Origin of the sequence: uncultured Draconibacterium sp. (assembly GCF_913060805.1) — a bacterium.
GTDB lineage: Bacteria > Bacteroidota > Bacteroidia > Bacteroidales > Prolixibacteraceae > Draconibacterium.
Genome location: NZ_CAJXTC010000013.1, coordinates 57,672 through 115,342, shown reverse-complemented (window position 1 = coordinate 115,342; position 57,671 = coordinate 57,672). Strand labels below are relative to the sequence as shown.

Annotated in this window: 46 protein-coding genes (2 of these 46 cut by a window edge); 19 read left to right on the top strand and 27 right to left on the bottom strand. The window is 41.4% G+C overall.

The annotated features are described in order from the left end of the window. The 14 genes from QZ576_RS10175 to QZ576_RS10110 form a co-directional block, all read right to left on the bottom strand. Positions 1-641 carry the 5' portion of a cation:proton antiporter gene (locus QZ576_RS10175; protein ID WP_297096715.1) on the bottom strand. Its footprint begins 571 nt before the window's first position, so only the first 641 of its 1,212 coding nucleotides appear in the window; its start codon is at positions 639-641; its stop codon lies off the left edge, out of view. 80 nt (positions 642-721) lie between these two features. Beyond that, positions 722-1,258, bottom strand: coding sequence for a DUF2284 domain-containing protein (locus QZ576_RS10170; protein ID WP_297096713.1), 537 nt, complete (start codon positions 1,256-1,258; stop codon positions 722-724). A 32-nt stretch (positions 1,259-1,290) separates the two neighbouring features. Then, positions 1,291-1,656: a DUF2200 domain-containing protein gene (locus tag QZ576_RS10165; protein WP_297096711.1), complete on the bottom strand. Its 366-nt coding sequence runs from the start codon at positions 1,654-1,656 to the stop codon at positions 1,291-1,293. Positions 1,657-1,705: 49 nt separating this feature from the next. Then, positions 1,706-2,515: a ZIP family metal transporter gene (locus QZ576_RS10160; RefSeq protein ID WP_297096709.1), complete on the bottom strand. Its 810-nt coding sequence runs from the start codon at positions 2,513-2,515 to the stop codon at positions 1,706-1,708. 126 nt (positions 2,516-2,641) lie between these two features. After that, entirely contained in the window at positions 2,642-3,199 is a 558-nt protein-coding gene (locus QZ576_RS10155; RefSeq protein ID WP_297096707.1) for a hypothetical protein, read from the bottom strand. A gap of 96 nt (positions 3,200-3,295) precedes the next feature. Further along, positions 3,296-3,889, bottom strand: a complete 594-nt coding sequence (locus tag QZ576_RS10150) for a hypothetical protein (protein ID WP_297096705.1) — start codon at positions 3,887-3,889, stop codon at positions 3,296-3,298. After that, positions 3,879-4,376, bottom strand: a complete 498-nt coding sequence (locus QZ576_RS10145) for a sigma-70 family RNA polymerase sigma factor (protein ID WP_297096703.1) — start codon at positions 4,374-4,376, stop codon at positions 3,879-3,881. Before QZ576_RS10145 ends, QZ576_RS10150 begins: the two co-directional genes overlap by 11 nt. 120 nt (positions 4,377-4,496) lie before the next feature. Then, positions 4,497-5,546, bottom strand: a complete 1,050-nt coding sequence (locus tag QZ576_RS10140; protein ID WP_297096701.1) for an AMP-binding protein — start codon at positions 5,544-5,546, stop codon at positions 4,497-4,499. After that, entirely contained in the window at positions 5,546-6,574 is a 1,029-nt protein-coding gene (menC, locus tag QZ576_RS10135; RefSeq protein ID WP_297096700.1) for an o-succinylbenzoate synthase, read from the bottom strand. Before menC ends, QZ576_RS10140 begins: the two co-directional genes overlap by 1 nt. Next, positions 6,571-7,476 (bottom strand): 1,4-dihydroxy-2-naphthoate polyprenyltransferase, encoded by a 906-nt coding sequence (locus QZ576_RS10130; protein WP_297096698.1) that lies wholly within the window; start codon positions 7,474-7,476, stop codon positions 6,571-6,573. The genes menC and QZ576_RS10130 overlap by 4 nt, the downstream gene beginning before the upstream one ends. Positions 7,477-7,552: 76 nt before the next feature. Further along, the gene (gene menB, locus QZ576_RS10125) at positions 7,553-8,377 is read right to left on the bottom strand and encodes a 1,4-dihydroxy-2-naphthoyl-CoA synthase (protein WP_297096696.1); all 825 of its coding nucleotides are present in this window, start codon (positions 8,375-8,377) and stop codon (positions 7,553-7,555) included. Between the two features lie 179 nt (positions 8,378-8,556). Continuing rightward, on the bottom strand, positions 8,557-10,239 hold the full coding sequence (gene menD, locus QZ576_RS10120) for a 2-succinyl-5-enolpyruvyl-6-hydroxy-3-cyclohexene-1-carboxylic-acid synthase (RefSeq protein ID WP_297096695.1): 1,683 nt from the start codon (positions 10,237-10,239) through the stop codon (positions 8,557-8,559). Continuing rightward, positions 10,226-11,350, bottom strand: a complete 1,125-nt coding sequence (locus QZ576_RS10115; protein WP_297096693.1) for a chorismate-binding protein — start codon at positions 11,348-11,350, stop codon at positions 10,226-10,228. Before QZ576_RS10115 ends, menD begins: the two co-directional genes overlap by 14 nt. Beyond that, positions 11,340-11,777, bottom strand: a complete 438-nt coding sequence (locus QZ576_RS10110) for a PaaI family thioesterase (RefSeq protein WP_297096691.1) — start codon at positions 11,775-11,777, stop codon at positions 11,340-11,342. The genes QZ576_RS10115 and QZ576_RS10110 overlap by 11 nt, the downstream gene beginning before the upstream one ends. Before the next feature lie 185 nt (positions 11,778-11,962). Here QZ576_RS10110 and QZ576_RS10105 point away from each other — a divergent pair, with 185 nt between their 5' ends. Next, positions 11,963-12,721: a GDSL-type esterase/lipase family protein gene (locus QZ576_RS10105; protein ID WP_297096689.1), complete on the top strand. Its 759-nt coding sequence runs from the start codon at positions 11,963-11,965 to the stop codon at positions 12,719-12,721. A 79-nt stretch (positions 12,722-12,800) separates the two neighbouring features. Here QZ576_RS10105 and QZ576_RS10100 read toward each other — a convergent pair whose 3' ends face one another. Next, positions 12,801-14,111 carry an MATE family efflux transporter gene (locus QZ576_RS10100; RefSeq protein WP_297096687.1) on the bottom strand — a complete coding sequence of 437 codons (1,311 nt, stop codon included), beginning with the start codon at positions 14,109-14,111 and terminating at the stop codon, positions 12,801-12,803. A 276-nt stretch (positions 14,112-14,387) separates the two neighbouring features. Here QZ576_RS10100 and QZ576_RS10095 point away from each other — a divergent pair, with 276 nt between their 5' ends. Continuing rightward, positions 14,388-14,987 carry a superoxide dismutase gene (locus QZ576_RS10095; RefSeq protein ID WP_297096684.1) on the top strand — a complete coding sequence of 200 codons (600 nt, stop codon included), beginning with the start codon at positions 14,388-14,390 and terminating at the stop codon, positions 14,985-14,987. Positions 14,988-15,069: 82 nt separating this feature from the next. Here QZ576_RS10095 and QZ576_RS10090 read toward each other — a convergent pair whose 3' ends face one another. After that, a complete protein-coding gene (locus tag QZ576_RS10090) occupies positions 15,070-17,691 on the bottom strand; it encodes a tetratricopeptide repeat protein (RefSeq protein WP_297096681.1) in 2,622 nt (873 codons plus the stop codon). Positions 17,692-17,774: 83 nt separating this feature from the next. Beyond that, positions 17,775-18,746 (bottom strand): glycosyltransferase, encoded by a 972-nt coding sequence (locus QZ576_RS10085; protein ID WP_297096679.1) that lies wholly within the window; start codon positions 18,744-18,746, stop codon positions 17,775-17,777. A gap of 248 nt (positions 18,747-18,994) precedes the next feature. On the opposite strand from QZ576_RS10085, the gene QZ576_RS10080 reads away from it, so the two are divergent. Together QZ576_RS10080 and QZ576_RS10075 are read left to right on the top strand one after the other, a co-directional pair. After that, the gene (locus QZ576_RS10080) at positions 18,995-19,576 is read left to right on the top strand and encodes a superoxide dismutase (RefSeq protein WP_367270473.1); all 582 of its coding nucleotides are present in this window, start codon (positions 18,995-18,997) and stop codon (positions 19,574-19,576) included. Between the two features lie 9 nt (positions 19,577-19,585). Beyond that, positions 19,586-19,759 (top strand): hypothetical protein, encoded by a 174-nt coding sequence (locus tag QZ576_RS10075; protein WP_297096675.1) that lies wholly within the window; start codon positions 19,586-19,588, stop codon positions 19,757-19,759. Positions 19,760-19,826: 67 nt separating this feature from the next. On the opposite strand, the gene xylE is transcribed toward QZ576_RS10075, so the two are convergent. The 4 genes from xylE to QZ576_RS10055 form a co-directional block, all read right to left on the bottom strand. Beyond that, entirely contained in the window at positions 19,827-21,203 is a 1,377-nt protein-coding gene (gene xylE / locus QZ576_RS10070) for a D-xylose transporter XylE (RefSeq protein ID WP_297096673.1), read from the bottom strand. A 254-nt stretch (positions 21,204-21,457) separates the two neighbouring features. Further along, positions 21,458-22,783 (bottom strand): xylose isomerase, encoded by a 1,326-nt coding sequence (gene xylA, locus QZ576_RS10065; protein ID WP_297096671.1) that lies wholly within the window; start codon positions 22,781-22,783, stop codon positions 21,458-21,460. 64 nt (positions 22,784-22,847) lie between these two features. After that, positions 22,848-24,332, bottom strand: coding sequence for an FGGY family carbohydrate kinase (locus tag QZ576_RS10060; RefSeq protein WP_297096669.1), 1,485 nt, complete (start codon positions 24,330-24,332; stop codon positions 22,848-22,850). A 114-nt stretch (positions 24,333-24,446) separates the two neighbouring features. After that, positions 24,447-25,436, bottom strand: a complete 990-nt coding sequence (locus QZ576_RS10055) for a GntR family transcriptional regulator (protein ID WP_297096667.1) — start codon at positions 25,434-25,436, stop codon at positions 24,447-24,449. 284 nt (positions 25,437-25,720) lie between these two features. On the opposite strand from QZ576_RS10055, the gene QZ576_RS10050 reads away from it, so the two are divergent. Continuing rightward, complete coding sequence (locus tag QZ576_RS10050) at positions 25,721-26,293, top strand: nitroreductase family protein (RefSeq protein WP_297096665.1); 573 nt, start codon at positions 25,721-25,723, stop codon at positions 26,291-26,293. Positions 26,294-26,344: 51 nt separating this feature from the next. Here QZ576_RS10050 and QZ576_RS10045 read toward each other — a convergent pair whose 3' ends face one another. After that, a complete protein-coding gene (locus tag QZ576_RS10045; protein WP_297096663.1) occupies positions 26,345-27,256 on the bottom strand; it encodes a proline dehydrogenase family protein in 912 nt (303 codons plus the stop codon). Positions 27,257-27,542: 286 nt separating this feature from the next. Here QZ576_RS10045 and QZ576_RS10040 point away from each other — a divergent pair, with 286 nt between their 5' ends. The 3 genes from QZ576_RS10040 (at position 27,543) to QZ576_RS10030 (ending at position 29,915) form a co-directional block, all read left to right on the top strand. Further along, complete coding sequence (locus QZ576_RS10040; protein ID WP_297096662.1) at positions 27,543-28,139, top strand: OmpH family outer membrane protein; 597 nt, start codon at positions 27,543-27,545, stop codon at positions 28,137-28,139. A 72-nt stretch (positions 28,140-28,211) separates the two neighbouring features. Then, entirely contained in the window at positions 28,212-29,399 is a 1,188-nt protein-coding gene (locus QZ576_RS10035; protein WP_297096661.1) for a glycosyltransferase family 2 protein, read from the top strand. 345 nt (positions 29,400-29,744) lie between these two features. After that, positions 29,745-29,915 carry a DUF362 domain-containing protein gene (locus tag QZ576_RS10030; protein WP_082063502.1) on the top strand — a complete coding sequence of 57 codons (171 nt, stop codon included), beginning with the start codon at positions 29,745-29,747 and terminating at the stop codon, positions 29,913-29,915. Between the two features lie 73 nt (positions 29,916-29,988). On the opposite strand, the gene QZ576_RS10025 is transcribed toward QZ576_RS10030, so the two are convergent. After that, entirely contained in the window at positions 29,989-31,584 is a 1,596-nt protein-coding gene (locus tag QZ576_RS10025) for a YfcC family protein (protein ID WP_297096660.1), read from the bottom strand. Between the two features lie 188 nt (positions 31,585-31,772). Here QZ576_RS10025 and QZ576_RS10020 point away from each other — a divergent pair, with 188 nt between their 5' ends. The 3 genes from QZ576_RS10020 (at position 31,773) to QZ576_RS10010 (ending at position 35,615) form a co-directional block, all read left to right on the top strand. Next, positions 31,773-32,849 carry a BamA/TamA family outer membrane protein gene (locus QZ576_RS10020; RefSeq protein WP_297096659.1) on the top strand — a complete coding sequence of 359 codons (1,077 nt, stop codon included), beginning with the start codon at positions 31,773-31,775 and terminating at the stop codon, positions 32,847-32,849. A gap of 11 nt (positions 32,850-32,860) precedes the next feature. Next, entirely contained in the window at positions 32,861-33,217 is a 357-nt protein-coding gene (locus tag QZ576_RS10015) for a nuclear transport factor 2 family protein (protein ID WP_297096657.1), read from the top strand. 187 nt (positions 33,218-33,404) lie between these two features. Beyond that, a complete protein-coding gene (locus tag QZ576_RS10010) occupies positions 33,405-35,615 on the top strand; it encodes a DUF748 domain-containing protein (RefSeq protein WP_297096655.1) in 2,211 nt (736 codons plus the stop codon). 250 nt (positions 35,616-35,865) lie between these two features. On the opposite strand, the gene QZ576_RS10005 is transcribed toward QZ576_RS10010, so the two are convergent. Next, a complete protein-coding gene (locus QZ576_RS10005) occupies positions 35,866-36,639 on the bottom strand; it encodes a class I SAM-dependent methyltransferase (protein ID WP_297096653.1) in 774 nt (257 codons plus the stop codon). A 295-nt stretch (positions 36,640-36,934) separates the two neighbouring features. Here QZ576_RS10005 and QZ576_RS10000 point away from each other — a divergent pair, with 295 nt between their 5' ends. From QZ576_RS10000 to QZ576_RS09975, 6 genes are all read left to right on the top strand, one after another. After that, positions 36,935-37,444, top strand: coding sequence for a hypothetical protein (locus QZ576_RS10000; RefSeq protein ID WP_297096651.1), 510 nt, complete (start codon positions 36,935-36,937; stop codon positions 37,442-37,444). 209 nt (positions 37,445-37,653) lie between these two features. Next, positions 37,654-40,086 (top strand): TonB-dependent receptor, encoded by a 2,433-nt coding sequence (locus tag QZ576_RS09995; RefSeq protein WP_297096650.1) that lies wholly within the window; start codon positions 37,654-37,656, stop codon positions 40,084-40,086. Between the two features lie 26 nt (positions 40,087-40,112). Continuing rightward, positions 40,113-41,342 (top strand): DUF4374 domain-containing protein, encoded by a 1,230-nt coding sequence (locus QZ576_RS09990; RefSeq protein WP_297096648.1) that lies wholly within the window; start codon positions 40,113-40,115, stop codon positions 41,340-41,342. A 265-nt stretch (positions 41,343-41,607) separates the two neighbouring features. Continuing rightward, positions 41,608-42,777, top strand: coding sequence for a PepSY domain-containing protein (locus QZ576_RS09985; RefSeq protein WP_297096646.1), 1,170 nt, complete (start codon positions 41,608-41,610; stop codon positions 42,775-42,777). A 2-nt stretch (positions 42,778-42,779) separates the two neighbouring features. Beyond that, entirely contained in the window at positions 42,780-44,324 is a 1,545-nt protein-coding gene (locus tag QZ576_RS09980) for a flavodoxin domain-containing protein (RefSeq protein WP_297096643.1), read from the top strand. A 901-nt stretch (positions 44,325-45,225) separates the two neighbouring features. Continuing rightward, entirely contained in the window at positions 45,226-47,649 is a 2,424-nt protein-coding gene (locus tag QZ576_RS09975) for an ABC transporter permease (RefSeq protein ID WP_297096641.1), read from the top strand. Between the two features lie 599 nt (positions 47,650-48,248). On the opposite strand, the gene QZ576_RS09970 is transcribed toward QZ576_RS09975, so the two are convergent. The 3 genes from QZ576_RS09970 to QZ576_RS09960 form a co-directional block, all read right to left on the bottom strand. Further along, positions 48,249-49,895 (bottom strand): RagB/SusD family nutrient uptake outer membrane protein, encoded by a 1,647-nt coding sequence (locus QZ576_RS09970; RefSeq protein WP_297096639.1) that lies wholly within the window; start codon positions 49,893-49,895, stop codon positions 48,249-48,251. Between the two features lie 28 nt (positions 49,896-49,923). Next, positions 49,924-53,052, bottom strand: coding sequence for a TonB-dependent receptor (locus QZ576_RS09965; protein WP_297096637.1), 3,129 nt, complete (start codon positions 53,050-53,052; stop codon positions 49,924-49,926). A 191-nt stretch (positions 53,053-53,243) separates the two neighbouring features. After that, on the bottom strand, positions 53,244-56,393 hold the full coding sequence (locus QZ576_RS09960; RefSeq protein ID WP_297096635.1) for a S41 family peptidase: 3,150 nt from the start codon (positions 56,391-56,393) through the stop codon (positions 53,244-53,246). 638 nt (positions 56,394-57,031) lie between these two features. Here QZ576_RS09960 and QZ576_RS09955 point away from each other — a divergent pair. Next, positions 57,032-57,448: an RDD family protein gene (locus tag QZ576_RS09955; RefSeq protein WP_297096633.1), complete on the top strand. Its 417-nt coding sequence runs from the start codon at positions 57,032-57,034 to the stop codon at positions 57,446-57,448. A gap of 83 nt (positions 57,449-57,531) precedes the next feature. Next, a protein-coding gene (locus tag QZ576_RS09950) for a hypothetical protein (protein WP_297096631.1) crosses the window boundary here: on the top strand, positions 57,532-57,671 show its 5' portion. Its footprint extends 424 nt past the window's final position; only the first 140 of its 564 coding nucleotides appear in the window; the start codon lies at positions 57,532-57,534; its stop codon lies beyond the right edge, outside the window.

The following is a 57,671-nucleotide window of genomic DNA, read 5'->3' as shown; positions in this document are numbered from 1 at the left end:
AAACCAGCAGCGGCGCCGATAAGAATAGCTCCGCCAACATCAATTCCCAAATCCAATATGGTTTTGCCAATATTGATATCGGTGCTACCCAAAAAGAAGGCGGCAAAAGCGGTAACGAGTGTGTAAATTACAATTCCCACAATATCGTCGAAAGCGGCAATTTCGAGCATAGTTGAGCTTACCTCTCCTTTGGCTTTGTATTCGTGAATTACGGCCAGCGTTGCCGACGGATCGGTTGGGGCAGCCAACGACGCCAAAACCAAACTAACGGCCAGTGCTACGCTCGTAGATTGGAAAGTTGGCAGAAAAAAACGAAGGCTGAAAAACATGAACAGGAACACCATTAAAAAAGCAAACAGCGACTCGAATAAGGTAAGAAAGAATATAGTTTTTCCGGTGGCACGAAGTTTTTTCGCCGATAACGATCCGCCAATTGAAAAGGTGATAAACGATAAAGAAACCGATAGCAGTGGATCGGTGTGCCCAACAAATTCATTCGACATTATTCCCGACAGATCGGGATTGAGAAGAATTCCTGCAAGGATGTACCCCGATATTTTGGGGAGTTTTATTTTTTCGGCGAGTTCGCCCAATAAATATCCGGTGAAAATTAAGAGCCCAATACTTAAAATTACGTTCATAAAAAGTTGTTTTTAGCGGTCTTTTTACGGGCCATTATAACATAACCATTCAGCTCGCAGATGGTTTTCGGATATGCGGTTTATTCAATTAGAAGTATGGCAATCCGGTTCATGTCGCCAGGATTGTTGGCCACCACATTAATTTCCATTCCCACTTTTTGTACGGTTTGGTACACATCTACCGCAAAACTTTCTGGGCTGGGCCGCGCGTTTCTTTTGTCGTGGCAGTCGAGGCGGTTGCCCGAGCAGTCGTTGCATAGCGTGCAACAGGTTTGGTTTAGCAGAAAAGCTTTTGGATGGCCCAATAGAAAAACAGCGCGTTCAACGCCCAAAAGTTTGGTGGTCATTTCCCGCGACCAGTCGGATGGATAGGCGTCTTTATCGGCAAATTTATTCAGTTTAATAACCAGTGCACTTTTGTATTCTTTAAAAAAACGTTCACACTCGTCAACCGAAGGCGTATTGGGCGGGCACGAACCAAGACCATAATCGCTACAGCCAAAATAACACTTTACGCGTACCCACTGCGCAACAACAATTTCTTTCGGATCGATCCATTTAAAATCGGTAAGTTCCTGTTCTTTGAGTAGCTCTTCTATTTGGTTTTTGTAAGTCATTTTTGTTGGTTTGATATTCGTGAAGGACTAATTTACTTCTCCCGCAATATCTTCTCCATCTTTCTTCCTTTTGCCAACTCGTCAATAAGTTTATCTAAATACCTTACTTGTTTGGTCAGCACGTTATCAATTTCTTCAATCCTATATCCGCAAATTACTCCCTTAATTAGTTCGGCATTTGGATTTAAATTCGCTTTCTCGAAGAACGTTTTAAATGTCACCTTCTCATCGATCATTTTCTGAAGGTCCGTTTCACTAAAACCGGTCAGCCATTCTATTACCTGAAGCAGCTCTTCTTTCGTTCTTCCTTTTTTCTCCACTTTTGTTACGTAGTGAGGATAAACTGCTGCAAATGTCATTTCTGCTATTCGTTTGTTATGCTCCGGTGTAGTTTTCATCTGTTTAATATTTTCATCTAATTTTTGGATTCGAATAAAAATGATCAATCTAACCGAGTGCAACATCCAACAACATCATGGTGGCAAATCCTACCATGGCTCCAATGGTCGACAAATCGGTTTCGTTGCCTCGTTGCGATTCGGGAATCAGCTCTTCAACCACTACAAAGATCATCGCACCGGCTGCAAACGAAAGCGCATAAGGAAGTAGCGGTTCGATGGTTAAAACCAGGTAAGCTCCCAGTACTCCGGCCATCGGCTCAACAATTCCTGAAAGTTGTCCGTAGTTAAAAGCCTTCCATCGTGAGAGACCTTCGCGGCGCAACGGAATAGAAACCGCAGCTCCCTCGGGGAAGTTTTGCAGTCCGATTCCCATGGCTAAAGCTATGGCTCCGGTAAGAATCCCCATGTCGGGGTTATTGGCCAGTGCGCCAAAAGCAACGCCCACAGCTAGTCCTTCCGGAATATTGTGCAAGGTTATGGCCAGCACCAAAAGTATGCTTCGCTGCCAGGTTGTCGGAATACCTTCAGCTTTATCGATTGATAAACCAAGGTGAAGGTGTGGCAGAATTTTGTCGATGATCAACAGGAATGCACCTCCCGCTAAAAAACCAATAACTGCTGGCTTCCATGGTAGGTCTCCTTGTGCTTCTGCCATTTCGATGGCCGGCTTTAACAGCGACCAGAAACTGGCAGCAATCATTACGCCTGCTGCAAAACCGAGCATCGAATTCAATATTTTTTTGTTAATCGATTTAAAGAAAAACACCATGGAGGCTCCGGCTGCGGTTAACAACCAGGTGAAAAGTGTAGCACCCAGAGCCAAAAGTACCGGACTATATTCTAATAATTTATTCATTTGATTTTTGTTTCAATTTTATCGAATAGGGTAAAACAAAGCTAATAAAAATATTGTTTAGCGTTTTTAGCCGATCGCGCAATAATCAATGAATTTGGCTATTTTTAATGATGAGGTTTGATCCTTCTACCCATTATTTTGGCGGCGGTATATAACGAAATTCCAAATTGCAAGAATAAGGAGGCAGAAAGCCATGAAAAATCCTGCTAGATAGAAATCCGAGGTTGCCAATCGCAATGCCAACAACAAACTACCGACAGAAATAATTCCTGCCATTATCGCGTAAGTTTTGTTGTTGTAGTACCATGCATATGGGAAAAAATGCGCGCTGGTGATTATGGCGTAGGTCATCAGAAAATAATCGGGGTGTTTTAGTAGTACAAATATCAGAAACGGGAAATAAAATAACTGGGCAAAATTCAACCACAAACCCAGTGGTTGCAATGGATTATCCGGGATTTTCCAGCTTGTTTTTAGCAATTTGGATAGGCCAAAAGCAAATGGAAGCAGGAAACTTCCGGCAATAAATGTAAAAACGCTTCGATCGTATGCCGAAAAGGGGAGTGTCCAAATAACGGCAATCATGCACCAGATAATTGTTGCTGCCAAAATAAAATCGATTCCGTTTTTTGCTTTTGCGCCTACATCGGCTCGTAGCGCGTCGAGTTGTGTCTTTGTCATCATGTGTTTTGTTTATGAAATTAGTAGTGAAAATTGCATACGAATTGCTGAACCGACGTTTTTCAACGAGGTGATCAGCTAATTTCTATGTTGATTGACCTATTGCTCCAGCAGGTCTTCCCTCAATCTTTTGATTTCGTTCAGAGCTGTCATTTCGCGACGAATTGCAGAGCGGATAAAATAGCTGAAAATAAGCGCCGCCAGAATATACGATAGGTCGATAAGAATAAGTAACCACAAAGGAAACCAGTGACTGAATTCGGGTGTGAGCATATAAAATCCGACGCTGTAAAAGATGATAATGGTAATGGTTACTGTGCCGTGAATCTTCTTACGGAAACTGTAATAGCGGAGAATTGAGTCGTTGTTTTTTAATGCGGCTTCGCTTAAATCAATTCGTTTTGCATAAAACATGCTGGCCAGTTCTATCGCTATGCGGAGTAGGATACTTCCACACATCAGCACTTCTCCAATATGGCTCAACGTGAATTGAAATTTCGCTACCAAAAGGAAGTACGCCAGCAGTGCGAGAACGACCACAACCAAAATGCTAACGTTGGCCAGTTGTGTTCGTGTGGTACTTCGTTTTTTTTGTTCAGCAAGTTTTATAATGGTTGATGAATCAAGACTGTTTTGCACAGACGTTTTGTCCTTCTCCCACAATTGTTTTATGTCGTTAAATTCAGTTTGCATTGTTCAAATGATTTTTCAGGTTCTTTTTAATTCTGTGAATTCGCACGCGTAAATTTCCGGAGCTAACTCCCATTACCTGTGCAATTTCGTCGTAATCGATCTCGTTGAGCACCATCATAATAATCAGCCTGTCAATTTCGGGTAAAAGCCCAATTGCAGCGTACAATTTTGCAATTTCCGATTCAAGTGGCTGCGAGTCGTCGGTGTGATTTTGTTCTATCGTTTCGATGGGGATATTCGCCTGCTCTTTTTTGTTTCGCAGGTAATTCAGACAAGAGTTTACAGTAATTCGGTAGATCCAGGTTTTGTGCGAAGAGTTGCCTTTAAAACCGGGCAGGGCATTCCATACGTTTATAAATACTTCCTGCGCCAGGTCTTTTGCCAACTCCTCGTGCCCTTTCATATAACCACGGCACATCTGCAGCACCATCGGATGGTATTGTTGATATAGCTCTTCAAATTGTATTTTGTGCGCTCTGCTACTCATTCCGTTCAAGTAATTTCCCCTTTGAACCTAAAAATTTGAATTTGTTACAATGATTGCGAAAAAAAAGTAAAAAAAATTATGTTTTGTTTTTGTCCATGTTTGAAAATAAGACTAAGGGGTTTATTTAGTGCTATTTAAGCGTTTTCTATCGATCTTCCCATTTTCGGTACGTGGAAGTTTTTCGATAAAATGGATGTCTTTTGGCTGTTCGTATTTTGAAAGAAGTGTGTCGCAGTGGCTTTGAATGATGGTTTTAACGTCATTATCAGCCAGACCTTCAACCAGCAAAATTATTTTTTCGCCAAGATTCTTGTCCGGTACTGATCCTATTGCATAGGGAAGGGGCATATTCTTTGCCAGTTTCTCTTCAATTTGCTCCGGTAGAAATTTGATGCCTCCGGAAATGATGACGTTATCAACGCGGCCCAGTACTTTAAAATGATGACTATCTTCTAACTCTCCCAAATCGTTGGTTTGAATGGCTCCGTTTTCAAGTCCCGGCATCAAAATGCGAATGCAATCACGTTCATCCAGTTCAACAGAAATACCATCAAGACATTGGTAGTAGTCGGTTTTGTTGTTGCCATTTAATTTTCGCAGAGCAATGTGAGTTGCAGTTTCTGTCATGGCGTAACTCGAATAGCACTGTGTTGGAATTTGCTGTAGCTGCTCTTCCAAAGGTTTAGGTACTGCTGAGCCTCCGATCAACAGGTTTTCGATGTTTTGCTCCGGCAGAGCCAGGTATTTTGTTACCTGGTTAATTACCATCGCAGCAAACTTTATGGGTTTATCAGTTTGCAAGTTTGTAAAGTCTGATGCCGGATCGACCAGGTGCATATCGAGTTTGCCGATAAGTGCGCGCACGGTCATCAGTTTGCCGGCGATGTATCTACTGGGCAAACAATGCATAATGCGGTCACCTTTTTGTAAATCAAAAAAGCGAATAGTGCGCAATGCACTGACCGCTACAAAATCTTTTGTGAGTTTTATGGTTTTGGGCGTTCCGGTACTGCCTGATGTTTGAACTTCGATGTAATCATTAGCATTGTACCATTCCTCCAAAAAATCCAACCAGCTTTGTTTCCACTGGGTGTCGGATTTTTGTTGAAGTAACTCTTTTACGCTTTCCGATTGCCCGTTTATGGTAATATGTGACGGAAACAGTTCCATTACATTTCAAATGATTTAGCGGTGTTGAACCACAGTTTTTCGCCACGAATTTCAAGCGGTGAAGAAACGTTGTTGGTAAATAACTGACCGGTTCCTAGTCCCTGGTGCATTGATGTGTTCTTTGTAAAAGCCCACTGCGCAATGGCATTTAAACCGATATTCGACTCGAGGTAAGAAGTAATCCACCAACCAATATAACGTTCTTTAGCCAATTCAATCCATTCGTCGCAACCCGAAATGCCACCGTGCAAACTTGGCTTTAAAACCAGGTACTGTGGTTGAATCGTTTCGAGTAGTTGTATTTTTTCTTCTCTCTTATTGACTCCGATTAACTCTTCATCAAGAGCAATGGGCAGGGGAGTGGTTTTACACAATTCAGCCATTTCATTCCATTGTCCTGCCTGTATCGGTTGTTCAATGGAATGAAGTTGTAATTCTGCAAGTCTCTTCAGTTTGGCAGGAGCCCAATTGGTGTCAAAAGCACCGTTGGCATCCACCCGAAGAATAATTTCATCGCTTGAGTAACGTTCGCGAATAGCTTTTAGAAGTTCCAGCTCCTGCTCAAAATCTTTCGCCCCGATCTTTAATTTTATACATCGAAAACCGGCTGCCAATTTTTCTTCAATCTGGCGCTGCATGTTGTCGATCTCGTTCATCCAGATCAATCCATTTATTGGAATACCTGCTTTCCCACTAGTAAAAGCTGATGGAAATGGGTCTCTTTTTCCGCCATTTTTTAAATCGAGCAGAGCAGATTCCAAGGCAAATTTCAAAGACGGCAGATCTTGTAGTAAGCCAATATTATTGATATAAGGCTCAGGATCGTTACATATTATTTCCAACTGCTCTTCAACTTGTTCTGGCGTCTCCATGCTCAATCCGGGAAGTGGTGCACATTCTCCAAGTCCTGTTACACCATTCTCTTCTAAAAACAGATACCAAACCGTGCGCGTTTTTAACACTCCGCGCGATGTACCGGCCGGTTGTTTAAAATGCAGCTCATATTTTTTGTAGCGCGCTTTTATCATGATAATATCAATCCGAGCGAAAAAAGTAAAGTTAACGCCAAAGTTTGCAGTGCCAGTCGTTTTAAAAATGGGTCAAGTTGGCGACTGTCTTTAATTCTGAATATTTTTACAAGGTCGATTATTGAAATCGGTAATACCAAAAGAAATAACCACTGCCAGGCTGTTTTTTGCTGCTGAGCAGTAAAAACGATCAATGCCAGCCATCCCATTAAAATAATGGAGGTGTGGTAAATTCGACTTTTGAGCGGCCCCAGTTTTACTGCAATCGTAATTTTCCCTGATTGTTTATCGTTTTCAATGTCGCGTGTATTGTTCAGGTTTAAAACGCCTGTGCTGAATAACCCCATGCTAATGGCCGGCAGCCAAACAGCGGTTTCGATTACATTGTTGTGCAGATAAAAAACACCGATCACGGGCAGCAATCCAAAAAACAGAAATACAAACAAGTCGCCCAGACCAATGTAGCCGTACGATCGTTTGCCTGCCGTGTAGAAATAGGCGGCTAAAAGTGCCAGTATTCCCAGCCCGATAAACACAAAAAATGCAGTTGGACTGTGGTGCCATGTTCCAACAAAAACCAAAATAATTCCCAACAGAAAGCTTAGTCCGGTAACTACAAACATTCCGGTTTTCATTTCTTTGATGGTAATCTCTCCGCCTTGCATCGTTCGTGTTGGCCCCAAACGCTGATGATTGTCGGTACCTTTCTGGAAATCGCCATAATCGTTGGCAAAGTTCGAGAACACTTGTATTAATGTTGCCGTGAGCATTGCAAGTGTAAAAACTATCCAGTTAAACCCATGCCAAAATGCTGCCAGTGCCGAGCCCATAAGAATGCCCGACAATGCCAGTGGCAGGGTGCGTAACCGTGATGCTTTTACCCAACTTTTTGCTGTTGCCATACTTGATTCTGGATACTAGATTCTAGATAATTGATACTGGATGCTAGATACTCGTAACTCGTGTCTCGCAACTTTATTACGGAAATTTTGGGTACTTCTTAAAGTCCGGTTTGCGTTTTTCAAGAAAGGCATGTTTTCCTTCTTGTGCTTCCTCGGTAAGGTAATATAGTAAGGTCGCATTTCCGGCAAACTCCTGGATTCCGATCTGTCCGTCGAGTTCCGCGTTTAATCCCAGTTTTAGCATGCGTAGTGCCAGCGGACTGTGTTCCTGCATTTTTTGTGCCCAGGCAACAACTTCATCTTCCAGCTCATCGAAAGGAACAACTTTGTTTACCAGTCCCATTTCAAGTGCTTCGGCAGCTGAATACTGACGGCACATAAACCATATTTCACGGGCTTTTTTCTGTCCCACAACACTGGCGAGGTACGATGATCCTAATCCTGCATCGAAGCTACCAACCTTAGGCCCGGTCTGGCCAAAAATGGCATTTTCGCTGGCTATACTAATATCGCAAACTACATGTAGCACATGACCACCACCAATGGCATAACCGTTCACCATGGCAATTACCGGTTTTGGCATACTGCGAATTTGTTTCTGTACCTCAAGAATGTTCAGTCGAGGAATACCATTTTCGTCGATATAACCACCTGTGCCTTTAACATTCTGGTCGCCACCCGAGCAAAAAGCTTTGTCGCCGGCGCCCGTAAGCACAATTACATTTATGCGCTGGTCCTCGCGACAAATGTGCAAAGCATCGCTAATATTATTTACCGTAGTTGGGCGAAATGCATTTCGCACCTGCTCGCGGTTAATGGTGATCTTGCCAATTCCATCGTAATAATCGAAAAAGATATCCTCGTATTCTTTAATGGTTTCCCATTGTCTTTTTGTACTCATTATATGTTGTTTTTGTTGAAGTTGTTTAACGTTAAATCTGCAAACTGCGAGCAACATCTTGATCCCATTGGACTTCAGCTAATTTTTCTTCCGTAGCTATGGCTATGCAAGAAAAATGGAGCTTTGCCACTGTGAATCAATATGTCACTCTCGAAATTCCATATTAACATTAAATAACTTCATTGTTTTACAAACTTAAAAAGGCCCCGGAATGTTTTTGTGTTCACTTCTGCATCGGTGAAAACTTCCAGGATTGTTGGTTTTTTTCTTGTTGGGGAATATAACTCAGCAAGTGAATTTTTTAATTCTGTTTCATTATCAGCACTTAAGTAATCCAGCCCAAAAGTTTGAGCAATGCCTTGGGCTTTGAATTTATTTTCGGCATAAAAATGCTGGTTAAAAGCAGGCGATTCACCCGGTCCCTTTATCAGACTGAAAATATTTCCGCCGCCGTTATTGATTACGATAATCCGTAGATTTTCTCCAAGATAATTGTTCCAAAGCGCATTCGAATCGTAAAAGAACGACAAGTCGCCGATTAAAACAGTATTAATTTTTTCAGATGCAGACGCATAACCCACTGCGGTTGACATTGGCCCGTCGATTCCGCTGGTACCACGATTGCTTAAAAAAGTGGTATTTTTTGCCCCGTCAGCAATTAATGCATAACGAACAGGAGAACTGTTCCCCAGGTGAACAACCGAATTTTCAGGAATTGATTCCCCAACTTCAGCAATGACTTTCAGATCAGAAAACCGACTATCTGAAATATATTTATCCCGAAGTTGATTGACTCTGTTTTCTTTGTTTTTCCATCGTTGCAGATATTCCGGGTTTTTCTCACTCACTTCAGGAAACAATTGTGTGAAAAAGGTTTTAGCATCGGTTTGCACAATTTCGGTTAGCGATTGGTAAGTATCGTAATGATCGTTGGCCGGCGAAAGGTGCCAGTGTTGTGTAGCTTTGTTTTTACGCAAAAATTGTTTCAATGCTTTTGAAACAAAATGCCCGCCAAAGGTGATTAGAATCTCCGGTTGAAAATCAGCCGGAACATCTTCTAAAATAGCCGCCATCATCGTATCGATACTTCCACAAAAACTGTCATTATTCAGGTTTGCCAGATGTTCTTTTAAAACAACGGCACCGGTTTTTTCAATAAACGCTGCCAAAAGTTTTTCCAATTCCGGATCAGGATTTTGTTGCCCGGCTAAAATCAGTACTTTCTTTGATGCATTTAACTCAGCAGCAAACTTATTCAGACTTGCTTTATCAATGTCTAAAACTGATTCATTAGTATCGATCGCTTTTATTATCGGTAATTCTTCATTCAGCAAATCATGCAACGGTTCCTCCAGCGGAACATTGATATGCACCGGCGCAGGTTTCCCCGAAACGGCTGCATTCAGGCACTCGTTTATTTCGCGTGCCGCTTGCCATAGCTCGGTTTCCGATTCTTCCAATGGAAGGTTGTATTCTTTTTTTACAAAGTTCGAATAAATCCCTTTTTGGTTGATGCACTGGTTTTCGAGCTGGTCGATCCAGTATTCCGGACGATCGGCAGTGATTACGATCAGCGGAATATTTAAATAAAAAGCTTCGGCAATTGCAGGTGCATAATTCAATGTCGCCGTTCCCGAGCTGCAAACAATGGCAACCGGTTTTTGCAGCGCTTGTGCTAAACCCATCGCAAAGTAAGCTGCACTTCGTTCGTCAACAACATTACGGCAATTAAATAGACCACTTCCCATAAAAGTATTTATCATTGGACCGTTTCGCGATCCGGGAGAAATAATCACGTCGTTGATTCCCTTCTGATAAAGAAGTGCTGCCAGTTGTTGAACGTGTTTTTTAGTCGAGATCATTCTGTCGTATAGCTTCTATTGCCGATAACAAGGTTTTTGCTTTGTTGTTGGTCTCTTCCCATTCTTCTTCGGGAACCGACCGCGAAGTAATTCCGCCACCTGCATAAAGCATGTATTTTTCCGGAATTATTTCCATGCAGCGCAAATTTACAAATAATCTTACTGAATCTTTTAGCTGCCACGGACCAAGAAATCCGCTATAGTACCGCCTGTCGTGTTTTTCGATGGTACTGATGAATTTATCGGCTTTTGATTTTGGGAAACCACAAACTGCCGGCGTTGGATGCAACTCGGCAATAAAATCACCAAGACAGTCGTCCAATTTCTTTTTGGCAAACAGAAAACTGGTGAACAGGTGTGCTACTTTTCCGCTTTCCAGTGTTTCGGGGCCGCGTGTGGTGTAGCGGTGAATATCAAATCGATACAGCAAATCTACCAGGTAGCGCGAAACAAAGGCTTGTTCTTCAATGTCTTTGGTGCTCCAACCGTATTCCGTTCCTGAAACACGGGGTTGTGTTCCTGCCAATGAAACGGTTTCCATCGTTTTGCCTTCCGATTTTAATAGAATCTCCGGAGTGGCACCCATCCACAAACCGGCTTTTGGCAGATTTACCATATACACAAAAGCGTTAGGCGTTTGTTCGAATAGTTGGGTGTACAATTTCCCCAATGATTCATTTTTTCGTTCTGCCGGAATAATTCGCGAAACAATGGCTTTTGCCAGTTTTGTATTTTTTATGGTGTTAACAGTCTGCTCAATATCTGATAAATACTCGTCTTTCTCAATCACATAGTGCGATGTGTAGTTAGCCTGTTCTTTTTGGCAAACTTTTACATCATCCATATTCAGCTTAAGGATTTCCTCAATACCCGTTTTGTAAATATCAGGTTTTAAGAGAATCAGCGGCGTTTCTTCGCTGATGTGATAAGGCGCAAAAACAAATCCTTCCTGCCCGTTTAAGCGGCTTACCTCGTTCGGATAAATCAAAGCTTCCTGACATGAAATCAGAAGCTCAAGCGTTTTGTCGCCGGGCACCGACCAGAGGGCAAAAGAGCAGTTAAGCGTAACGAGTTCGTCGATCAGATGTATTAATCTTTCGTTATCGGTCATTCTTTTCAGTAATCATATTGGTAACACGTACGGATGAAATCAATCTCCCTTCTTCATTGCAAATATCAACATTCCATACATGCGTTTGTTTGCCCCGATGAACGATTTTTGCAACCGCCAACGCCTTGCCTTTTTTTAACACGCCTGTGTGGTTGCCGTTTACCATAATTCCGAGCACTTCATAATCGTTCATGTTAACCAATAACATGCTACCTAATCCGGCCAGTGTTTCGCCCATTGCAAGGTTGGCTCCGCCGTGTAAAATGCCTCCCGGGCGCGAATTTTTTGCAGAGAGATCCAACATTCCCTCAACTCTTCCTTCCTCAATCTTTGTGATCTCAATTCCGAGGCTCCCAACAAGTGTGTCTTTTATGGCCTGGTTGATCAACTCAACCGGCGTATCGAATGATAATTGTGTAAAATCCATAGTGCTATCCTAAAACGAGACTAAAATAACGGATAGTTTTCGAATATTGCCAAAATGGCTTTTGTAATTTTTTATTGGTTTTCGAGATCGACGAGATTAAGGACGAATTTAGCTCAGATATAATGTTAAACAGCTGCCATAAATTTTTTACATTTGTTTTTCTAAATCAACTTAAATAGATCCAAATGAGTATTTCCAGAAGAAATTTTTTATACAAATCAACCGCGGGAGCAGTGGCTGCTGCAAGTATTTCAAGTATCGTTTCTGCCTGTGTTGCTGAACCGGAAAAAAAGAAGGAATCAATTTTTGCGAAAGGCAACACGGTTTTGTTTCAGGGCGATTCGATAACCGATGCCGGGCGCGACAGACAAAATGAATCGCCAAACCGGGCATGGTCGTTCGGAAATGGTTATGCGCTGTTGGCCGCTTCTCAACTATTAAATACGTATCCTGAGGAGCAGCTTACCATTTATAATCGTGGAATCAGTGGAAATAAGGTGTTCCAACTGGCCGATCGTTGGGATAAAGATTGCCTGGAATTGAAACCGGATGTGCTGAGTATTTTAATTGGTGTGAACGATTACTGGCACACACGTGATGGTAATTATGATGGCACGATTGAGATTTATGAGAATGATTACCGTGCTTTGTTGAAACGTACACAGGAAGCTTTTCCCGGCGTAAAATTGGTTTTGTGCGAACCATTTTATGTGTTAAAAACAAGTGCGGTTGACGAAACATGGATTGAGCCGATGCAACAATACCAGGTGGCTGCGAAAAAGATCTCAGACGAGTTTGGAACCATTTGGGTGCCATTTCAGAAAGTATTTGATGAGGCCATTAAACACGCGCCGGGAACTTACTGGACACCCGACGGAGTGCATCCATCAATGGCCGGTGCCGAATTAATGGCCGCGGCCTGGCTGAAAGCTGTTGGTGAATAAATAAGTTAAATTTCCAATATCCAATTTTGGGTACTTGATTATTCTAAATTGGGTATTGGAAATTTTTATGTAATCAGAGTTAGACTTTCCCGGAAATTGGTTTCAAAATCCTTTTTTTGTACATAAGCGATAAAATAACTCCCCTCGAAAACATAAAAAGCAACATTCCCATCCAAAGCGCATGATTATTCCAAATTGGGTTTAAGAAATAATAGACAGGTGCAAAAATCAGAAAGGTTGAAACCAACAAGCTATTTCGCATTGCCCGCGATGCTGTTGCTCCGATATAAATTCCGTCCCAGATAAACGAACCAACACTGGCAATCGGTATTAATACCACCCAAATTAGAAACTGCTGAGCTGTTTGAATTACATCTTGCTGGGAGGTGAGCAGTTTTAAAATGAAATTAGTGCCCGTTAAATAGAGTAGGGTAAAAGTAAGTGCCAGTCCCAATCCCCAACACAGCAAAAGTTTTACAACTTTCTTTAAGTTTTCAATTTGTTTGGCACCTATAAATTTTCCTACCAGCGCTTCGCCGGCAAAAGCAAAACCATCAATAAAAAAGGAGAAGAACATTAAAAATTGCAGGAGGATTGAATTAACGGCAAGTACAGTGTCGTTAATGCTGGCCGATTTCGAGGTGAAAAAGGTAAATACAACGATAATACAAAATGTGCGGATGAAAATATCGGAATTTACCTTGAAGAAACTCGATAGAAATTTAAGGTCGATGATACCGGCTTTGGTGACTTTAGGTAACATGCCCCGGTATTTTTTCATCAACAAAATTACGGCAGTGACCAAACCAACATATTGAGAAATGGCCGTTCCTAAAGCCACTCCATCTGATTTCATATCCAAGCCAAAAACAAAAAATGCACTCAGCACGATATTTACAATATTTACCAGAATGGCAATAATCATCGGGTAACGCGCATTTTGCATTCCCAAAAACCAACCACTAAATACAAAAAGGCTTAAGGCGGCAGGTGCTGCCCAAACACGGATTCGGAAATAAGCTTCAGCAAGTTTTTCAACTTCGGGGCTTCCGCCAATAACCTTAAAACTTCCCCATGCAATAGGGGACTGTAGTAAAAGGATAAATACGCTAATAATAAAAGTTAGTATCAGGGCGCGAACCAAAATGGTAATTGCTTCTGCCGGTTTTTTTTCGCCAAAAGCCTGCGCTGTAAAACCGGAAGTACTCATTCGTAAAAAGCCAAATCCCCAGTAAATGATATTAAAAATCACGCTACCCAACGAAATAGCACCAATGTAAACTTCAGAACCAAGATGCCCCATTAAAGCCAAATCGATGAGTCCCAGCAACGGAACAGTTATGTTGCTGATAATATTGGGTATGGCGAGTTTTAATATGCTTTTATTCATGCGTTTTTTGTGAGTTGGCAAAGGTAACATTATTGATTAGGCCATTAAACAGATAAAAGTAAATAAATATTTTTCCTTCTCTTTTGGCTTGCAGCTGCTGGCTTTTTAGCCTGATTTTATGGTTTAATTCATTGAAGTTCTGTATTTATTAGTTCCTTCTATGAACAATAAAGGATTTCAATGTGTTTTATTATTCGAAGATTTGGAATAATTCTAAATAGCGTATATTTTTGCTAAAGAGAAATAAGAATATTTAAATCTTTTAAATAATATAAAATGGCATTTGAATTACCAAAATTAGGATACGATTACACGGCACTGGAGCCACATATTGATGCAAGAACAATGGAAATCCATCACAGTAAGCACCACGCAGGTTATACAACAAACCTGAACGGGGCTGTTGAAGGAACTGATCTTGCAGGAAAATCGATAGAAGAAATTTTAAGTGGAGTGTCTGGTCAATCCGTAGCAGTACGTAACAATGGTGGTGGTTTTTTCAACCACAATTTGTACTGGGAAGTAATTGCACCGGGTGGTGCACCGGCTCCGGAAGGAGTTTTATTAGACGCAGTAAATGATTCATTTGGAAGCATAGAAAATTTTCAGGAAGCCTTCACCAAGGCAGCTTTGACTCGCTTTGGGTCAGGTTGGGCATGGTTGGTTCTTCAAAACAATAAGCTGGTGGTTTCGTCTACGCCCAATCAGGATAATCCGCTGATGGATGTGGCCGAAGTTCAGGGAACTCCAATTTTGGGGATCGATGTATGGGAACATGCATATTACCTGAACTACCAAAACAGACGTCCGGATTATGTGAATGCATTCTGGAATCTCATCAACTGGGATGAAGTCGCCAGGCGGTTTAAAGGTTAGTTGATTTTTGGTTTTTTCCCCGGAGCAGAGGCTCCGGGGTTTTTATTGCTATCTCGTGTTGTTTTATGTTAGGTATTCTGCCTTATTTTGAAGGGAATGTTATTATATTCTTTCTTTCCTCTTTTGGCTCTTGAAACATAATTGATTGTTGAGACGAAGAGTTGTCTTGTTGTGTCTGTGGAGTTTCTACTGCTTGTACGGTTTGTGTAAATGATTTTTGTAGTTCCTGAGCTTCGCGATTTATTGGATCAAGTTCAATAGCTTTGTCAAGGTTTTGTTTCGCCAGATCCACTCTTTTTTGCATCATTAAATATTGGGCTCTGAGTACAAATAGCTCTGCATTATTGTTAATGTTTCGGGCCATATTTAAATAACGTCCGGCATTGTTCCAATCGTTTTGTTGCATAGCCATTCTACATTTTACTTTAACTACTTCGAAATTTCTTTCTGGTAATCCGTTCAGTAATTTAGTTGCATTTGCATTGTCGTTTAGCAAGTGGTAGCATTTTGCACTATAAACTTTGGCAAATAAATCATCTTTTCTAAAACTGAGAACCTTATTGTAGAGCTCTAATGCCTTTTTGAAGTTTCTGTAATTCATCAGGATGTCTGCCATTTGCATATGGGCTTCATAGTAATCCTTTTTATAAGCAATCGCTTTTTGAAATGCTTTTAATGCATCATTCGGTTTATTCAGATTTTTTAATGCAATACCTTTCTGAAATTGGCCTTCTGCAAACTCCTCTTTGATATCGAGCATTTTGTTTGAAGCCTCCAAAGCCTCGTTCCATTTCTTCATAGAATTATAGGCAGAGGCTTCTAATAACCATGCTCCGATTTGACGTGGATTATAATAAATCGAACTGTCGGCATAAATAATGGTGGAGTCAAGTTTCCGCTCCATTAACATGGTACGAGCATAGCCCTCCAGTACTTCTTCGTTTTCAGGGTAAACCTTAAGAAAATTTTTGAAGTGAGTTTTTGCTTCCTTTAATCGTCTTTGTTTTAAAGCTTCAAAACCTTTGTAATCCTCTTTCGAAAGACGTTTTAAAATAATTGCTACGGGATATCCATCAACATCAATTGTTTTAATTGTACCTCTAGGAGGGAAATTATCCCCCAATAACTGTTCTCTATTAATAAATACATTGGAATAAATGGCATAATCCCAATCTTCCCTACTTTTTTCATAATATCTGGAATATTTCAATGAAATATTAGGATGTTCTTCAAAATACCAATGAGTTGGTCCATGGGTTATAACTACAAGTGAATCTGAATTTAGATCAACATTATTTTCAAGCCAATTAACTCCTGCCTTTGTCGAATTATAAAAATAATCCATATCATAGTTGGCATATCCTCCTTTCATCCCTCCAATAATTTCATTAAAATATACATATTGATTGGGGTGGTTGGCTATTATGTGTCGCAAGGGAAGAAACATCAGAATGATTAATAATGCTGTCGGAATAATTTTATAATATTTATTAATAATGCCAATAATTTTATTCCAACTTAAGGCAGCGATAATTACAAAGGATGGGACGATAAATGTTAAATGTCTCATTCCACTGTATAAATTTGCTTTTTGATATATCAGATAAGTAACAGGGAAAAGTGCGGTAAAGAAAAGAAATGTAATTGCCGCAATCTTTTTTTGTTTGAAGAATAAAGTGGGTGAAAATATAAAACCAATACCAATAAATAATGGTGTGCCAACGAATAAGTATACAGGAGCATATGTTCTCGGTAACAAATTAGAAAATTCTTGTTCTCCATTAAATATGGTGGTCATATTTACTGGAATTGCAGAGAAGTGTTTTAGTACATTCGGAATTGCCATTAAGGGATTTCTCAATCCGTATGGCCATACAGCAAGGCTTAAACCGTAGCTTATTATAACTATTCCAAAATACAATGCAACAAATCGAAAAATATCTTTCCTGTATTTTTTTAGTCTCCAGAATTCTTTTTGACTTATGTTAAAAATATAAAATAGACCTGCATAGCCTAATAAATAACCATATAGCATGGCTCCAGGTGCTCTATTACTGATTGAAAAACTTATTCCTAATATTAAGCCAATTGCGTGGCGTATTTTTATCTTCGGCCAGAAATCAAATAAACGAATTATATAATAAATTGAAATAATATAACCAACGGCAAATGGGATGTCAAGTAGATTATTGAACGAATGACCAAAGTATCGGGGAGATAACCCCATAAAAATAAGAGAAATAAGACCTCCTAAACCTCCAGCGAGCCTAAGGCCTATTAAACCCACAAAAACAATTCCCAAAAATCCAAATAAAACATTTACATAATGGCGAACAAGCCAGATTGAAACATTTGGAAATAATTTAGCTATTGTTTCTGCAATAATATTTCCTGAAAGCCCATATAAATTTAGGTATCCGGGAGTATCTTCATAAGCACTTGTGTCACCATTTTTAAAATATTCATATACCCTTTCGACTTGATTGTGACTATTTAGCTCATCTCCAGACAAACCATAATCTTTTACAATGGAGAGCATTAAAATGAGCAGGAAGACAGATATAATTATCATTAACATTCGGTACACGCCATCCCTTTTCGCTCTTTCGTTTGAGTCAAAAAGCTCCATGAAAAATTTTAAACTAATTAGATATTTAATAGACAACCAGAAGTTTTTAAAAAAAATTTTTGTAGAATCCCCCATAGTGTGGTGCTTTAAATTATAAAATCAGGCTTGAAAATAGATGATTGCAATAACGAATTTGTATTTTTTGATTGTATTATTTACTAGTCGAGTTGATTTAGTGGGACTTTAGGCTGATTATGCATATCATGAGAAATAAATGATAAAAGCATTTGAAAGCCTAGTATTACGGGCAGAACACAAATCATGATAGTACCTGTTGAGGCGGCTACACCTGTTTGTATGCTCTTAATCCAAACAATACTTCCAAAAATAACTCCGAATATTAAAAAAATAGTACCAAAAATTAAGTGAAGTGTTCCAATATTAAAGTCACGCAAAACATAAGTGTAAAAAAGTCTTTTAAAAAATCGGGGAAGGTATTTCAGAGGAAAGGCTATAGCTGTTTTCCAGATGCTTAAATTACTCACTTCATCACCGTACTTAGCGTGCATTGGGATATCTTGAACCACAGCACGACAGGTTGCCAGACGAAATAACATATCGCTTTCAAAAAAATACCTGTTCTCGATTTTATCAAGCGAAATATATATGAGTACTTTACTATTTAAAGCTGTGAAACCATTTGTTGGATCAGTAATACTCCAATATCCTCTAACACCTTTATTAATCATCGAAAGTATACTGTTTCCAAACAGTCTGATGCTGGGCATTGATTTTAGTTCAGATAAATAGAAAAACCTGTTACCTTTAGTATAATCTGCTTTGTTTTCTTGAATTGGTTTGATTAATTTAGGAATGTTGGTTGTATCCATTTGATCGTCACCATCAATTTTTATTATAATATCCGCACCAAGGTCATGGGCACTTCTATAACCGTTTTTTGTTGCTCCTCCCACTCCCATGTTCACTTTGTTATAAACAATTTTTACTCTACTGTCAGAGCATTCCTTTTCAACAAATTTACCAGTTTCTTCTGGACACTTATCATCAATTACTATGATAAAATCAATGTATTCAGGAAGCTTATCTATAACTTTAAGAATATGTTTTTTTACTTTATAGCAGGGAATAACAACTGCGATGGTTTTATTGAAGGACATTTTGGTTGCCATTTGTATTAATGGTTACTATTATCTTTACTTTCTTTTACTACTTGATGAGTATTTAATTTAGCTTGTCGGTGCTAGTGTTTAATCTGTGTTGTTTCGATTGCTAAACTAGCAATAAACCCATAACTCTCCTGAAAATAGTATTTATTTAAACTCCTTCCAAATTAACCCAACAACTAATCCTTTTTGCCCCAAAAACGTTGTACCTTTAGAAAACAAAAAATCAAATTAATAATCTTTAAACAAGAAGAATTATGGCATTTAGTTTACCAAAACTTCCATATGCAAAGAATGCATTGGAACCAGTAATAAGTGAAAAAACAATCGAGTTCCACTACGGAAAACACCACCAGGCTTATGTGAATAACGTAAATAACCTGATTGAAGGAACTGAGTTTGAAAACGCAAGTCTGGAAGACATTATTAAAAAGGCCGAAGGTGGTATTTTTAATAACGGAGCTCAGGTGTGGAACCACACGTTCTATTTTATGCAATTCAGTCCTGATGGTTGTAAAGAACCAAAAGATGAATTAAAAGCAGCTATCGATGCTAAATTCGGTTCGTTCGATGCTTTTAAAGAGGCGTTCTTGAAAGCAGCTGCCACTTTGTTTGGCTCGGGCTGGGCATGGTTGGTAGTTGATGAAAAAGGGGAGTTGGAAATCGTTCAGACAAGTAATGCCGGAAACCCATTGCGCGATGGTAAAAAACCATTGCTAACCTGCGATGTTTGGGAGCATGCATATTACCTGGATAAGCAAAATGCACGTCCTGCTTATGTTGCCGATTTTTGGAACATTGTAGACTGGAAAGTTGTTTCAGAACGTTTTGCTTAACAGTAGAAAATGAGTGCCGAAAAAGTTTTGGCGGCCATGCAGGCTGCCGGAAAACCAATGAAGGCCGGAGAAATTGCCGAAGCTTCCGGATTGGACAAGAAAGAAGTAGATAAAGCAATGAAAGTGCTGAAGGCCGAAGAGAAAATTGTGTCACCAAAGCGATGCTTTTGGGAGCCAAAATAGTTTTTACAAATGAGGGCCTCACTCCGAGTGAGACCCTCATTATCATCTAAATCGTTTCAACTAAAAACTATTTTTTCCAGAGACTTTCCATCTCCTCTAAAGTTTTTCCTTTTGTTTCGGGCACCATCTTCCATACAAAGAAGAATGACAGTAAACTCATTAATCCATAGAATCCATAAGTTACAGCGCCGCTAAATTCCATCATGGCCGGGTAGGTTGATGAAATGAAGTAGTTAGCTGCCCACTGCGCAACAACGGCAATTGCAACTGCACGACCACGAATTTTATTCGGGAAGATTTCAGAGATCAGAACCCAGCAAATCGGTCCCCACGACATCATAAATGAAGCCGTATAAACAATAATGAATACCAGTGTGCTGGTTCCAATTATTTCAAAAAAGGCTAAGCCTGCAATGGCAAACATTCCAACTGCCATACCGATTGAGCCAACCATTAACAGCGGTTTACGTCCCCATTTGTCAACCGTTAATATGGCTACAACGGTAAAAATAACGTTCACCAATCCCATTACAATGGTTTGCAACATCGATGCGTCTTTGGCTGCTCCCATACTTTCGAAAATGCGTGGTGCATAATATAACGCCACATTAATTCCAACAAATTGCTGAAATACAGAAAGCAGAATACCAATAATAATCACCAGTTTTCCGTACGACCATAATTTGCCTGAATGACTTTCAACTGTGGCTTTAATATCGTTAAGAATTTCTTTTGCCCTGCTTTTTCCATTAATTTTTTCAAGAATAACAAGGGCTTCGCTATCTTTTTGTTTCAAGGTAAGGTAGCGTGGTGTTTCTGGAACAAAAAACAATAAAATGCCAAATAATCCGGCAGGGATCGATTCTGACAAGAACATTCTTCTCCAACCGATTTCGTTGATCCATTCCAAACTTTGACCATTCGCAATTCCCCAGTTAACAAAGTACACCACCAACATTCCGAAGATGATAGCAAACTGATTTATCGAAACTAACCGTCCGCGAATATGTTCCGGGGCAATTTCACCAATGTACATCGGAACGATAGCCGATGCCATACCAACGCCAATTCCACCAATTATGCGGTAAACATTAAACATGTATAACAATCCCATGGTGGCCTGGCCTTTTTCGAAGAATAGAAATTCGGGATATCCCGAACCCAGCGCTGAAATAAAGAAAAGCAGCGCAGCGATCATCAGCGATTTTCTACGGCCAATTTTTAAGGCAAAAATACCCGATATTCCTCCACCAATAATACAGCCAATTAAGGCACTTGAAATGGTTAAGCCATGAATTAAAGTACTTAGTCCCTGGCTGTCGATAAGAAAAGCCTGCACCGATTTTTCGGCACCGGAAATTACTGCAGTATCGTAACCAAAAAGCAGGCCTCCGAGGGTTGCCACAATGGTTATCGAAAAAATATAAAAGCTATTGTTCTTCATAAGTGGTTTTTCATTGGTTTATAAATAGGAAATAGTCCCGTTTCAAATATAATGAATCGGGACTATTGTAAGAGACTGTTTTGAATTTATTCATTAATTCTATTATTCGTCTTTTTCGCATATCCGGCAGTAAAATTTCCTTAAATAGCTATGGCTATTCGTGTCAATTTTACTTTGTATATGCAAAAAATCCTTCATAATATTTCTTAAAAATAAAATCAAAACAGTCTCTAAGTTTTATTGAAAAACAGTGATTATAAGTACCAGTTGATCAATTGTTCGATCATCTCTTGCTTTCCGCTGATCTGAGCAGGCTCGCCAACTTCTTTTGCAATAGCGTACATATCTTCAATGGTTAATTTACCGCTTTCAAATTCGGCACCTTTACCTTCGTCGAACGAAGCATAACGTGCAGCACGCATAGCGCAATATTGCGAGTCGTTCAGAATTTTATCTGCAATTACAAGGGCACGTGCAAAAACGTCCATACCACCAATGTGTGAGATGAAAATATCTTCCAAATCGGTTGAGTTACGACGTGTTTTAGCATCGAAGTTAATACCACCATATGTAAAACCTCCTGCAGGAAGAATCTCCAACATTGCTTCAGTAACTTCGTAAATGTTGGTTGGGAATTCGTCAGTATCCCATCCGTTTTGGTAGTCACCTTTGTTGGCATCAATAGATCCAAGTAGACCTGCATCAGTCGACATTCTCAGGTCGTGAGCAAAAGTATGACCTGCAAGTGTAGCGTGGTTTACTTCAATATTCAATGTAAAATCTTTTTCCAAACCATTCGCTCTAAGGAAACCGATAACAGTTTGCGCATCATAATCGTACTGGTGTTTTGTTGGCTCCATTGGTTTTGGTTCGATAAAGAAAGAACCGGTAAAACCTTGTTTGCGACCGTAATCGCGTGCCATACGAAGGAATTCTCCCAGGTGATCCAATTCGCGTTTTGTATCGGTGTTGTGCAGGCTCATATAACCTTCGCGTCCTCCCCAGAAAGTGTATCCGGTTCCGCCCAGTGCAATTGTTGCATCGATAGCATTTTTTACCTGAACAGCTGCATTGGCAACTACGTTAAAATCAGGGTTGGTTGATGCACCGTTCATGTAACGTGGATCGCTGAAAACGTTGGCTGTTCCCCAAAGCAGTTTCACGCCTGAGGCAGCTTGTTTTTCTTTGGCGTATTCCACCATTTTGGCCAGTTTCTTTTCAATTTCGAAAACTGATCCACCGCCAACAACGTCAACATCGTGGAAACAGTAGAAAGGAGCACCTAATTTTGTGATGAATTCGAAAGCTGCATCCATTTTTTCTTTCGCCGCATCAATCGGGTCGGCAGCACCGTGCCATGGGAAAATTTGCGTTCCTGCTCCAAACGGATCGTCACCGGTTGCACAGAAAGTATGCCAGTAAGCCACTGCAAAACGCAGGTGTTCTTTCATTGTTTTTCCGGCAACAACTCTGTTCTCGTCGTACCATTTAAACGCCATTGGATTTTTTGAATCAGGACCTTCGAATTTAATTTGATCGATTCCTTTAAAATACTCTTTGTTTCCTTTTAAAACTTCCATTTTAGTAATTTTATGAATTGTTATTTTATCTGTATTTATCTCTCTTTTTAGCTTGAGTTACGTGCTATTTTATTGCTTTTTCTAGTTCCGATTTCCAGCTTTCGTAAGCTTCCTGGTAGGCCGCAATTTTTTGTGTGTCAGGCTCAATTACATCCAGCTTTTTAAGATTCGAGAAAGCTTCGTTAAACGATTTATAATAACCCGATCCAACACCGGCACCGCGCGCAGCACCAACCGATCCGTCGGTATTGTACAGCTCAATAGTTGCACCCGAAATTCCGGCCAGTGTTTCTCTGAAAATAGGGCTGAGGAACATGTTTGCTTTACCGGCTTTAATTACCGATGCATCGATGCCAATATTTTTCATGATATTCATTCCATATTTAAACGAGAAAACAATTCCTTCCTGTGCGGCACGCAACAAATGTCCTTTTCCGTGAATGTTAAAGTTGATACCCGAGAAAAGTGAACCGATATTTTTGTTCTGAAGAACACGCTCGGCGCCGTTTCCGAAGGGTAGGATAGAGATGCCATCAGATCCGATTGCCACTTTCGAAGCGAGGTCATTCATTGCCTCATACGAAAGATCTTCGGCTACCATTCGTTTCAACCATGCATTTAAAATTCCTGTTCCGTTAATACACAACAGAACACCCAATCGTGGATCTTCCGGAGTATGATTAACGTGCGCAAAAGTGTTTACACGCGATTGCGGATCGTATTTAATTTCGTTGCTTACACCGTAAACCACTCCCGAAGTTCCGGCAGTAGTTGCAATTTCTCCCGGATTCAACACATTTAACGACAAGGCGTTGTTGGGCTGGTCGCCGGCACGGTAACTCACTTTTGTTTTTGTTGACAGACCCAATTCCACAGCCGTTTTGGCGCTTACCTGTCCCGACGGAGCAAATGTTGGTACAATCTCAGGAATGATATCGGATGAAAAACCGTAGTTGTCGAACAACATTTTAGCCAGGTCGTTTTCCTTGAAATTCCACATAATGCCTTCAGAAAGACCGCTGATTGTTGTTTGTGCTTCGCCGGTAAGTTTCATGGCAATGTAATCGCCCGGAAGCATAATTTTATCCACCTTCGCAAATGTTTCCGGCTCGTTTTCCTTTACCCATTTTAGTTTCGATGCGGTAAAGTTACCCGGCGAGTTCAACAGGTTGGTTAAACAACGCTGGCCGCCAATTTCGTCGAAAGCCTTGTCGCCATAAACAGCAGCGCGGCTGTCGCACCAAATAATCGACGGGCGCAGAACTTCCTGATTTTTATCCACCATTACCAAACCATGCATTTGGTACGAAATACCGATCGACTCGATACTTTCTTTATCAACATTCGAAGTCAAAAGAACTTCGGCAAGCGCTAATTTCAGGTTTTCCCACCAAAGCTCAGGCGCCTGTTCTGCCCATCCTGCTTTGTGAGCGGTGATTTTCATTTCCTGTTTTGGGTAAAACGATGAAGCCACTACGTTTCCGCTGTTGGCTTCTACCAAAGAAACCTTAACTGAAGAGCTTCCGATGTCGAGTCCTAATAAGTGCATGATTATAAGTGATTTTATTTATTTAGTTTTTAATCTGTTCTGTTCTGATATGGTTGCAAAAATAAATGTATTTTGTATTATCTCAAACTCTAAAAAAAGTGTTATAAAACATGTTTATAGCGACGACCGGAGTTTTAAAGTGGTTGGAACCTCAACATTTATAGGCTTTCCTTTCAAAATAAACTCGGCTGCTTTTTGCCCCATCAGCATAAAATCGGTTGATATTACTGTTATGCCTTCCTTAACGTATTTTTTCATCGGGGTCTCGTTATACGATATCACGCCGACTTCCCGTCCGGGCTCAAATCCTTTTTCTGCACACTGATCAAGAAAACTTGCCAGCGTGCGGTCGCTCACCAGAAAATAGAGGTCGCCTTCCTGCAAATCAAATTCATCGAAGGTGGTTATTACCCGGTGGTTCAAATTATATTTTTTACCTAAGCGTTCAAAATTATCCACAACCTCGCGCGGGTGATAGGTAAATTCAGGATAAAACAGTGTAAAACGTTTGTATTTCGAAATGGCGCTTATATTTTCGTCGAGGCAATTGTAAACAGCTTCTCCAAAATTCTGATAAACGCTCGATTTCCCTTCTGCGTTAATTTTCCAGTCGATAATAAGTAGTTGTTCTTCCGGAATCTTATCAATAATCTTTTTCACCTTATTATGGTCGAAATTCATTACGATATATTTGGTGTAGCGCCCTACGCTTTCGGTAATAATCTTATCAAAAAGGTCGATGTTGTAGTGGTGAAAATGAAGATCGACACTTATGTTTTTCGGCAAGTGATTCAGAATAGAATGATAAAGCACTTCTTTGTAGGCCTTAAACGTGTCGAGGAACAAAAATATCTTGGTAATTTTTCGGGTAACAAAATAACCGCGGTTAGGAACCGATTCAACCACACCACGTTTTTTTAGCTCAGCATAAGCTTTAAAAACCGTATCTCTCGATAGTTTGCAATCCTTCATAATCTGATTTACCGAAGGAAGCATATCGCCTTCTTTTAACTCATTTCGGCTGATGGAATCGAGGATGGCGTCAACTAATTGCTGGAATTTCAGAACGTTAGAGTTCTTCTCGATGGTGAATTTTATGTTCATAGTTTGGTTAAATTTCAGAACCCTATTCTGTTCTGTTCCACAAATCTAGTAATAATAATTGTAATTACCCTATTGAATTTGAAGTGCTTACTAAAATCGCTATTCTTTATTTAACATTAATTAAAGTTATCGGGTGCAATAGTTGCCCGCAAATTACGTTTTTGAACAAAAGGGTAGAGTGAGGTTATTTTTTCTAGTGGTTAAGTTTGGTCAGCAATTCTTTTTTAGCCTCAGGTTCTATCCTTTTTTCTTTTAATTTTACTTCAGTAAGAAACTGAAAAATCATGATCAAAGAACTTATAACCCGTAATCGCAGTTATCGCCGGTTTGATGAGGCGGTAAAAATTTCTTCAGAACAAATTACCAAGTGGATAGATTTAGCACGGCTTTCGGCCAGTGGACGAAATGCGCAGCCTTTAAAATACGCCATTGTTACCCAACCCGAAAGGTGTGTAAAGATATTTCCGTTGTTGGGATGGGCCGGGTATTTATCGAACTGGAAGGGGCCGGCTGAAGGTGAACGACCGGTAGCCTATGTTGCAGTTATTAAAGACCATAATATTGCCGACAATCATTATTGCGACGACGGAATTGCCATGCAAAGTATTTTGCTGGGCGCTGCCGAAGATGGTTTTGGCGGTTGTATGATAGGTTCGGTAAATAAAGCCAAAGTTGCCAAATTGCTGGGATTGGACGAGAAGCTGGAGTTACTATATATAATTGCGTTGGGAAAACCGGCGGAAGAAGTAGTAATTGATGAGGCCAAAGATGGTAACATAAAATACTGGCGCGATGAAAATGGCGTGCATCATGTGCCGAAACGACCGCTTGACGAGGTTGTTATTTTAAAAGATTAAAGCATAAAAAAAGGATGGCACTGCCATCCTTTTCAGTTTAACTCCTAAAAATTACCCCCTTATAAAAAGTGCCTTAATTATATGTTGAGCCATTTTTGGATTCTCTTTTAATCTCCTGGTCGAATAGTTAAACCATTTTTCGCCAAACGGAACATACACACGCATTTTGTGTCCGTTGTCAACGATCATCTGGCGCAGATCGGGTGTTACTCCGTACAGCATCTGGAATTCGAACATGTTTTCCGGGATGTTCATTTCCTTAATCATTTTCATCGATTCCTCAACCAGAAATTTATCGTGAGTGGCAATTCCCACGTACATTTTATTGTCGAACATGTATTTCAAATCCCTCAGGAAATGCTGGCGAACCTCGTCGTACTCTTTAAAAGCAATGTTTTCGGGTTCAACGTAAATACCTTTACACAGTCTGAAACTGATAGGGTAGTTGGCGCTGTTCAGGTCGTTCAGCGATACCAAATCGCTTTCGGTTCTGCGTAAATAAGCCTGAAGTACCAAACCAACATGTTTTGGAAATTCTTTTCTCAAACGGCGAAAGATATCCAACTCCATATCAACACACTGCGAGTCTTCCATGTCAATACGAATGAAAGAATCTTTCCCGGCTGCAAACTGAACAACTTCGCGAAGCAGGTTATAGCACACCTCTTTATCAAGAAGCATCCCGAACATGGTTGGTTTTATCGAGAAATTACCTTGTACATTCTCCGAGGTAAACCGCTCGATCACCTCAGTATATTCGTCACGGTTTCTTTGTGCCTCGTCAAGTGTGGTAATAAATTCACCTAAAATATCAACCGTAACTTCAATCCCTTTTTCATTCAGTAGTTTCGAGGCAAGCAAACCTTCTTCCATCGATTCGCCTGCAATGTACCTTTTCGAGAAAACCCAAACCAGTTTTTTGGGCATGAAAGGCAACATGTTTGCTATTAACTTATTCAACATTTTATTTTTTAGGTAAATACTATTTTTCGCAGCATAAAAATACTATGCGCGACTCCCCTCGTGCAATGATGTTTATCATTGGCAAAGCATGATTTTATGCAGCTTTTATGTAGAACTTGTTGATTATTAATAACATGAAAAAATTGTTAATTAGAGTAGGGCATTTCCGCTAAAAAAGTATCTTTGTCGGGATTTAAAAAGTTGAACCTAAAAGTTTATTGAAAATAGCGGTTGCCCGAAGCGCAACTTGTTTTGAATAAATTGATGAAGTAAAAAATAAAAAAAGATGAAAGGAACATCGTTAGTAGTTAGTGTAGTGCTTTTTGTTGCAGTTGCAGTTTTGTACGTTTTGCATTTTACAAGTGGCGGAGCCAGTGAAGGAACACCAATTAAAGCCGCAGCCGGAACCGGTGGCGATCTGAAAATCGCTTATATTAAAGCCGATTCGGTGCTTTTAAATTACACCTTGTCGCAAGATTTGCACGATGAGTTTACAAAACAACAGGAAGCTTATACAACTGAATACGGAACTAAACGTCAGTCGTTTGAAAAGGAAGCTGCTGCTTTCCAGGAAAAACTTCAGCGTGGAGGCTTTTTAACTGAAGAACGTGCCGTACAAGAGCGCGATCGTTTATTGGGTAAAGAGCAGGAAATTCAGAAACTGGATCAGGAATTGTCGACTAAGCTGGCTAAAATTCAGCAAGAGAACAACAATCAAATTCTGGACAATATGATGGATTACCTGGATCGTTACAACGAAAAAGCCGGTTACGATTACATTTTAAATGGCGCAAACGTTTTGGTTGGCCCTGAAATGAATAATATCACAGCCGACGTTTTAAAGGCGTTGAACGAAGAATACGATGCCGAAAAAGCAGAATAAATTAGCACAAGCATAAATGGAAATCCGGGTTAGCGCCCGGATTTTTTTTGCTTTTTATTTTAGCTTTGTCTTATGTTCGCCGATAAGTACCTGGAAAAAAATCAGCACCAAATCCTCATTAACGAGTTGCCGGAATCAGCACCGGGAATAATCGTTGTAATTCCGTGTTTACGGGAACAGGAATTATCGAAAACCTTGAATTCGTTGAATCAGTGCGATTTGCCGGATTGTATGGTAGAAGTTATTCTGTTGATTAATCAATCGGAAGTGGCCGACGAAGAAACGATCCGTTTAAACGCTCAAACAAAAGCTGAGGCCGACAAATGGATAGCAGCGAACCCAAAAAGCGGTATTCGTTTTTATGCAGTTGGCCCAATAAACCTGAAGAAGAAGTGGGCAGGAGCCGGTTTAGCGCGCAAAAAGGGAATGGATGAAGCCATCAGAAGATTCAACATTAGCAATAACAAGGACGGAATTCTGGTGTCGTTGGATGCCGATACGCTGGTAGCAAAAAACTACCTGGTTGAAATTGAGAAGCATTTCAAAGAACATCCGAAACAGGTTGGAGCAACACTGGCTTTTGAGCATCAAAAACAACAGTTGAATGAAAAGCACCGCGAAGGGATTGAGTTGTACGAACTGTACCTCGATTATTACAAACGGGCACTTCATTATTCGGGTTATCCGTATTCGTTGTTTACGATTGGCTCTGCCTTTGCCGTAAAAGCGGAAGCCTACGTTAAACGGGGCGGTATGAATCGGCGACAGGCAGGCGAAGATTTTTATTTTCTGCAAAACCTGGTGCAAATTGGTCGGGTTGGCGAAATAACAAGCACGAAGGTTTATCCATCGGCACGTTTGTCGAATCGGGTGCCTTTTGGTACCGGCCCCATTTTGCAAAAATGGATGAAAGGCGAGGAGGACCTCTCACTGACCTACAACTTCGAAGCGTTTCAAAATCTGCAGCAGTTTTTTGCGCAGAAAGATCGTCTGTTTAAAATTCAACAAAACGATTATTTGGAGTTGGTCGACACATTAAATAAACCTGTAAAAGAATTTTTGGAGCTGGATAAATTTGAACTTGAGTTGGAGGATTTAAATAGCAATTGTTCGCGTGTAGAAACTTTTAAGGTGCGTTTCTTTCAAAAGTTCAATGCCTTTAAAATCCTGAAGTTTCTGAATTTTGCCCACGAGAAATTTTATCAGAAAGCGGATTTGCAACAGCAGGTTAATTTATTAAACCAAGAGCAGCCGGAATAAAGTTTTTGCATTGGGGAAACAACTTCTCTCATACAATTTGAAATTGCGCTTCCTTCCATGTTAGTATGTTGAAATTCAGTTTTGTGGTGTTGGGGTATTCTTGGTGGAAACCTTTGGATTGATAATATGGAATGATTCCATTCCGAAAAATTAGCAGTAGTAAAATTAACAAAATGAAGATTAATTGAATATTAATATGTGGATAGGTAGTAACCTGTTGATTAATAGTTGTTTTAGGGTACTTACTGTAAAACATGTCAAGAAAATGTTTTTTGAACTTTGATTTTATACCAAACTTTGTACTTTTGCTGAAAACGATAATGTTTAACTTTAAAATTCATTGTTATGGCATACAAAATTTCAGATGAATGTATCGCATGCGGTACTTGTATCGATGAGTGCCCAGTTGACGCTATTGCAGAAGGTGATATCTATACCATCGATGCAGAGCTTTGCACAGACTGTGGTTCATGCGCAGAAGTTTGTCCAGTTGAGGCAATTGCTATTGAAGAATAGTCCGCTCAGCATAAAGACATTGAAGCTCGCGCATGCGGGCTTTTTTTATGCCCTTTTGGTTCCTCAAACCGCTTTAAAACCCATTCAACTCCATAAAAACAGTTGGCAAAATCAATAAGAAGCCAATAATAATCAGCATTAAAGTAAACTTAGCAGCCCACTTAAACCACTTTTCGTAAGGAATACGTGCCACTCCCAACACTCCAATTAATACGCCACTTGTAGGAGTGATCATGTTGGTAAAACCATCGCCAAGCTGGAATATTACAACAGTAGTCTGGCGCGAAATTCCAATCAAATCAGAAATCTGCGACATAATCGGAATCGTTAGTGCCGCCTGTCCCGATCCGGATGGGATAAATACATTCAGCATGGTTTGTATCAGGTACATGATTCCCACTGTTCCCACTTCTCCGAAGTTTTGCATCGAGTTGGAAACATAAAAAAGTATGGTATCGATAATTTGTCCGTCTTCAAGAATAACCACTATTCCACGCGCTAATCCAACGATCATAGCTGCCGGCAGAATGTCTTTGGCGCCATCTAAAAACAGTTTGGTAATTGTGTTGGGTGATTTGTTGGCCGCCATGCCAGCAAAAACTCCCATGGCAAAGAAAATAGTTGCTATCTCTTTTATGTACCAACCGTGCCCCATTACGCCAATTACCAGAAAAACAATGGTAAAAGTAAGCAGTGTTAAAATAAAGTATTGCACCGATTTCCGCAGCGTTAAAGCCCCCATAACAATAAAAAGTACTGTGGCCACCGGAATTGCCGGAATAGAAAATACATTGTTCCCGATGGTAATTGAACTTTGCGGGATAGTGATTGAAAAAACGATAAGTGCAACAGAAATAATGGAAAGTGCGAACCACGCAGCAGTTGGTTTTATCTTTTCAATTTTTACGGCTGCGGTTTCGTTACGCGACCGCCAGTAAGCATCATCTTCGTATACAACCGATTTTGTTGGGGCCTTTTTTATTTTGGCGGCATAACGCAGAATAAACGCAAAGCCGAAAAAGTTGATCACTACCCACATCAAAATTCGGTATTCCAAACCAGAGAACAGCGGAATATGTGACAGTCCCTGCGCTACGCCAACCGTAAACGGATTTAAAAAAGCACCGGCAAAACCCATTGCAGCAGCAATAAAACACAACGAAACACCAACAATCGAGTCGTAGCCCATCGAAATGGCCAGCGGAACAAAAATGATGGTAAAAGCAATGGTTTCTTCGCTCATGCCAAAAATGGCTCCAAACAAGCTGAAGATGGTCATGATAGAAACGAGTACAATATTATGCACCCCAACAAAAGCAAGCACTTTCGATCGTTCCAATCGTTTTAACCGTTTCAGAAAAGTGTAAATACCAATGTCGATTGCTTTGCTGTCGTTAAGAATCCAGAACGAACCGCCAATCAATAAAATAAGTGCAATGATATTCGAGGTGCTCAAAAAACCATCGAAAAAGGAAGAGAAAACCTGCCACGTTTGCAGCTGGCTGTCGGTTTTATGAAACGATCCGGTTTCGATTACACTGCGTTCAACACCATTAACAACAACACTTTCGCGCTCGAATTCGCCACCCGGAATAATCCAGGTTAACAAAGCACAAAAAACAATCAGAAAAAATATGATAACGTAGGTATGCGGAACTTTCTTTAACATGCCTGAAAGATATAAAAACCTAAGATAACAATTCAAATGAGATGAGTGGAAAGGGAAAACTGCCTGAGGGGGAAGTTGCATTTTGCTTTCTACCAGTATTTTATGATAAACATTATGAAAAGTTCTTTCTATATGATTGATTTTTCTTAAATTGTTAGAAGTAAATTTAAATCACACACTTATAAATAATGCGAAAATATCTGATTCTATTCCTCGTGTCGTTAACAGCATTCAGCAGTTATGGTCAAACGGCTGCAAACGACAGTACTTCCGTTGCTCAGGCTAAAGAAGATAAGAACTTTAACTTCAACCTGATGCCGTATATGAGCTATAACCGCAACCTCGATTTTATGTATGGTGTTCTTCCGCTGGCTATGTATCGCCTGAACCCGAACGATACCATTTCTCCAAAATCCTTGTCGGGAGTTACCGCTGTGTTTACCACCAACGGATCGAAATTTGTCGGTTTTTTTAACCGCTGGCACCTGGCACAGGACAATTGGCGCATTCAATTTTATGGTGCTACCGGAAATCATATCTCGCAGTTTTATTACGATTATGATGTTACCCCCGGTTTTTACGATTACAAAACAAAAACAAGATTGGTAAGTGTAGGTGTTCAGCGCAAAGTTTTGCCGGCACTTTATGGGGGAATAAGCTACACATATGCACATCATTATACCAAATACGAAGATGGAGTATTGGAGGACGCAACCACCGACACGCATTCGGTTCAGTACATTGCTTTGTGGGATACCCGAAACGAGGTTTATTATCCCACCGAGGGAAATCAGATTCGCCTGAAGTGGAATTCTTTTCCGCAGTGGTTGGGTAACGATATTGAGGCCAATAAAATTATTACCGAGTATAACCAGTATTTTCCGGTTCACGACAACCGTGATGTAATTGCCGCACGTTTTTCGGGAACTTTTGGTATTGGCGATATTCTTTTCGAGCAACAGGTTACTATTGGTGGAAACGACATTCGTGGTTATTCTGAAGCCAAATACCGTGGCGATGGATTAATGGCTGTGCAGGGCGAATACCGTTACAATTTTGCCAAGCGGATGGGATTGGTTGGTTTTGCCGGCGTGGCTACAATTTATGGCTCGCAGAACCCCGATTTTGACTGGGATTTTTACCCCGGTGTAGGTGTGGGGTATCGTTACCAGGCGTTTAAAGCCGCAAAGTTTAATATTGGTCTTGATGCTGCAGTGGGAAAAGACGATTGGGGAGTTTATTTCCGGATTGGTGAAGCCTTTTAAACTAAACTAACATGAGTACTCCAAAACAACTTGTTGAAAGATGGGTGGAGAAATTCAACCGGGCAGACATCGCCAGTTTGGCAGAAATGTATTGCGATGATGCCATTAATCATCAGGTAGCAAACGAACCTGTTGTTGGAAGAGAAGCCATCCGCGAAATGTTTCGGAGCGAATTTGCACAAGCCGAAATGACATGTATTGTAGAGAATATTTTTGAAGACGGAAACTGGGGAATTCTGGAGTGGAAAGATCCGCTGGGCTTACGAGGCTGTGGTTTCTTCCAATTTGCCGGCGATAAAATTAAGTTTCAACGCGGCTACTGGGACAAACTCAGCTTTTTAAAACAACACAATCTGCCCATCGAATAATAAAGATACAATGACCTAAACAGTGCCTTTTGGGGCAAACTTTTGCCTCACAATGAATTACTCTTTCAAAAGAATCTAAACCTGATACTTCAGAAAAATTAAACCAGAAAATTTGGTTGTTGTTATTTATAAAATAGCATAACTTTAATACATTAATTAGAATTTCAGCAAGAACTACCTGCACAGAATGGGAACAAAAGAAGAAAAACATAAAACAGGAAAGTGGAAGCGGATTAGTTTGATCGTGCTACTCAGTTTAATTGTAATCGTGGTTGTAGCATTGGCGCTGGCTCCGGGTTTCATCAAAAATTACATCAATAAAAACAGTGTTGAGCTTTCGGGCCGTACCATCACCATCGAGAAGATAAAGTACAATTATTTTACTTCAACTTTGCAGGTGTACAACATGGCCATGTACGAGCAAAACAATACCGATATTTTTGTTGGTTTCGACACGCTTTTCCTCAATATGAAACCGTTGCGTTTTCTGAAACACGAAATAAATGTGCAGCAATTTCAATTGGTGAATCCTTATTCGCAGGTTATTCAAACCGATACGCTGTTTAATTTTACCGACCTGATTGAGTTTTTCGCCACCGATGAAGTAGTGATTGAAGAAGATACCACGGCAACAGAACCGTACCGCCTGGACCTGAATTTGCTGGAGATAAAGAACGGACGCGTAAAATACACCGATACTGAGCTGGAAAACACCATAGAAATGCAGGACATTAGTTTCCTTATTCCGCAGATTTATTGGGGAGGTGAAGAAAGTTCGGCCGATCTGGCGTTTAGTGTTGGTCATGGAGGTAGCATTAGCACCACATTTGATTATAACTCGAAAACGGGTGAGCTTACCGGTGAAGTCGACCTTAACAAACTGGCGATGAACATTGCCTTGCCCTACATGCAGGAGTACATGGATTTTAAAGCAATGACAGGAACACTGGATGCAAAAGTGAATTTCAGTGGAAATAGTGATAAGCCGAGCGATCTCTTGCTGAGTGGAACTGCGCAGGTGGATAGTTTAATGTTTACCGATCCATCGGGCAGAGAGGTTTTAGGAGTGGCGAAAGCGATAATGGAACTTACTAGTTCGAAGCCTTTGTTATTCCAGGCCGAGGTTGGAAAGATAGAAATTACAGAGCCCTACGTATATTTCGCTTTGATCGACTCTTTGTCGAACTTCGAAAAAATGATGGTGCCGCCTGAGAAAGAAACGGTTGCTGACACCACTGAGAGTGAAAAAACAGAACCATACGATATTCTGATCGATAAATTTGTGATCGATAACGGACTCATCGATTTTAGCGATCAGCGTTTGCAGGAGATCTTTAACTACGAACTTTCGCAGGTGGATGTCGATATGGATTCGCTCTCGTTGAACAGCAACTGGCTGGAAATTAATTCGAGCATGAAACTGAATAAACGGGGTAACCTGGAAGCCGAACTGGGCTGGAATCCGTACGATCCATTTCAGCACATTGAGCTGAATTATGTGTTGTCCGATTTCCAGTTGCCCGATATAAATATTTATTCGAAACACTACGCCGGGCTGCCTATTTTGTTTGGCGACATGTATTACCGCAACCAAACGTCCATCATTAATAAACAGCTGAACAGCGAGAATGAGCTAGTGATTCGTAATGTTGAAATGGGGCGTAAATCGGGAGGTTTGTACGATGTGCCCATAAAACTGGCTTTGTTTATTCTGAAAGACAAAAATGGTGATGTGAACCTGGATATTCCGGTAACCGGCGATCTGTCGGATCCGAAAACGGATGTGGGAAAAATTGTGTGGAACACCTTCAAAGGATTTATGGGAAAAATTGTATCCTCACCTTTCCGTGCGTTGGGTAATTTGTTGGGCGCCGATCCAAAAGAGCTGGAAGAAATTACCTTGGTGTACAGCGATACCACGTTAACGCGCAAACAAATCCGGTCGCTCGATCTGTTACTGGAATTGGAGCAACAGAAACCCGAATTGCTGATTGAAATGCAGTACCTGAACGACCGGAAACTGGAACGTTTTGATGTCGCTTCGCAAATTGTACAAAATAATTACACCGAGAAAACGGACAAGGATCCCATTAGAAATCGTAAAGATTATCAGGAGTATTTAAAAAATGAAACGCAGCTCGATTCTTTGGTGGTGCAGGATTACGAACGTTTACTGGCACCTCAAACCGAAGTCGACAGTGTAATCGTGGCACGCGAAAACAATCGCCTGGAAATGGTGCAGAATTATTTAAAAGAGCAAAACGATTCAACTACGATTCGTGTGCTGGAATACAAAGATGAAGAAGTGTTGAATATCGGCAGCCGGCCACTATTTAAGATCTCTTACAAACTGGCCGAAGACGAAGTCGCGGTGGAAGATTCAGAAGCCAATCAGTAGATCGATTATTTGTTTAATCACATAAATCAAGGGTCGTTCCGAACTTCGGAACGACCCTTTTTTATTAAAGGCAATTGAAAATTTATAGCAGAATATGCTTTAAAATTCATTGACTCACCCTGATTGTGCCTTCGACACAATCGTCCCACTCTTCGCAAAGAGAGGTAGTTAGGGAGAGTTCTTCGAATATTGTTTCACTTGCATTTCTGTTGATGACTCCCGGGAATCATTACTGATTCATTATAGCTGCTTAAATCTTCTTTCCGATATAAAACACGTAGCCATAAAAATCCTTGTACTTGTTGTACAGTTTCTCTTCGTGCCTTTGGTTGGCAACAAAACGCTCAGCGGCTTTATTGCCGGCGTGTTCTTTCAGATATGTTTCCTGAACCCTGGCATGCAAGGCATAAAAATGCTCGAGCCAGCAATTGTCGGGCAAAATAAATGATGCCACTGGTACATAACCGGCTTGCTGCATTTGTGCTACTTTATTCGGAATAGTGTCGATGCCGGGATAAGCGTCCATCCAGAAATCATGGATCTCCTGTGGGCGCTCTTCAGTAAACCACGATGCTTCGCTCACTGCAACGTATCCTCCCGGTTTCAGAAACGCTTTCCACTCGCGCAGGCCGCGTTCAAAACCAATGTTGTAAATGGCGCCTTCCGACCAGATTAAATCCAACTCTTCCGCCTGAAAAGGCAGCTCCATCATCGAGCCAACAATCCCTTTTACGCGCTCTTGCAGGTTGTGCTTCTGCGCATTTTTATTAAACAGGTCGATAAAAGTGGGGAAGAGGTCGAGGCCCTTTATTTGCCCCGGCGTATGTTGCGCTAAAATCATGGTTTGCCCACCGGTACCACAACCAATGTCGGCAATTTTCGACTGTTCATCGAGGCCCTCAATAAAGCTTAGCGCCTTTATGGTTATTTCCAGACTTCCCGGTCCCTGGCGTTCGAGGTGCGAGAAATATTCGCAAATTAAATTTACATCGAATTCGTGTATAGATGAATTTTCGTTACTCATTTTGTACTAATTTTTGCCTAAAACACTGTGCGTATAAGTATTTTAAGTTTCAGGCGGTTTGTAATATTATGAAATAAAAATGCCCCCGACAGGAAATAGTCGGAGTTTAACGAATGGATAACCAAAGGTCTGCTGCCAAAGGTTATTTACTTCACGGAATCCAAATTTGTGTATAACATGCAAAAATTTTACAACCACAAAATTAGTTTTTTTTGCAAAAAAGCAAGTGAAGTTCAACATTTTTCAATTTTATACGTTGGATTGAGACTGTTTGAATACGAAGTTTAAAATGACAATGAAAAAAAGTTATATCAGTTTGTTAAGCGGCATTATTGCCCTGTTTTTTGTTTTGAATGTTAACGCCCAGGAGAACCACGATCATGATGATCATGAACACGAGGACCACACCCACGGACATAAAACCGAAATAGGAATCGGCAACTCGGCAGTTTATTTTTTTGGCGAAGATGAGTTTAGTTATGGCCTGCATCTTCACGTGATCAGAAATATCGGTCACTCGAATTTTGGAATGGGACTGGCTTACGAGCGTATTTTCGACGAACACCACCACAATACAATTGGTGTTGTTGGTAGTTATACGCCTGTCGACCGGCTACATTTTGCACTAACACCCGGAATTGCTTTTGAAGGTGAAGACTGGGACGAGAAAAATTTTGCCCTTCATTTTGAAACTGCCTACGATTTTCAGGTGGGTAACATCCACATGGGCCCAATGGTGGAATTGGGATACAATTTCGAGCACGTACATTTAAGTATGGGACTGCATATCGGGTTAGGCCTGTAATGATATAATCCCCAAAACAGGGGATGCAAAATACTTAAAATATTAAATGGGTTGCCGGCAAAATGCTGGCAATCTTTCTTTTATGTTATATGCGAGTGCTGCTTGTCCGGTCTTGTGGCAGAAGCTAATTTCACTACAATAGGGGATTGTGCACCCTAAGGTAGCCCTCTATTTTTGCGAACACTACTTTGATAGAATTCGTGAAAACAATGGGGAAACAATCAATTTTTAGAAATAATCTACTACAGAATATCCTGCTGGGCTTTTCGGTGGTTTTGCTTTTGCAGCAAAATGTTGGGGCGCAATCTGCAGAAAAGGTGGACCTTGCCGGAACGGTTCAAACGGCCGACGGCGAAACACTGCCGGGCGTGAACCTGGTTCTTAATCCGGGCAACACAGGGGTAACCACCGATATCAACGGTAAATTCACTTTCCAAAATATTACAACCGGTACTTATCGTCTGCAGGTGAGTTGCATCGGGTTTCAATCGCAAGATCAGGAAGTGCAGGTAAAAAGCGGGCAGTCGCCATCGTTGGAACTGGTTTTGGAGCCTGAAAATTACATGATCAACGATGTGGTGGTGAGCGGAAAATCGGCCACACGTCGGGTAATCGAGCAGGCCTACCAGGTCTCATCCGTATCTACCAAAGAGTTGTTCAACAGTACCAGCGATGCAAAATCAGTGTTGGACCGAATTCCGGGTGTGCGTATTCAGGAAGAAGGCGGTTTGGGCTCCGACCTGAGTTTTACACTCAACGGTTTTTCGGGCGACCAGGTGAAGTTTTTTATGGACGGAATCCCAATGGACAACGCCGGCTCAATGACATTGGGTGATCTGCCGGTAAATATGATCGACCGCATCGACGTGTACAAAGGTGTGGTGCCGGTTTGGTTGGGCACCGACGCGCTGGGCGGAGCCGTGAATATCGTTACCAATCGTACCAATAATTACCTCGATGCATCGTATGCGTTGGGATCGTTTAACACACATCGTGCGTCGCTGAATGGCGCTTACACCAACGAGGAAACTGGCTTTACTTTCCGCGGCAATTTGTTTTACAATTATTCTGACAACGATTATAAAGTGTGGGCGCGCATTGTGGAAAACAATACGGTGGTGGATACCGCCTGGGTACGTCGTTTTCACGATCGTTACCGCTCGGGATCGCTAAAACTGGAAACCGGATTGGTGGATAAATCATTTGCCGACCAGTTACTTTTTGGAGTTATGCTTTCGGGCAACGATAAACAGGTACAACACGGAGCAACAATGAACACCGTTTACGGCGGTATCGTTCGGAACAGCCGCTCGCTGATGCCAACGCTTCGTTACAATAAAAAAGATTTGTTGACCGAAGGACTGGATGTGAGTTTGTACAGTGCCCTGAACTGGAGTCAGTCGGAAGTGATCGATACACTGCAGGGAGTGCGTTACAACTGGCTGGGTGAGCCGTCGATAATTTATACCTCGAATGGAGAGAGGTCGACCGATGGCGAGTTTTACCGCACCTTCACCACGCTTAATGAAACCGATTTTAGTACCCAGTTAAATGCCGGATATGCACTGAGCACTCGCAGTTCGTTGGCACTGAATTATTCACTCAACTATTTTCACAGAAAAGCACACGATACGGAACATCCCGACGAGCCGGCCAACCGTTTTCCAAAAGACCTGACCAAACAGGTGTTGGGACTGGCTTATAAATTCGATTTGAATAATAGATGGAGTACCACGCTGTTTGGGAAAATGTATCACATTCATGCTGCTACTTCAAAACTGTTCGATTTTGCATTGGAAACCCAGCGTGTTGAGGCGGTGGATAACAAACTGTTCAATTTTGGTTACGGACTGGCAACCAGTTATTTTGTTATTCCGGAATTACAGTTGAAATTCTCGTACGAACATACCGCCCGGATGCCCATGCCTGAAGAGATTTTTGGCGATGGTTTATTTGTGGAGGCTAATCCCGACCTCGGGCCGGAGCAAAGCGATAACATCAACCTGGGAGCAGCTTTTAGCACACAAAAACTGGGGAACCATCATTTGGCGATCGGAAGTAGTTTGATCTACCGCGAGGCAAAAGATCTGATTTATACGGTTGTTACGGTTTCCAGTCCGCAAACGCGCTACGATAACCTCAGCGACACGCGTGTGCTGGGTGTAGAAGGCAATCTGCAATACGCATGGAAGGATGTTCTTCATTTGGGAGCCAACGTAACTTATCAGGATATTACCGATCGTGCAAAGTTGATCTACAACGAATCATACACAGGTTCGGGCTGGCAAACTAATTACCACTATGGTTTCCGATTGCCCAACAAACCGTATTTGTTTGCCAATTTTAATGCGGGAGCAACTGCCAAAAACTGGCTTACTGATGGCTCAATACTCAACCTCAACTACTTTGCAAATTTTGTAGAAAAATACTTCTTAACCTGGACCGAACTTGGTGCCGGCAGCGACAAGTATATCATTCCGCGCCAGATCTCACACGACATCGAACTCAGCTATTCGCTACAGAACGGCAAATACAACATCGCTGCCGAATGCCGCAATTTGTTCGACACAAAACTCTACGACAAATATTATTTACAAAAACCCGGACGCTCGTTCAGCATCAAGCTCCGGTATACGATCTAAAAATTCAATTAAAATTCAGAAATAAAATGAAACAAGGAAAATTTTTACACCTATTAACAATGACTGCTTTACTGGCAGTCGGAACACTATTATTTAGCGCCTGCAGCAACGATGACGATGTGCCTGAAGTGATTACCGAAGATGCAAATTTTGCATTAAGTCTCGCTTACCAGGGCACTGACGGCAACTTTACATACTACACCGTTTTGTTCGAAGATGTAATGAGCGGAAGTCTTTCTGCTGTTGGGCAGGGAATCGATCATTTGGGTTATTATACCTACAACAAGATTGACGACCGTATTTATGCCACTGGAGGTTTTGAGCTCACCGATATTATTGCGCTGGAAAAAAATACTGCTGGCGAACTGGTGGAAACCGGAGGTAATTCGTCGTTTGGCAACAGCCTGCAAGACATTGTGGAAACCGAAGACGGAATGTTGGTAGCCATTGAAATGGCATCGTCGTCGGATGTGATTACGCTGCACCGTATCGACGCCGAAACGATAACAACAGAAAGCACCGTAAATACTGCAGTTTCTGAAATTACAGACCTTAGCGGCGCCGCCTATTCAGGAATGGTACAAAGTGGCGATTTCCTGTTTGTGAGCTATTACATCAGCGATCCGGCCACGTATGCCACCGCACACACCGATCTGGCACAGGTTGCTGTTTTTAGCTACCCTGATCTGCAGTTTGTAAAAATTATTGAAGACGATCGTACCGGCCCGGTGGGTGGTTTTGGTACAAAATCGGGTTTGATAAAAGACGAAAGCGGAAATGTGTATGCACTGTCGCATAGCAATCCTGCCAACGGATTTAGCCAGTTCACAAAAGATCCTGCAATCTTGCGTATCAACAGTGGCGACAGCGAATTCGACAACAATTACATCTTCGATTTCAATACGGTTACCGACAGTCTGACAACAGCGCACCTGGTTTACCTTGGCAACGACAAAGTTTTTGTTGAAATGAATTCTGCGGATAGAAGGGAACAGTCGGCATGGGCAGACGGTCCGTTAAAACCGGCGGTGCTTGATCTGTCGGAAAAGACCATCAACTATATCAGCGGTGTGCCTGAGCATTCAGGATTGGGGCGTAAACTGGCTGCAACAAGTTTATACGATGGCCAGCACATTTACCTGGTGGTTCCTGAAGATGTAAATTCATACGTCTATCAGATCGATCCGGTAAACTACACAGCTACCAAAGGTGCTGAAGTGCAGGCCAACTTTACCGCCGGATTCTTTAAATTTTAAATCGATACTAAAACACTTGTAGTTCATAAACTGATCTCCGTGTGTCCTTTTACGGGAAGCGCGGAGATCCCTTTTTTATCATTTATGCGAATTAAAAGTTGTGCTTTTACTTGATGGCTGATTTTCTCCCTTTTTTACCTCGATCCTGAAGGAAGAAAGCGAGAAAATCCTTGATCATCCTTTAGGATTTGAGGTAAAATCAAGGGTTTTGCCCCAAAAAGTTATTCAACTTTTGATTCGAAACATTAAAAAATTACCGGGAAGCATGCAAAATTGGAAAGCGCTTGTTCGAAAGTTACATCTCTGGCTGGGTTTAGGCTCCGGCCTTATCGTTTTTATTGTGAGTATCACCGGCTGCATTTATGTTTTTCAAAACGAAATAATGAAAGCTGTGGAACCGTGGCGAACGGTTGAAGCCCAAAACCAGGCTTTTGTTCCGCCCAGTCAGCTGGTTGATACCGCTTCGTTTTACATGCCGGGAAAAACACCTTCGGGATTGACTTACGAAGACGAAACCGGTGCTGCAGCAGTAGGTTTTTATTACACCAAAAATGGCCGGCGTGATTTTGGCGTTGTATTTCTCAATCCTTATTCAGGGGAAATGCTGCACAAAAAGGAAGGTGTTTTGCATGGCGGGTTTGATTTCTTTCAGTTCATAATAAAAGGACACCGCTACCTGTGGCTTCCGCCGGCAATCGGAAAACCGGTGGTGGGAATCGGTGTGCTGATATTCGTTGTATTGCTGATTACCGGAATTATTATGTGGTGGCCGGTGAAATGGACGGCCAAAAACCGCGAAAAAAGTTTTCGTGTAAAATGGTCGGCAGGGTGGAAGCGACTGAACCTCGACCTGCACAATGTTCCCGGATTTTATGCTGCTTTGTTTCTGCTGATCATCGCCTGCACCGGACTGGTGTGGAGTTTTAAGTGGTTCGGGAATGGCGTTTATTATGTAACGTCGGGAGGAGAGAGCAAAGCCGCGCACGAACATCCGCACTCCGTTGTTCAGGCAGCGTCTTCGGTAACCCCTGACAGCATTCCGGCAATCGACAGGGCTTTTTACCTCGCGTTGGAACAATACCCCAATCCAAAACGCATCTATATGACGCCGCAATTGCGCGAGGCCGACGATGCCATTGAAGTGGTATTGTACAAACACCAGGGACGTTTTTATCATCACGACGAGTATTTTTTCGATCGGTACACGCTGGAATTGTTGGAGGTGGAAAGATACGATGAGGCCGGTTTTGCCGATAAGCTTGATCATATGAATTACGATCTCCACACGGGAGCGATTTGGGGACTGCCCGGAAAAATACTGGCCTTTTTGTTGAGCCTGGTAAGTGCCAGTCTGCCTGTAACGGGCTTTTTTGTGTGGTACAACAAACGTAAAAAAAGCAGTCAGCAAGCGAATTTGTTGAAATCAAAACTGTAACTATGTTTCTTAAAAATATCTTTTCGCGATCGGCAGAAGCGGCACCGCTTATGGTGTTGTATGGCACAAAATCAGGCAACTCAAAAACGGTGGCCGAAGAACTGGGCAAGCAGTTGGGCCGGCAAAATATTGCACATCGCCTGAGCAGCATGTCGAAAGTAAAACCGCAACAACTAAAAGATGTGGAGCGGGCGTTGATGGTGGTCAGTACCCACGACGACGGTGAACCGCCGGTAAAAGCCCGAAAGTTTTACAAACAGTTGCAGGCAGCTGATATGCCCGGTTTGGAACAACTGCAGTTTGCCGTTTGTGCCTTGGGCGATTCCAGTTACGACGACTTTTGCGAGGCTGGAAAAACACTGGAGAAACGACTGCAGGAGCTGGGAGCAAAAGGAATACTGCCACGAAAGGACTGTGACGAAGAATTTGCACAACCGGCAGTAGAGTGGATAAAAGAGGTGATGACCCGGCTAAAAACGGGAGAGGAGCCAGCAAATGAAATTTCACTGGAAGGCTCAAAATGGTACAACGGAACTTTAAAGCATCGAGAGCTGTTATCGGTAGATGCCGACAAGAATGCCACCTATCACCTGGAGATTGATTGCCCGGAAGCAGCCGGTAACTATAAAACCGGTGATTTGCTGGATGTAATTCCCGAAAATCCGATGGAGCTTGTGCAGGCGCTTTGCGAGAAATTAGAGGCACCACAACTGGCAGTCGCTTTTGCCCGCGAAAAAGAAATTACGCGCGTAAACCGTCAGTTGCTAAAAGCTTATGCCGGGACGACTTCAAATACATCACTGGCCGAATTACTTACTCAAGATGAGGAGCTGGATATCTATCTGAAGAAGGCCAATGTACTCAATCTGCTTAACGATTTCCCATCAGAAATTTCGGGTGAAAAATTGCTGTCGTTGTTACCGCCAATACGCATCCGGCAGTTTTCAATTAGCAGCGTTCCCAATGCCAAAAAGCCAATTGATCTGATGGTAAAAACTGTTCGTTTTCAGTTCAACGGAGAAAATCATTTAGGCGCTGCTTCCAACTGGTTAAACGAAAGTATTGAGCCGGGTAGTTCCGTTCGTTTTCGTCTGGCAGCAAATCCCGATTTTTATTTGCCGGCAGATAAAAATACTCCTGTACTAATGATCGCTGCCGGAACAGGAGTGGCACCATTCCGTGCTTTTGTACAAGAGCTGGAGCAACATGATTTCCCAGCAAACGCGTGGTTGCTTTGGGGCGAACAGTCGCATCATTCTAAAAACCGTTACCACTCCGAATTCAGCGCAATAAGCGAACGGCACGCCAGCTTTTTGTTTGATGCAGTGGAGTCACGAAGCCCGCAAAATCCAATGTACGTTCAGGACTTGCTATTAAAAAAACACAACGAAGTAGCAGCATTTATAAAACACGATGCACATGTTTATGTCTGCGGCTCAAAAGCTATGGGCGAGGGTGTTGAAAAAGCCCTGCAACGGATCTTCCCTGACAACGCTGCCTGGGAAACTTTCAAATCCTCTGAACGGTTTCATTGGAGTTGTTATTAAAGCTGGGAATTGGGGAGTCGGAAGCAATCTAGCCATACAACCACCCCGTCAGCGATGGCCTATTTATGTTCCAATACATTGTTCGAAGTCGCTGCCACCCCTCCTGGAAGGAGGGGAAATGTTCGTGGTGTATTTATTCTTTTTGATGATGATTTGGAATGCGTAAGTTTCTCTTCCTATTGAGGAGAGCCTGTCCCGATCGGAGCATCGGGAAGTACCGCTGATGCAGTGCAACAAAATCAGTTGGGAGGTGGTGTTTGATTGTCACGGTCGTTCCTCCCTTGCAATGTCATTTCATGGATTTAGTCCGGCAGCGGACAATGAATTATTTCATTCCGGCACAAATCATCCCAGTCCGCTGCCATAACACACACAATGCGATGTCATTGCGATACCGATGAGTAAGCGAATCGGGAGAAGCAATCTTGCGACCTTACACTTTTGCCAACTGCATTTTGCCAACTGCAGCTCGCATATTTCAATTAATCCTTCATCCTTAATCACTAATCCTTCCATTCAGATTGCCACGGTCGTTCCTCCCTCGCAATGACAGTTCCTTATTATGATTTTCGGCAGCGGACAATGAATTATTTCATCTTGGCACAAATCATCCCTGTCCGCTGCCATAAAACCACACAGTGCGATGTCATTGCGATACCGATGAGTAAGCGAATCGGGAGAAACAATCTCGCGACCTTATACTTTTGCCAATTGAATTTTGCCAACTGCCTACTACTCGCCACTCGTATCTCACCACTCGCAACTAATCCTTTCAACTTTTGCCTTAATTAATCCTTCATCCTTAATCACTAATCCTTCCTAATCCTGTAACCAACAGCAATTTCCCGCGTCTTTACAATATCCGGTTCATTCATTCACGGAAAACTAAAGCTATTGAAACATGATTAAAAACTTATTGAAACACAGCCTGCGGGCGCTGAAGAAGCAAAAAGGATACGTTGCTATCAACATATTTGGGCTGGCCATTGGCATTGCCTGTAGCATTATCATCGCATTGTTTATTCTCCACGAGTTAAGTTACGATCAATACAACGAAAACAAAGACCGCCTTTACCGGGCAACGCTCGACGGTAAAATTGGCGAGCAGGAAATAAATGCCTCGTACACGGCGGCCGTATTGGGACCGACGATGGTAAACGATTTCCCTGAAGTAGAAGAATTCTGCCGCCTGAATACCTGGGGCGAAACCATTATAAAAAAGGAAGATATCGCGTATGTGATCGACGATTTTGCCGAAGTGGATTCTACCTTTTTTGAATTGTTTTCCATTCCGCTGTTAAAAGGCAACAGCAAAACGGTGCTGAACGAACCCAACACCATGGTTTTGTCGGAGTCGACTGCCAAAAAGATCTTTGGTAACGAAGATCCCATCAATAAAATGCTGCGTGTAAATACCGGACAAGATCCGTATCGCATAACCGGAGTAATGGCCGACTTCCCCGAGGAAACACATTTTAATGCCAACATCCTCACATCGTTTATGACCAACCGACGCGCCAACGATCCCGAGTGGCTGAACAACAGTTTCTCCACCTACGTGCTGCTAAAACCCAATACTTCGCCCGCAACTGTGGAAGAAAAGTTCGCCGGGATGATCGAAAAATACGTTGGTCCGCGGGTACAGGAAATGATGGGGATCGTACTGGAGGATTTTATTGCGCAGGGCAACCGCTACAATTTTCACTTGCAGCCGGTAACAAAAATACATTTGCAGCCGGAAATCGAGCACGAAGTAAAACCTGCCACCGACCCGAAATACCTCATCATTTTCAGTAGTGTGGCGATTTTGATTATCGTAATTGCCTCCATAAATTTTATGAACCTGTCGACTGCGCAGGCCACAAAACGCGCCAAAGAAATTGGTGTGAAAAAGGTGAGCGGTTCGTCAAAAGGAATGCTTATTCTGCAGTTCCTTACCGATTCTACGCTTATTTCTTTCATCGCACTGATTCTGGCGGTGGTTATTGTTTTTGTGTCGCTGCCGTTTTTTAACGACGTTTTCGATACGCAGGTCAGTTTTAACCTCATCGAGCATTTCTACTACATTCCGCTGCTTATTGCCTTTGCGCTGTTTGTGGGTTTTGTTGCAGGTGCTTACCCGGCCTTTTATCTCTCGTCGTTCAATCCCAACACGGTCTTGCGCGGAAAGCTCCGCGACGGGGCAAAAAACGGGAAATTACGCCGCATCCTGGTGTCGGTGCAGTTTCTTATTTCCATTATTCTTATTGTGGGCACTATTATTATGTACCGCCAGCTAACATACATGGTAAATAAAGATGTTGGTTTTGGTAAAGACCGTTTGATGGTGATCGGAAGTGCCGGTTCTATTGGCGACCAGGTAAAAGCATTTAAACAGGAAATTCTGAAAATACCCGGTGTTGAAAATGTTTCGGCGTCGACAGCTGTTCCCGGACACAACAATAACAACAACGGCTATATGCTTGAAGGTCACGACGGGCAGACCTACCTCATGCAAACCGCCTATGTTGACTACGATTTCCTGGAAACCTACAACATGCAACTCAGCGACGGCCGCTTTTTCGACCGCGAATTTGGTGCCGACCGCGAGGCTTGTATCGTAAATCAGAAAACCATTGAAGAGTTTGGTATCGACGATTATATCCAAACCCGCTTTATTGTTGTGTTTACCAACGAGGGCGACAAAAAATTCATGCCCATTATCGGGGTGTGTAACAATTTTCATTTCGAATCGCTGCACAGCCGCATCAACCCGTATGTAATGCGCTTTAAGGAAGACGACAATAACTGGGGCTATATTTCGGTGAAATTCAACACCGATGCATCGGCTGCGGCCATTACGCAGATTGAAGACAGCTGGAAACGTTTTGCATCGAACAACCCGATGCGCTACTTTTTTATGGACGAAGATTTTGAGCACATGTATAAATCCGAGCGGCAAAATGCCAAACTATCGGTGGTGTTTGCTATTCTGGGGATTTTTATTGCCGCACTCGGACTGTTCGGACTCACCTCGTTTACCGTTGAGCAGCGCACCAAAGAAGTGGGCGTGCGCAAAGCACTGGGAGCTTCAGGTTACAGTATTTTTTACCTCATTTCGAAAGAGATCGTTATCCTGGTTTGTGTGGCAACGCTTGTTGCCAGTCCGCTCATTTACTGGGTGGCTACCAACTGGCTGCATAATTATTACTACCGCATTCACCTCGGCGCGCTCGAGTTTATTATTGGTTTTATTGCGGCCATTTCCATAGCACTGCTTACCATTAGTTATAAAACACTGCAAACACTGCGGATTAATCCGGCGCATACGTTGAGGTATGAGTAGCGGAGGAAGAGGGGATTAGCTTAAAAGCGACTTGAAAGAACCACCCCGTCAGCGAAAGGATATTTTTTATTCATGGCAGTGTTTAATGTCGCTGCCACCCCTCCTGAGAGGAGGGGAAATTATCAAGGTAAAGATTTCTCCTCCTCAAAGGAGGAGTACCGCTGATGCAGTGCAACGAAATCAGTGGGGAGGTGGTACTTGTTTGCCACAGTCGTTCCTCCCTCGCCATGACTTTTTTTAGTGGTAACGCCCGGCAGCGGACAATGAACTCGTTTTTCCCGGCACGATTGTTTGTTGTCCGCTGCCCTGATGCTATAAACAGCGCCTGTCATTACGAGCGTAGCGAAGTAATCTGTTTAACCACCCCGTCAGCGAAAGGATATTTTTTATTCATGGCAGTATTTAGTGTCGCTGCCACCCCTCCTGGCAGGAGGGGAAATTATCAAAGCAAATGCATGAACAAGGTATCATTAAGCTAAAGAGTGATAAAAAAACAGACCGTTTCAAATCGATTTTTGAAACGGTCTGTGAGTCTTGTCAATTAGTCCGATAAGCTGTAAGGCTATCCTGAACTAGTCCATCCAAACATCTGCTAATTTTTAATTTTGATCGCCGGGACCTAAGTTTGGATTCGCATCAATTTCTTCCTGAGGAATTTTAAATACCCACTCGTCATTGACTGATGGTCTATCTTGTTGGAATCCGCTTTGATACAATCCTTCAGATGCACCGGAACCACCATTTGCAGCATGGTCAATTTCGTCATCCCAACGAATCTTATCAACGTAAAGGAACCCTTCTCCCCATAATTCCAGAGCTCTCTGGAACTTAATGTGTTCCATTAATTTTTCCTGAGTATCGAAAATAGTAACATCATAAGCACTATCGCGTTCTTCGCCCAAAGGTTTTAATGCATCTTGGGCAGCCTGAACATTGCCTAACATCGCTTCTGCTTCAGCTTCAATCAAATACATTTCAGATGAACGCATTAAAATAATATCATCCGGATCGGTAGTTCCGGGTGCTTTTTGTCTCATTTTTACGTGCATATACGGATGCGTATTATGACTGGAAGTCCATCCGTACACACTGGCAAGCCTGTCAATTTCTGCATCAAATTCTTCTTCTGTAGTGTATAATGGATTTGTGTTGTTTTCCCATCCACCCATTCCGTTTGAAGCCGAAGTATTTGAGTTTGGTGCATCTTTTAAGAACATGTCTTTTCTATAATCGGTATCCGGAATCTGAGCGTATAATCTCTTATCCATAATTTTAGGATTATTTCGATTTTGGCTTCCGTTAAATGTATTACACATCAAATAGAAATAAGAACGGAAATAAGTTGTTTCGGTACCAATTACATTACTTCCCCAAATAACTTCAGGAAGTAGTGTTGTGTTAAATCCCGATTTCCAGTCAGATTCGTCCATTAAAGGATAACCCTGACGTGCCATCACCGCTGCATCAGCTGCTGTTCTCCATTCTCCCATATTTAATGCTATACGAGCTTTTAAACCATACGCAACGTTGATATTTAGTTGCGATTTGTCGTAGGCATTACCGCTTGGCCTTGCAGTTGCACCCTCGAAATAACCTATGGCAGCATCAATATCCGACATACATTGGTCGTATATTACCTGAACTGAAGATCTCGGCTCACTGGTAAAAGGTGCTTTAGAGGCAAATAATAAAGGTACACCGGGATCGGAAGCAGGGTTGCCAATCAGGTATCCTTTGGCATAGTGCTGAACCAGTGAAAGGTAGGCATAGGCTCTGTAGGTATAGGCTTGTCCAATAATTTCCTTCATTTTTGCATCTTCAGGAATTGTTCCTTCGGCGGCTTTATTTATAATTGCGTTGGCACTGGCAACAATATGATAGCGTTGATACCACAACTGTTTGGTTGTTCTTGATGTTTCCTGGTTATGCGAAATCCATCTTGTTTCGTCTTGCCAACCCAAATTGTTTGCCGAAGCAGTGTGAATTACGCCTCCTGCCAAATTATCTCCCAGAGGAACCCAATACTGATTTCCTGATCGGTAACTATCTCCGCCAGAAAGTAGAGTTTGTGATTGAGCATATAATAAACGATGCAAACCGTTAAGGATTAGCGCCATATTTTCAGCAGTTGCTAATGCATCATTGGAAGAAATAGCATCTGTTGGTTTTGTTTCCAAAAAGTCTTCTTTACAGGATGTTGTTGCAATAGCTACTATTACAAGTAACAATATTATCTTTTTAAACATAGTTCTTATGTTTTAATTATTTATACGATTAAAATGTGACATTTAATCCAATCGAGAATATTCTCGATGGGTTAAAATCATTACCCTCAGGTGTTCCCGACAAATTGTATTGAGGATCGAGTCCTGTCCTCTTACTTTTCAGATACAAATTCTCTCCGGTAAGTGATAATCTTAAATTATCAACACCTATTCTCTCTGTAACAGAACCGTCGAAAGTATAGCCCAAGCTAACATTTTTCAAGGTCCAAAACGACGCATCGGTTAAAAACCGGGAAGACTGTGATTGCACTAAATCAACATTTCCATTTTCCATTCGGGGCACACTGGTCATATCGCCCGGATTTCTCCATGCATCCAGAATATCAGGATGAAGTGATCGGCCATAAGTACCACTATGCATCATAGCAGCATATCCATAATCTAAAAATTTTCCACCGATACCATAAGTCACTAAAACATTTAAGTCGAATCCTTTATAACTAAATGAATTAGCTACTGATCCTAAAATGTCAGGTATGGCACTGTCTCCGGTGTATGCTCTTTCGGTATCTTCCCAATCATTAGTGGTTTCCTGATTTCCATTACCATCCAAAACCGGTACGCTATTTCCATCGTCATCAATTTCAAACATCCAGAACAATTGATCTCCTGTATCCGGGTCTACGCCGGCAGTTTGAAGTATATAAAAATCGTAGATTGATCTGCCTTCTGCCCATCTTTTTGATCCATCGATGAAAGGATCAGGAATTTTCGTTATCTCATTTTTAAATGTCGATGCCTGTACTGTCAGATCCCATTTAAATTCACCCTTCTGAATGACATGTCCGGTTAACCCAATTTCAAATCCTGAATTATACATATCGGCAATGTTCGAAGGCACAGTATTTAAACCGTTACTTAAAGGAATGGGTAAATCATAAAGCAGATCGGTTGAATTTTTCTTGTAATATTCAACAGAACCATCAATAAGATTATTGAATAACGCAAATTCCAGGGCTACGTCGAAACTACCAACCGTTTCCCATTGTAGTTCAGAATTACCAATTTCTGACCAATAAATAGCTGGATTACCGGCGTTTGATGTTAAGCCGTATCTTGGTTGAGACAAGAAGAAGTCGCCCAAATCATCGTTACCAACCTGACCATATGAAGCACGGAGTTTTAAATGATTAACCCAATTGATGTTTTGCATGAAGTTTTCCTGATCGATTCTCCAGGAAGCACCCACTGAATAGAAGGTACCCCATCTTGATTCTTTATCGAAAACAGATGAAGCATCTCTTCTTACGGAAGCACTGATATAATATTTACCGTCGTAATTATAGTTGGCCCTGAAGAAGTAACCTTCAATAGTTTTTTCTGTAGTAGCACCATTTAAACTAATTGGTTCGGCAAAGTTGTCGAATTCATAAATACCCGTTGCAACTTGTTTAATCGATGTACCATCGATACCTGAATATATTCTTTGGAAGCTCTCATGACCGGCAGTTAGGTCTACACTGTGAACTTCGTTAAAGTATTTTTTGAATGTTAAAATCTGATTGAAGTTTTCAACATCTCTCCGGTATCTGTCTTCTCCATATCTTCCGGTTGGTTGAGCATCTCCAATAATATGGTTTTCATATTCTTTTTCGAGACCTTCATTTATATCTCTACCGTAATTCAATCTAAGATTAAGACCTTCAATTATTTTGAAGTCAGCAAAGAATCTAACTCCGTAGGTATTGTTTCTTGTCGTTTCATTATTTAGCAACAATTCCTGAAGCGCATGACGACCTTGATTTATTGGCCTTGAACCGATATTGTATTCCGAATAACCTTCACCGTTATCAAAAACAGGCTCTCCTCCGGCATCTAATACGATGTTTCCGTCTAAGTCGTTTACATATACCGGGTAAATTGATCCGATGTTTTTAGCAAATCCGAAAGGGTTTACGATACTACTTGTTCCTGCCGAAGTTGGACCTTCAGATTCAGTAATAGTAATGTTTGCGCTTCCTCCAAGTTTTAACCAATCGGTGGCATCGAATTCGGCATTTAAACGAGACGTAATACGATCAAAACTGGTTGTAACCACATAACCTTCTTCATCGAGGTATGAAGCAGAAAAAAATATTTTATGTTTTTCGCCTCCACCTGCTACATTAACATTGTAGTTGGTTCGTAACCCGGTTTGTTCCATTTCATCGTACCAGTCAAGGCTTTTATAAATTACTCTTGCGCTAGGGTTTAGCATTCCGTCGGTTCCAACAATTTGAGCATTTGCCACATTAAATGGGTTATACCCTAAATTATTGTAAATATTTGCGGAAGCATAGGCCGGATCTCCGTCGCCGGCACTTGAATTTTTTAAAGCTTGCCACATCATTTCATAATATTGACCCGGCGAAACTTCATCGTAGCTTGGAATACTTCTGCTAACAATACCTACCTGGGCAGATACAGACGTTTTTATAGCTCCGGTAGTACCATTTTTAGTGGTAATTAAAACTACACCATTAGCAGCTCTCGATCCGTATAATGACGTAGAAGCGGCATCTTTAAGGATGGTAAAAGATTCGATATCTTCCTGGTTAATGGTATTTAACGAACCTTCGTACTGTATACCATCTACAATATACAATGGATCTGAACTACCGTTAAGTGTTCCTACTCCGCGAATAACAATATTCGGAGAAGAACCCGGTTGCCCTGATGCAGAAGTAAATTGTACCCCTGTTGCTCTACCTTCAATTGCAGCAATCGGAGAAGTAACATTTCGTGCTGATAATTCTTCAGCACCCACTACATCAGCAGAACCAGTAAACGCCTGCTTAGTTGATGTACCATAGGCAGTTACAATCACTTCATCAAGTCCTAAAACATCCGGCTCAAGGTTAACATTAATTACAGAACCTGTTGCCGGCATTTCAACCGTTTTCATACCAACAAATGAAAACACAATTGTTTGTGCATCTGTTGGAATGTCGAAAGAGTAAACACCATCAATATTGGTTACTGTACCAACGGTGGTCCCCTTTATACTTACTGATACACCCGGTATTGGAGAATTATCCTCAGAACTTAATACGGTTCCGGTAACACTCCTAACCTGTGCACTTGCTATTTGTACACCTACTATAAGCGAACAAATAAGAAATAGTGTCAGTTTTCTCATTGGAATTAGATTGTTAGATTAGTAAATAAATAAGTATCGCACTATTAAGTGCATTTATACAATAGAATAATTATACAGCATTAATGATTTTTTTGTTTCAATTACGTTAGTCACGGCATTGTTTTTATACGCACACTTGAATATTGCCTCGCCATGGATAATGGTATTGCTTCAGTTTGTTTATTTGCTCATCACTTTTCCATTTCACTAATGAGCTGCTCCACTGCTTTTTTTAGTTGAGGATCTACATTTTTTGCTTTATAAGCCGGAGGGTTTTCAACCAGTATGTTTGGTACAGCCGGGCCGTTTTCCATGTTTTCATCTGTGGCTTTCACATACCAACCTCTGGTGGGTAAACGCAACCTGGATCCATCCTGTAATCTGGTTGAACCAGTTGAAATTACAGCGCCAAAGGTTGGCTGTCCAACTAAAGTGCCCAGCCCCAGTGTTTTATACGCATGTGAAAAAATTTCGGCATTGGAGTAGGAGGCTTCGTTACATAAAGCAATAGATGGTTTTGTCCAGGCTGTTAAAGGTAAACGCTCTCCAAATGGGTAGTACGATCTAAAGTCTTTATGTTGTTCAGAAGGATTTTCTGAGGCACCTCTTGGTACAGTATAGGCATGTTGCCTCACGCTTAATACTGTCATTAGGTAATCGGTTGTCCATCCGCCGCCGTTGTAGCGTACATCAATAACAATACCTTCTTTGCCATAACCGGCAGCCATTAATTCTCTTTCAAAACGCTCAAACGAAGTCCAGTTCATGCCCTGAATGTGCAGGTAGCCTAATTTGCCATTTGAGTATTCATCTACCAGTGCTCTTCTTGCTTCAACCCATTCGTCATACAATTCTGCTCCCAAAGATGTACCGGGCCAAATTAGAATTTCCTCATTTTGTTCTCCTCGTTTAATGTTTAATAAGGTTCTTTCATTAGAAGTGCCCTCCATTAAGGCAAAAAAGTTGGCTGTTGGTACTACTGCTTCCATATTCACGGCTGTAATGATATCGCCAATTTTTAGTTTGCTTTCCTCCCGGTCTGCCGGACTGTTTGCTACAATTCTGGAAATTTTAAATCCTTCTTGTACTGCTTCCCCTTCGATTCCTATTTTCCCTGTCAGTTCTCTCTGGGTCTCTTTTTGCGGATTATCACCATAAAGTCCCATGTGTGAGGCATTCAGCTGACCAAGCATCAAATTAAAGAACCATCGAAAATCTTGTTTCGAAGAAGCTGCTAATGCAATGGGCTTGTAGTTTGCTTTTAGTGCTTCCCAATCCTGACCATGAAATTGTGGATCGTAGAAGACTGCCCCTAATGTTCTCCAACCTTCCTCAAATATTTGAGAGAGTTCTTCCTTGTACCGTATTCTCAATTCTGAGCTTACCGAAAGTTTTTCAATTTTATCTGATTTCAAATCGAGTGCGCTTATCACTCCACTTTCTTGCTTAAAATAGAGTTTCCCCTTTAACGGTGTTGTTTGCAAACCGGTAGGGTTTTTTATTCCTTTTATTTCTTTTTTATCGCTGCCATCCCATTTTATTTTGAACAGACTTCTATCAATAACATAGTCTAACCTGCGCACTGCTCCGTTGGTATAATAAATAAATTCCCCTTTGTCATCAAAGGCAAAATCGGTTTCACCACCCGCAAACTTGGTCACCTGTACTATGCGTTGGTACATTTTATCGAAGTCAATCTCAATATCTTTTTCCTTTTCTTGTTTATCTTCTGTATCGTCTCCTTTGTTATCCTCTTCTTTTTTATCTTTTTCAGGGGTTTTGTCTTTAGCTTCTTTTTCATTTCGGGTCCATTCTGCTTTGGATTTTTCCCAATCTTCCTTTTTTAGCCAGACAAACCAAATGTCGCTATCGCCATTATTTCTTTCGGAAACAAATCCCAGTTTGCTGCCGTCTTTACTCCATACCGGATTGGCATCCCTTTTTGGGTGCATGCTAACATTTACCGGGGCCTGACTATTATCAGCCGCATGAATAAATACTTCGTTGTTAAAGTCTAAATCGGGTTTGCTATAGGCCAGCCATTTGCTGTCGGGTGACCAGGTAATTCCGTTTGGGGTAGCCCAATCGTCAAGAAGGATTTTACTATCACCAAGATTTCCCGATTTATCTATAGAAAATACTATTAATGTTCCACGTCCCTGAAGTATAGCCACCTTCTCGCCATCAGGGCTGACTAATGGCTTGCTTTCTTCTTCGGTTGTTTTGGTTAATCGCGTTATTTCTCTTTTGAAAGAGTAAAATAAGTCTTTTACTTCCTCGTCGGTTGAGGTAAGCATGTATAAGTCATTTTGGCCTTCAGCATCTGAAATAAACAGCAATGTTTCATCGTTTAACCACACCGGATTAATATCGCGCGCAGAGGTATTTGTCAGGCGCACCGCTTTATCATCTTCGCTGTCATTACGGGTGACAAACAGTTCTCCCCGAACACTGTAAGCGATAAACTTACCATTTGGAGACAAAGCAAATTCATCCACTTTGTTCTTCGTATTTTCTTTTACTACCGGGTCGAATCGGTAATCGGTAGCAATATCCACGTTTATGGCTGTCTTTGTATTGTCAGACAGGTTAAAAATAAATGATTGCTTTGCAGTTTGATAGGCTATTTTGTTGCTTTCTCTGCTTAATGAAAATGAAAATATCCCGAAGTCCTTTTCATTGGTTAGCAGGCTCATGGTTCCACTTTCGTCAGCTTTGTAAATGTTATAACGACCGTTTCTACCCGAAATAAAAACAAGCTCGTTATTGTTTAGCCATTGGGGGGCAAAATCATTGGTACCATGAGTGGTTATTTGCTGGTATTCGTCTTTTGTAATGTCGTACACCCATATATCACGATTGGCAGGACCATTGTATGCTTCTCTTGCGATTCTGCAAGTACCACGTACAAAAGCAATTTTTGTTCCGTCCGGAGAACTAACCGGTTCTGAACCAAGGGCGTCCATAAAGCGCGTTTCAGTAGCAGCTCCTTCTTTTAAAATATATATTTCCGGTTCTCTTTCTATCTGTAGGTAATTTCTACCAGTGTTAAAAAGTATAGCGCCATTTGGCATGATACTGGCAGGTAGATCATTGGCAGAGTTATAGGTAAGACGTATTGGCGTTCCACCAGCGGCAGCAATCTTAAACAGGTCATTGTTCCCAAAACGATCGCTTGAAAAAATCACTTGTTTTCCATCATCAGACCATACAGGATTTCCTTCATAGGCTTCGTGTAAGGTAAGGCGTTTGGGATTTTCTGCTGTGGCTTTCGCTATCCAGATATCACCTTGAAAACTGAAGGCTATTTCAGAGCCATCAGGCGAGATCGTGGGTTGCATGATGGGCGATTGGCTATACGTTTGAAAAGCTAGTAGTAAGGACAAAAGGAGTAGACAATATTTCATAGTTATAGATTTTGTATGGTTTTTAACCGCATTATCACATTTCTGAAAATGCGAGGTTATAATTCTTGTATGTGGAACCCTAAACTTTGGCTTATAACACCAATTTAGATGTATGAAACAAGTTTTTGTATAAAGTGGTTCATTCAATCAACTCTTCATCGTTGCTAATGACTTAATACTTTAAGTTACAAAAGCTAACAGAAATTAAATTACGAGAACTTACAATAAAAGGTTCAGCTTGAGCCTGATTTGAACTAAACACCGCTACCGTGCTCCCGAAACTTCGGGGCTTGCGCGAAGCAATCTCCCCAGTCGTTGCCCTTGCGGACAACGCTTTGATTTGCCGGACCTTTGGCCCTGTTCGTTTTAGGGGCAAGGCCCCGGTACATTTCAGCATCGTCCGTAAGGGCGATGAAAGATTAGCAATGACAAAGCAGGCGGGTGGAAATTAGTCACAAGCAAATCAAAGACAATCCCGAAGAGATTTGATTTTGGTAACACCGGATCACTGTCCTGAAGGACAGTGCAAAAATCTGTAATTCACACCCAAAAAGAAATACCAATAAATAAAAATGGAAAATCAAAACTACCCCGGAGTTTTTGTACGAGTAAAAGCAGTAATTGTCGATTCAGTATTGTTGCTTGTTTTTATGCTGGGTATTGTTGATTTGTTCGATCAATTTGATAACGTTCCATATTTTTTGCGGCTAGCGGCATTTGTATTTATTTTCCTGCTTTACGACCCGATTTTTACCAGCACTTTCGGTGGAACGATCGGTCATTTTCTGGTTGGTATCCGGGTAAAACGAGCCAATAACCCGGAGAAGAATATTCTTTTCCCGCTGGCTATAGTTCGCTACATCATAAAAGCTTTGCTGGGCTGGCTTTCACTAATCACCGTAAGCGGCAATAAAAAGGCAAAAGCCATTCACGATATTGCGGTACAGTCGGTTGTTATTTATAAAGCCCCCGTTGGTGCGATAAACTAATCCTCCATGTTCACTTTTGTTTTACGTAAACAATATTTACTTTTATCACACGTACTCAAAAGAGCAAATAAACATTTCCGAACATGAAAAATTACAAACTGTTGTTTATCCTCACCCTTTTGCTTCCACTCGGAGCCTGTATTTTCGATAACGAAGATGATGAGCCCATGTCTTATCTGTTTGTTGAAGGTTTTACTCAAGTTGACGGGGTATTGATTTCCGG

Excerpts from the sequence above, each read along its gene's own strand:
- QZ576_RS09965 (WP_297096637.1), bottom strand. The coding sequence starts at position 53,052 with ATGAGAAAACTGACACTATTTCTTATTTGTTCGCTTATAGTAGGTGTA.
- QZ576_RS10130 (WP_297096698.1), bottom strand. The coding sequence starts at position 7,476 with ATGGCAACAGCAAAAAGTTGGGTAAAAGCATCACGGTTACGCACCCTG.
- QZ576_RS09970 (WP_297096639.1), bottom strand. The coding sequence starts at position 49,895 with ATGTTTAAAAAGATAATATTGTTACTTGTAATAGTAGCTATTGCAACA.
- QZ576_RS10115 (WP_297096693.1), bottom strand. The coding sequence starts at position 11,350 with ATGACCGATAACGAAAGATTAATACATCTGATCGACGAACTCGTTACG.
- QZ576_RS10095 (WP_297096684.1), top strand. The coding sequence starts at position 14,388 with ATGGCATTTGAATTACCAAAATTAGGATACGATTACACGGCACTGGAG.
- menC (WP_297096700.1), bottom strand. The coding sequence starts at position 6,574 with ATGATAAAAGCGCGCTACAAAAAATATGAGCTGCATTTTAAACAACCG.
- QZ576_RS10150 (WP_297096705.1), bottom strand. The coding sequence starts at position 3,889 with ATGCAAACTGAATTTAACGACATAAAACAATTGTGGGAGAAGGACAAA.
- QZ576_RS10035 (WP_297096661.1), top strand. The coding sequence starts at position 28,212 with ATGTTCGCCGATAAGTACCTGGAAAAAAATCAGCACCAAATCCTCATT.
- QZ576_RS10140 (WP_297096701.1), bottom strand. The coding sequence starts at position 5,546 with ATGGAACTGTTTCCGTCACATATTACCATAAACGGGCAATCGGAAAGC.
- QZ576_RS10160 (WP_297096709.1), bottom strand. The coding sequence starts at position 2,515 with ATGAATAAATTATTAGAATATAGTCCGGTACTTTTGGCTCTGGGTGCT.
- QZ576_RS10100 (WP_297096687.1), bottom strand. The coding sequence starts at position 14,111 with ATGAATAAAAGCATATTAAAACTCGCCATACCCAATATTATCAGCAAC.
- QZ576_RS10030 (WP_082063502.1), top strand. The coding sequence starts at position 29,745 with ATGGCATACAAAATTTCAGATGAATGTATCGCATGCGGTACTTGTATC.
- xylA (WP_297096671.1), bottom strand. The coding sequence starts at position 22,783 with ATGGAAGTTTTAAAAGGAAACAAAGAGTATTTTAAAGGAATCGATCAA.
- QZ576_RS10165 (WP_297096711.1), bottom strand. The coding sequence starts at position 1,656 with ATGAAAACTACACCGGAGCATAACAAACGAATAGCAGAAATGACATTT.
- QZ576_RS10170 (WP_297096713.1), bottom strand. The coding sequence starts at position 1,258 with ATGACTTACAAAAACCAAATAGAAGAGCTACTCAAAGAACAGGAACTT.
- QZ576_RS10155 (WP_297096707.1), bottom strand. The coding sequence starts at position 3,199 with ATGATGACAAAGACACAACTCGACGCGCTACGAGCCGATGTAGGCGCA.
- QZ576_RS10055 (WP_297096667.1), bottom strand. The coding sequence starts at position 25,436 with ATGAACATAAAATTCACCATCGAGAAGAACTCTAACGTTCTGAAATTC.
- QZ576_RS09990 (WP_297096648.1), top strand. The coding sequence starts at position 40,113 with ATGAAACAAGGAAAATTTTTACACCTATTAACAATGACTGCTTTACTG.
- QZ576_RS09985 (WP_297096646.1), top strand. The coding sequence starts at position 41,608 with ATGCAAAATTGGAAAGCGCTTGTTCGAAAGTTACATCTCTGGCTGGGT.
- QZ576_RS10045 (WP_297096663.1), bottom strand. The coding sequence starts at position 27,256 with ATGTTGAATAAGTTAATAGCAAACATGTTGCCTTTCATGCCCAAAAAA.
- QZ576_RS10020 (WP_297096659.1), top strand. The coding sequence starts at position 31,773 with ATGCGAAAATATCTGATTCTATTCCTCGTGTCGTTAACAGCATTCAGC.
- QZ576_RS10015 (WP_297096657.1), top strand. The coding sequence starts at position 32,861 with ATGAGTACTCCAAAACAACTTGTTGAAAGATGGGTGGAGAAATTCAAC.
- QZ576_RS09995 (WP_297096650.1), top strand. The coding sequence starts at position 37,654 with ATGGGGAAACAATCAATTTTTAGAAATAATCTACTACAGAATATCCTG.
- QZ576_RS09980 (WP_297096643.1), top strand. The coding sequence starts at position 42,780 with ATGTTTCTTAAAAATATCTTTTCGCGATCGGCAGAAGCGGCACCGCTT.
- QZ576_RS10000 (WP_297096651.1), top strand. The coding sequence starts at position 36,935 with ATGAAAAAAAGTTATATCAGTTTGTTAAGCGGCATTATTGCCCTGTTT.
- xylE (WP_297096673.1), bottom strand. The coding sequence starts at position 21,203 with ATGAAGAACAATAGCTTTTATATTTTTTCGATAACCATTGTGGCAACC.
- QZ576_RS10040 (WP_297096662.1), top strand. The coding sequence starts at position 27,543 with ATGAAAGGAACATCGTTAGTAGTTAGTGTAGTGCTTTTTGTTGCAGTT.
- menB (WP_297096696.1), bottom strand. The coding sequence starts at position 8,377 with ATGAGTACAAAAAGACAATGGGAAACCATTAAAGAATACGAGGATATC.
- QZ576_RS10005 (WP_297096653.1), bottom strand. The coding sequence starts at position 36,639 with ATGAGTAACGAAAATTCATCTATACACGAATTCGATGTAAATTTAATT.
- QZ576_RS10145 (WP_297096703.1), bottom strand. The coding sequence starts at position 4,376 with ATGAGTAGCAGAGCGCACAAAATACAATTTGAAGAGCTATATCAACAA.
- QZ576_RS09960 (WP_297096635.1), bottom strand. The coding sequence starts at position 56,393 with ATGCAACCCACGATCTCGCCTGATGGCTCTGAAATAGCCTTCAGTTTT.
- QZ576_RS10075 (WP_297096675.1), top strand. The coding sequence starts at position 19,586 with ATGAGTGCCGAAAAAGTTTTGGCGGCCATGCAGGCTGCCGGAAAACCA.
- QZ576_RS10050 (WP_297096665.1), top strand. The coding sequence starts at position 25,721 with ATGATCAAAGAACTTATAACCCGTAATCGCAGTTATCGCCGGTTTGAT.
- QZ576_RS10090 (WP_297096681.1), bottom strand. The coding sequence starts at position 17,691 with ATGGGGGATTCTACAAAAATTTTTTTTAAAAACTTCTGGTTGTCTATT.
- QZ576_RS10010 (WP_297096655.1), top strand. The coding sequence starts at position 33,405 with ATGGGAACAAAAGAAGAAAAACATAAAACAGGAAAGTGGAAGCGGATT.
- QZ576_RS10105 (WP_297096689.1), top strand. The coding sequence starts at position 11,963 with ATGAGTATTTCCAGAAGAAATTTTTTATACAAATCAACCGCGGGAGCA.
- QZ576_RS09975 (WP_297096641.1), top strand. The coding sequence starts at position 45,226 with ATGATTAAAAACTTATTGAAACACAGCCTGCGGGCGCTGAAGAAGCAA.
- QZ576_RS10025 (WP_297096660.1), bottom strand. The coding sequence starts at position 31,584 with ATGTTAAAGAAAGTTCCGCATACCTACGTTATCATATTTTTTCTGATT.
- QZ576_RS10085 (WP_297096679.1), bottom strand. The coding sequence starts at position 18,746 with ATGGCAACCAAAATGTCCTTCAATAAAACCATCGCAGTTGTTATTCCC.
- menD (WP_297096695.1), bottom strand. The coding sequence starts at position 10,239 with ATGATCTCGACTAAAAAACACGTTCAACAACTGGCAGCACTTCTTTAT.
- QZ576_RS10110 (WP_297096691.1), bottom strand. The coding sequence starts at position 11,777 with ATGGATTTTACACAATTATCATTCGATACGCCGGTTGAGTTGATCAAC.
- QZ576_RS09955 (WP_297096633.1), top strand. The coding sequence starts at position 57,032 with ATGGAAAATCAAAACTACCCCGGAGTTTTTGTACGAGTAAAAGCAGTA.
- QZ576_RS10060 (WP_297096669.1), bottom strand. The coding sequence starts at position 24,332 with ATGCACTTATTAGGACTCGACATCGGAAGCTCTTCAGTTAAGGTTTCT.